This is a genomic window from Kitasatospora sp. NPDC040550 (assembly GCF_055594965.1).
In genome coordinates, this window is the sequence record NZ_JBVIWC010000044.1 from 1 (window position 1) to 48,165 (window position 48,165).

Genomic DNA, 48,165 nt, shown 5'->3' on the forward strand with positions numbered 1-48,165 from the left:
CGACCTCTGCCTGCACCCGATCCGCCACGACCACGGAGCTGCCACCGCCAACCGCGTCGCCCGGACGTGCGCCATGCCGCCCTGGCGGTACCCCCCCCCCCCCCCCCCCATCCCCCCACCCCCCCCCCCCCCCCCCCCCCCCCCCCCCCCCCTCCTCCCTCCCCCCCCCCCCCCCCCCCCCCCCCCCCCCCCCCCCCGCCGCAATCCCTTTCCCCGGGCCCCCGCCCCCGCCCCCTCCCACCCTCCTCCCTCCGCCTCCCCCACCCCTACCCCCTGCCCACCCCACCTCGTGGAGGGAAGAAGGAGAGCGGGGTCACGGGGGCGGGGCGCGGGGCCCACGGGTGGAGTGCCCCGGGGCGGCGTGCCCGGCGCGGGTGCCGTGGGCGGGCCGGGGGTGGACGGCGACGGCGAGGGTGGCCGGGGAATCGCCGATCACGGCGATGTCCCCCGCCCGGTCGGTGCGCAGCACAGTGGCACCCGACGCACGCAGGCGATCGACGGTACGGGGCGACGGATGCCCGTACGGATTGCCCTCTCCGCAGGAGATCAGGGCGAGCCGGGGCCGCAGGGCACCGGTCAGGTCCCAGTCCTGGTGGGCCGAACCGTGGTGCGCGACCTTCAGGACATCCACTCTCCCGAGGCGCCCCAACAGGGCCGACTGGGCGGGCGGTTCGAGGTCACCCAACAGTGCCATCCGCAGACCGCCGACCGAGGACACCAGCAGTGCCACGCTCGCGTTGTTCGCGCCTGGCGCGTCGACGAGCCCTCCGGGAGCGGGCGACACCACGTCCCAGGACAACTCCGTTCCGGCCGAACGGTGTTCACCACGCCCGGCACGCAACAGCGGTACGCCTGCACCCGCCGCCCAGGCCGTCACCCGGGCCGCCTCTCCCGGCGGATCGTCCAGCACCGTGCCCTCCACCGCGCCCACCTGGCGCCCCCGCAACACCCCCGGCACGCCTTCGACATGGTCCGCGTGGAAGTGCGTCAGGAGCAGCAGCGGCACGGTCGTGATGCCCAGCTCACGCAGGCACCGGTCGGCGGCGTCCGGATCCGGCCCGGTGTCGATCACCACCGCACTCTCCGGCGTACCGGTCGACAGGGCCAACATGTCTCCCTGCCCGACGTCACACATCACCAGCCGCCACCCCGGCGGCGGCCAGCCCGTGGCGATCCGGGCCAGCTGTGGCGGGCGCAGCAGCACGCCCAGCAGCACCACCAGCAGGACGCCGGTCACCAAGGCCCGGACCCAGCGCCGACGGGCACCCGGCGGGCGGCCGGGCTCCGCCCGGCGGGGCAGCAGCAGCGGCGCCGCCCAGCAGGCCGCCAAGGTCGCCAGGGCGACCGTCACCACCCCGAACCAGCCGCCGGGCCACGACAGTTGCCCACCGGGCAGCTCGGCTCCGCGCCGACCGACGAAGGCCAGCCAGCTGGCCGGCACCCCGGCCGGCTCGGCCAGCAGCCGGGCCAGGGACGGGAAGAACGGCTGCACCGCGAGCACCCCGAAACCGAGCAGCGTCGCCGGCGCCACCGCCAGCTCGGCCAGGAGGTTGCACGGCACCGCGACCAGGCTGATGTGCCCGGACAGCACCACCGTCACCGGTGCGCACAGCGCCTGCGCCGCCGCGGTGGCCGCCAGCGCACCCGCCAGGTGGTGCGGCCAGTGCCGGGCCCGCAGGGACTCGGCCCAGTGCGGCCCGAGGACGAGCAGCCCGGCGGTGGCGAGCACCGAGAGCAGGAAGCCGAAGGAACGCGCCAGGTACGGGTCCAGCAGCACCAGGACCAGGACGGACCCGGCGAGCGCCGGTACGGCCTGGCGGGGGCGGCCGGTGGCCAGGGCGAGCATGCCGATCAGTCCCGTGCCCGCTGCCCGCAGCACGCTGGGTTCGGGGCGGCAGACCGTCACGAAGGCCAGGGTCAGCGCCGTACCGGCCAGGGCACTGGTGCGCAGCGACAGTCCCGACAGCGCGGCCAGTCCGCGCCGCTCCGCTGTGCCGGCCTGCGCCGGTGCGCCCAGCAGCACACCGAGGACGATCGCCAGGTTGGCCCCGCTGACGGCGACCAGGTGCACCAGGTCGGTGGCGCGGAAGGCGTCCACCAGGTCGTCGGGCAGTCGCGAGGTGTCGCCGACCACCAGCCCGGGGAGCAGTCCGCGCGCATCCGGCGGGAGCCCGTCGCTGGCCGTGCGCAGGCCTTCGCGCAGTCGCCCGGCGATCCGCTGCGGCAGGCTCGGCGGTGCGAGCTGCCGGGGCGGGCCGTGGACGAGCAGCGGCGCCGCCGACTCGGTGTCGTAGCCCTCTCCCGCCGGCCGCACCTCGGCCTCGACGGCCAGCCGCTCGGACGGCAGCAGCCGCAGCCAGGAGTCGCTCTCCGCCCCGCGGACCATGACCGTCACCGGGGTGTGGGTCCGGGTGGCCCGGCCGTCCGGGAGGACGGTCGCGCGGTCGGCCACGGCCTCGACGGTGAGCAGGGTCTGCCCGCCGGTGGTGCCGCCCCGGGCGGTGTGGACCTTCGGGTCCCCCGCGACGGTCAGCTCCACCTCGACCGCCGTGCCGGGCGTGCCCGGGGCACGCGGCGGCGCGTGTTCGGCCGCGCGGGCGAGCTCCGGCAGCGGGCCCCGGTGCAGGTCGGCGGTGTGCAGCGGGGTCGCGATCGCGGCCGCCGCGCCGGTGAGCAGGACGGCCGCCAGCGCCACCGCCGCCCCGCGCCGGGGCAGCAGGCCCGGCCGGACGAGCAGCAGGACGGCCGTGAGCACGGCGGCGCCCGCCGACAGCAGGATCAGCGGCTCGGATCCCGGTTCCACGGGCAGGAGCACCGCTGTGACCAGCCAGGCCGAGACGGCGGGCAGCAACAGTCGGAAGTCGGCACCCGAGGAGCGGGTGTGCGGGAGCGGCGCGGTGGTGGCGGACACGGCGGTACCTCCTTTCGGCAGCGGCGACAGGGCCGGCAACGGAGCCGGGCAAGGCAAGGGAAGCGGTCGGAAGGACGTCAGAGGGTGAGGAGCGGACGGAGTTCGGCGAAGGTGCGGGCACCGATGCCGCTGACCTGCCGGAGCTGGTCGACCGAGCGGAACGAACCGTGCGAGGCGCGGTAGGCGAGGATGCGCTGGGCGAGCGTCGGGCCGACCCCCGGGAGGGCGTCGAGCTGTTCGAGGGTGGCGCGGTTGAGACTGACGGGTGGTCGGGGCGTGACGGCGCCGGGCAGTCCGCCGGCGCCCCCGGGAGCGGGGACGGGGACGGGAACGGGCGCCTGCTCACCGACCGTGATCTGCTCACCGTCCATCAGGACGCGGGCCAGGTTGAGGCCCCGGGTGTCCGTCTCCGGCAACGGACCGCCCGCCGCCCGCAGCGCGTCGGCCACCCGCGATCCCCCGGGCAGGGTGTGCAGACCGGGCAGGTGGACCCGGCCGCCGACGTCGATGACGACGGCGGGCTCGGCGCCCGGGCCCGCGCGGCCCGTGGGCGGCCCGGCCCCGCTGCCGGGCGGGCCGTCGGTCGCGGGCGGGCCCGACTCCGGCGGCGCCGACGCGGCCGCCAGTGCCGGAACCGCCACCGCCTCCGGCCGGGCCAGCCAGAAGTGCTGCACGGCATAGCCCACCGCGAAGAGGAGCAGGACAGCCAGCCCGGCCACCGCCCGCCGATCGAGCGCCAGGGCCGAGGCGAACCGCAGCCGCGCCCCGGCGCCCGGCGGATCGGGCAGGTGCACCGGCTCGGGCGGACCCGCCCCCGGCGGCACCGCGGCGGCCGGTACGGCCGCCACCGGAGCGCCCTCCGTCGGCTGACCGGCAGTCGGCTGACCGGCTGTCGGCTCACGGCCCACCGACTCGCGAACCACCGGCTTGCGAACCGCCGACTCGTCATCCGTCGGCAGCAGCGCCGCCATCCGCAGCCGTACCGTCTCGTCGATCGCTTGGCGCTTCGCCGCGCCCAGGCCCAAGGTCGTCATGGCGAGGACGCTAGGAGCACTTCGCGGAGCCTGCGGACATTTCCGAATGCCTGTGGAAAACCCGGGGGTTGTGGATAGAAAGTGTCACTCACACGGGTGGCCACGCCATCACGCGATTGACCCGACCCGGCCCCGACCCGACCCGCCCCGGCCCCGACCCACCCCGAGCCACCCCGCCCTACCTCACCCCCACCCCACCCCTGCCCCGCCTCAGCGCGGCGCGACCACCACCGCCAGCAGCCCCGGCCCGACGTGCGCGCCGATCACCGCCCCGACCTCGCCCACGTACAGCTCCCGCAACCCCGGCACCCGCGCCCGCAGCCGCTCCGCGAGCTGCTCGGCCCGCTCCTCGGCGGCCAGGTGGTGGACGGTGATGTCCACCTCGCCCTCCCCCGAGCGCTCGACCGCGATCTCCTCCAGCCGCGCGATCGCCCGCGACGCCGTCCGCACCTTCTCCAGCGGCTCGATCCGCCCCCCGTCCAGGTGCAGCAACGGCTTGACCGCCAGCGCCGAACCGAGCAGCGCCCGCGCCGCCCCGATCCGCCCGCCCCGGCGCAGGTGCTCCAGGGTGTCCACGTAGAAGAAGCCGCTGGTCCCGGCCGCCCGCTCGGCCGCCGCTCCGGCCGCCTCGGCGAGGCCCAGGCCGGCCTCGATCGCCTCGGCCGCCGCCAGCACGCCGTACCCGAGGGCCATCCCGACCAGCCGGCTGTCCACCACCCGCACGGGCACCGGCGCCTCGGCGGCGGCCAGCCGGGCGGCCTCGACCGTGCCGGACAGTTCGCCGGAGATGTGCACCGACACGATCCCCCGTGCCCCGGCCTCGGCGGCCGCCCGGTAGGTGGCGGCGAAGGTCTCCGGGTTGGGCCGGGAGGTGGTCACCCGCTGCTTGCCGCGCAGCGCCTCGGCGACGTCCTTCGGGGAGATCTCGACGCCCTCGCAGCGGACCTCGTCACCGACCGCGACGCTCAGCGGTACCACCGTGATCCCGTGCCGGTCGAGCGCCGCCTGCGGCAGGTAGGCCGTGGAATCGGTGACAAGTGCGAGGTCGGAGGGCATGAGGCGGAGGTTACTCCCCGTTCGTCCGGGATGACAGCAGCTGTCCGCGCGCTCCTGGGCAGGCCCGGCCGCGCGCGGGAATCAGCTCGCGGACGGCCCCGTGGAGGGCCCCGCCGACGGCTTCCGCAGCCGCTGTGCCAGCTTCGCCAGCGGGTCGGCCAGCCCCAGCAGGTCCTCGGCGCTGGGCCGCCCCCTGCCGTCCGTCAGCCCGGCCCGGGCCGCACCGGCACCGGCCCCCGCACCCCCGCCTGCCCCGGCACCCGCGCCCGCACCCGCAGCGGCACCGGCAGCGCCCGCACCACCCGCACCGGAAGCACCGGAAGCACCCGAAGCACCGCCCCCCGCCGTGTCCCAGTGCCGCAGCGCCCCCGCCTCGCTCTCGCACTCCTGGCTCAGCCGGCTCAGCTCGTCGTCCGCGAACCGGTGCATCCGGTCCTGGGCCGCCCACCGCATGGTCTCCGCGGCGTGGGTGATCCGCTCCGCGCGCTCCCGCAGTTCCGGCAGCTTGGCCGCGATCCGCGCGGTGTCCGGCTCGCGCTCCAGCACCCGCAGTTCGCCGTCCAGCTCGGCCGCGTGCGCGTCGAGCCGGGTGAGCAGCGCGAGGGACTCGCCGAGCTGGCCGTCCTGTCCCAGCCCGCCCTCCAGCACCTGCCGGGTGCCGTCCAGCGAGGTCCGCAGCTTGAGGCGGACGGTGGCGATCTGCGCGGGCGGGCCGACCTTGGTGTACGTCTTCGCCTTGAGGGTGGCGGTCTCGACGGCGCGCCGGGCGTTGGCCTCGTGCTTCTCGACCTTCGCGGCGACGGCCTTGGCCGCCTTGACCGTGCCGACCACGGCCAGGACGAGCGTCGCGATCCCGAAGAGCAGGACCAAGCCGATCATCACGCCGAACACGTCCATCGCGCGTCACCTTCCGCCGCCGTTTCGGCCCCCACCGGGCCCAACGCGGGCCGCACTGCCGTGGGTTCCACCGTAGCGGCCGCACCCGGGCCCGGAAGGCCCGGAACGGGCCCGGCGGACGGAGATCAGGGACAGATCCGGGATCTCCCCGAGGGCCCGACCCGCGCCCCACCGCGACCCGCCCCACCCCGCCCGCGCCCCACCCCGCCCGCGCTCCACCACGCCCAGCCCCACCGCGCCCAGCCCCACCCCGCCCGCGCCCCGCCCGTACTCCCGCGCCCCGAGCCCTCGCGCGAGCTCCGGACAGCACACCGGGCGGGCGCCCCGAAGGACACCCGCCCGATCGACTCTCGGCCCGGAGCCGTTCCGAACCGACCTCAGCCGGTCACGATGTTCACCAGCTTCGGCGCCCGCGCGATCACCTTCCGCACCGCCGCGTCACCAATCGCCGCGACCACCGCCGGGTCCGCCAGAGCCAGCGCCTCCAGCTCCGCGTCCGTGATGCTCGGCGCGACCTCCAGGCGGGCCTTGACCTTGCCCTTGATCTGCACCACGCAGGTCACCGACTCGTCGACCACGTACGCCGGGTCCGCGACCGGGTAGTCGGTGTGCGCCAGCGACTCGCCGTGGCCCAGGCGGCGCCACAGCTCCTCGGCGATGTGCGGGGCCAGCGGCGCGACCATCAGCACCAGCTGCTCGGCCACGGCCCGCGGCGTGGAGCCGCGCTTGACCAGGTGGTTGTTCAGCTCGATCGCCTTGGCGACGGCCGTGTTGAAGCGCAGCCCGGCCATGTCGCCGCGGATGCCGTCGATGGCCTTGTGCAGGGCGCGCAGCGTCGCGTCGTCCGGCTCCTCCTCCGTGACGACCAGCTCGCCGGTGTCCTCGGAGACGACGTTGCGCCACAGCCGCTGCAGGAAGCGGTAGGAGCCGACGACGGCCCGGGTGTCCCACGGGCGGGAGACGTCCAGCGGGCCCATCGACATCTCGTACAGGCGCAGGGTGTCCGCGCCGTACTCGTCGGCGATCTCGTCCGGGGCGACGGCGTTCTTCAGGGACTTGCCCATCTTGCCGGCCTCGCGCTTGACCGGCTCGCCCTGCCAGAAGTACTTGCCGTCGCGCTCCTCGATCTCGGCGGCGGGCACCGGGAAGCCGCGCTCGTCGCGGTAGACGTCCGCGGTGATCATGCCCTGGTTGAACAGCTTGTGGAACGGCTCGACGGAGGAGACGTGCCCCAGGTCGTGCAGCACCTTGTGCCAGAAGCGGGCGTACAGCAGGTGCAGCACGGCGTGCTCGGCACCGCCGACGTACAGGTCGGCGCCGCCGGCCGGCTTGGCCTCGGTGGGGCCCAGCCAGTAGCGCTCGTTGGCCGGGTCGACCACCGCGTCGGCGTTGGTCGGGTCGACGTAGCGCAGGTCGTACCAGCAGGAGCCCGCCCAGTTGGGCATGGTGTTGGTCTCGCGGCGGTACCTGCGGACGCCGTCGCCCAGGTCCAGCTCGACGTTGACCCAGTCCTCGTTGCGGGACAGCGGGGTCTCCGGCGAGGAGGCGGAGTCGTACGCGTCGTAGGTGCGCGGCGAGTAGTCGTCGACCTCGGGGACCTCGACCGGCAGCATCGACTCGGGCAGCGCGTGCATCACGCCGTCCTCGTCGTAGACGATCGGGAACGGCTCGCCCCAGTACCGCTGGCGGCTGAACAGCCAGTCGCGCAGGCGGTAGTTGACGGTGCCCTCGCCGATGCCGCGCTCGGCCAGCCAGGCGGTGGCGGCGGCCTTGGCGTCGACCACGCTCAGCCCGTCCAGGGACAGGGCCGAGGGCGAGGCCTGCGCCGAATCACCCTCGGAGCGCACCGAGTTGACGATGACCGAGTCGTAGGTGTCGAAGGCGTCGTCCCACTCGGCCGGGTCCGAGCCGCGCCCGTCGGTGGGCTCGACGACGCAGCGCATCGGCAGCGCGAAGGCGCGGGCGAAGGCGAAGTCGCGGTGGTCGTGGGCGGGGACGGCCATGATGGCGCCGGTGCCGTAGCCCATCAGCACGTAGTCGGCGATGAACACCGGGACGGACGCGCCGCTGACCGGGTTGACGGCGTAGGCGCCGGTGAAGACGCCGGTCTTGACCTTGGCCTCGACCTGGCGCTCGACGTCCGACTTGGCGGCGGCGGTGGCCCGGTAGGCGGCGACGGCCTCGGCGGGGGTGGCGGCGCCGCCGGTCCACTCGGCGGGCACGCCCTCCGGCCAGGCGGCGGGGACGATCGAGTCGACCAGGTCGTGCTCGGGCGCCAGCACCATGTAGGTGGCGCCGAACAGGGTGTCGGGCCGGGTGGTGAAGACGGTGATCTTCCCGCCGTCGACCGCGAAGTCGACCCGGGCGCCCTCGGAGCGGCCGATCCAGTTGCGCTGCTGCAGCTTGATGGCCTCGGGCCAGTCCAGCAGGTCCAGGTCGGCGATCAGGCGGTCGGAGTACGCGGTGATGCGCATCATCCACTGGCGCAGGTTGGACTTGAACACCGGGAAGTTGCCGCGCTCGGAGCGGCCGTCCGCGGTGACCTCCTCGTTGGCCAGCACGGTGCCCAGGCCCGGGCACCAGTTGACCGGCACCTCCTTGGCGTACGCCAGGCGGTACTCGCCCAGCACCTCGTCGCGCTCACCGGCGGACAGTTCGGCCCAGGCGCGGCCGCCCGGCACCGCACGCGCGCCGGACTCGAACTGGCCGACCAGCTCGGTGATCGGGCGGGCCTTGCCGGCCGCCTCGTCGTACCAGGAGTTGAAGATCTGCAGGAAGATCCACTGCGTCCAGCGGTAGTAGTCCGGGTCGATCGTGGAGATCGAGCGGCGCGGGTCGTGGCCCAGGCCCAGCCGGCGCAGCTGGTGGCGCATGTTGGCGATGTTGGCCTCGGTGGAGACCCGCGGGTGGGTGCCGGTCTGCACCGCGTACTGCTCGGCGGGCAGGCCGAAGGCGTCGTAGCCCAGCGTGTGCAGCACGTTGTGGCCGGTCATCCGCTGGTAGCGGGCGAAGACGTCGGTGGCGATGTAGCCCAGCGGGTGGCCGACGTGCAGGCCCGCGCCCGAGGGGTACGGGAACATGTCCATGATGAAGCTGTGCGGCTTCGCGGCGACGTCGCCGGCGGCCGGGTCGGCCAGCTCACCGGTGGGGTTGGGGGCGTGGAAGGTGCCCTCCTTCTCCCAGATGTCCTGCCAGCGGGACTCGATCTCCGCCGCCAGCGCGGCGCTGTACCGGAACGGCTCGGTCGCGGTCTCGGCCGCGCCGGACGCAGGGGTCGTCTCGCTCATGGTCCTTCAAGCTCCATCGGTGTCAGTTGGCGAACCGCGACGCGGCCGACCGTGGACCCGTCCCACGACGCGGGCGGGGGCGGAAAACAAAAAATCCCCTCGCAGGAGGGGACGCCACGCCGACTCCGGCACCGCCCGAGGGCGCGGCCGGTCCTGGTCAGCGCGGCCGGCTAAGGAGCAGGCGCACGGTTCGCATGGGCTCAGGGTACCGCAAGCAGGTCAGGGGTCTCCGGGCCGTCCCACCGACGGCACGGCCCACCCGCGCCACCACTCACACCCGCCCACAGCCCACCCGCACCACCACGCACACCCGCCCACAGCCCACCCGCACCACCACGCACACCCGCCCACAGCCCACCCGCACCACCACGCACACCCGCCCACAGCCTACGGCGCGGCCGTCCGCGCCACCCCGCCGTCCCGCAGCCCCGCCGCCTCGAAGTCCCGCAGCGCCCTGGCCAGTCGCTCCGACTGCATCCCCGCCGCGAGCGAGCGCGCCAGCCCCGCCGTCCGGGCCGCCTCCCGCTGGTCGCCGAGCCGCCGGTGGGTCTCGGCCAGCCGGACCATCAGCAGCGCCTTGGAGCGGGCCCGCCCCGGCCCGAGCCCGGCGACGGCCTCGGCGAGCAGGGCCTTCGCCATCCGGTGCTGACCGAGCGCCAGCCGCCCCTCCCCCACCATCCCGGCGAGGTCGGCCCGGGCCTCCTCGGTGCCGGGGACGCCGTCGATCTCGGCGAAGGCCCGGGCGGCGGCCTCCTCGGCCCGGTCGGCCTCGCCGCGGCGGCCGTGGGCGCGGGCGATCCGGCCGTACTGGCGGGCCCGCCCGGTGGGGCTGAGCGCGGGCCCGTGGGTGTCCAGGGCGGTGCGCAGCGCGGTGACGGCGTCCAGACCGCGCCCGCCGCTGCCCTGGGTGGCGAGGGCCACCAGCGCGCCGAGCCCGGCGACCCCGAGCCGGACGTCGCCGCTGACGTGGGCGGCGCGCAGCGCGGCGACGAAGGCCCGCTGGGCGGCCGCGTCGTGGCCGAGGTCGAACGCGGCCCAGCCGGCCAGCCGGGCCAGCCGGCTGGCGGTGCCGTACAGTTCGCGGCCGAGTCGTTCGTCGTACGCGCCGAGTTCCAACAGCTTTGCCAGCATGGCGAGTTCGGCGCGGGTGGGGCCGAGGACGAGGCCGCCGCCGCAGGAGCGTTCGAGGCGCTGCTTGCTGCGGTAGGAGAGACCGAGTTCACCGGCCAGGGTGGGGTCGACGCGCAGCGCGCCCTCACCGCCGCCGACCGGCGGTGGCGGCGAGGAGAGCCGCTCGGCGGCGTGGTCGAGGTCGGCGCTGCGGAACAGGTCGGTGAGCCGGACCGGTCCGGCGTCGGTGGCGGCCTCGCGCAGCGCGGTCTGGGCGGTGTCGGCGGTCCACGGGTCGGTGAGCAGTCGGGGCGAGAGGATCTTGGCGCCGCGGTGGCCGCCCATCCGGCCCCAGAGCTGCTCGTAGGTGACGGCTATGCCGAGGGTACGGCTGAGCACCTCGCAGACCGTCTGGTCGTGCGGGCTGCGCGGCACCATGCCGCGGTCGCGCCACTTGTACGGGGCGGTGGAGCTGATCGCCAGGCCCGGCGGGAGGGCGAGGCTCACCTCACGGGCGAGCCGTTCCGGACTCCAGCCGAGCTGGTGCAGTATCCGGGCCAGCTCCTCGTTCCGCCTTCGCTGCAGATCGGCCATGGCACGACGGTAGCGGTCTTTCCCTCCGGTCCGCCGGTGGCATGCACACAACGGCGAAGAGCCGCCTCCCGTAACGGGAGGCGGCTCTCGACCACTGTGGAGCTATGGGGAATTGAACCCCAGACCTCTTGCATGCCATGCAAGCGCTCTACCAACTGAGCTATAGCCCCTTGACCTGCGATGTCACCGGGTTTCCCGTCGTTTCCGTCCGGTTTCCCTCGGCGACATCGACTACTTTACACGGTCCTGGGCGTGCTCCTGAAATCCGTTTCCCGAGGCCACCACAGCCGGCCCGGGCGGCCCGGGCGGTCCGCCAGGCCACGGGCGGCGCGGGCGACAGCGCGCCACGCACCCCACGCACCACCACCCGCGCCACCCACATCACCCGCAACCGCCCGCACCACCCACCCCGTCAGCGCACCGCCCGCCGGCTCCACGCCGCGAACCCCGCCCCGACCAGCACCACCGCACCGTTGACCGCCAGCGTCACCAGCAGCGCGTGCCCCGACACCCCGGCCGGCGCCGGCAGGTCCACCTGCCCGAGGAACACCGAGCCGATCACCGCGACCCCGGTCATCTGTCCGAGCTGCAGGACGGTCACCGTCACCCCGCTGGCGTCGGCCGCGTCCTCCGGTGCCACCCCCGCCAGCGCCCGGGCGAACAGCGGGGCGTACGCGCAGCCGGCGACCAGGCCGAGCACGGCCGTCTCCACCAGCACCACCGCCCCGATCCCGTCGCCGCCGCCGAGCAGCACCCCCAGCAGCAGGTAGCCGCCGCCGAGCAGTACCCCGGCGAGCACCGGCAGCGGGCCGTGCAACCGGCCCGGCAGCCGGTGCCAGCGCAGGCTGGCCAGGCCGAAGCCGACCGCGACGGGCGCCGAGCAGAGCCCGGCCCGCAGGGCGCTGTGCCCGAGGGCCGCCTGCTGGTGGAGGGCGAAGGTGAACATGAAGCCCGCGTAGGCGGCCATGATCGTGAACAGCCCGACGGCGGCGGGGCGCAGCCCGGGGGCGCGCAGTACCCGGCCGGGGATCAGCGGCTGCCCGCCGCGCCGGGCGACCCGGCGCTCGACCGCCACGAGCAGGCCGAACAGCAGCGCGCTGCCCGCGATCATCGCCCAGCCCCAGACCGGCCAGCCGAGCTCGTTGCCGAGCACCAGCGGCACCACCAGCAGGCCGAGCGCCGAGCCCAGCACCACCAGGCCCGGGACGTCGAAGCCGCGCGAGGCGTCACCGGGCGGTTTCGGCCGCAGCCGGGCGCCGGCCGCCAGCAGCACCAGCCCGATCGGCACGTTGACCAGGAACACCGGCCGCCACCCGGTGCCGAACAGGTCGGCGCTGACCAGCACCCCGCCGAGCACCTGCCCGAGCGCGACGCCGACGGCCAGCACCGCCGAGTAGAGGCCGATCGCCCGGGTGCGGGCGGCCCCGGTGAAGGTGCGCTGGAGCAGGCTCATCACCTGCGGCACCATCAGGGCCGCGCCCGCGCCCTGGACCAGCCGGAAGGCGATCAGCGAGCCGGTGGTCGGGGCGAGGCCGCAGGCCAGCGAGGCGAGGGTGAAGACGGCCAGGCCCAGTTGGAACAGCCGGCCGAAGCCGTACCGGGCGCCGAGGCGGGCGCCGGTGATGAGCAGGACGGCGTAGGCGACGGTGTAGCCGGCGATCACGAATTGGAGGGCGGCGCCGGAGGCGCCCAGGTCGGTCCGGATGGTCGGCACCGCGACGTTGACGATGGAGCCGTCGAGCACGGCCATGCACTGCCCGCTCAGCACGATCGCGAGGAGCGGCCCGGGCCGTGCGGCCGGTGCCCCGGTGGTGCCCGTGGTCGCGCCGGGCCGGGTCTGGAGGTCGGTCATGGCCACCAGCCTGGGGCGGCGCCGGTACTGGTGGTTAGAGCCTGCCGATCCTGGTACCGGTAGCACCTGTATCGCCCGCGCCCGCTGCGGCACGATGGACGGCATGACCGTGCTGGAGGAACTCCCCGCCGCGACCGGCGGCCGTGAACGGCGGCGCACCGAGCTGGCCCGCTTCCTGAAGGCCTGCCGGGCGCGGGTCACCCCGGAGGACGTCGGCCTGCCGCCGGGGCTGCGCCGCCGTACCCCGGGGCTGCGCCGCGAGGAGGTCGCGCAGCTCGCCGGGGTCGGGGTGACCTGGTACACGTGGCTGGAGCAGGGGCGGCCGATCAACGCGAGCGAGCAGGTGCTGCTGGCGGTGGCCCGGGCGCTGCGGCTGGACGGCACCGAGCGTCAGCACCTGTTCCGGCTGGCCGGGGCGGCCCCCTCGGCGCTGGCCCGGCCGGCCCCGCCGGAGCTGAGCCCGGCGATCCAGCTGATCCTGGATTCGCTGGCGCCGCTGCCGGCGGCGGTCTCCAACACCCGGTTCGACGTGCTGAGCTTCAACCGGCCGTACCGCTCGCTGTTCGGCACCGAGCGGATGCGCCCGTCCCACGGGGTGTTCTTCAACAGCCTCTGGTGCATGCTGACCGCGCCGGAGTGCTGCAACCCGTGCGAGAACCCGGAGGAGACCCTGCCGCGGATGGTGGCGGTGCTGCGCTCGGCGTACGGCCGGCACGTCGGCGAGCCGGCCTGGGAGGAGCACGTGCAGCAGCTGTCGGCCCGCAGCGAGCTGTTCCGGGAGCTGTGGGACCGCCAGGAGGTGGCGCCGCCGAAGACCCTGTTGCGGATCTTCCGCCACCCGGAGCTCGGCGTGATGCGGCTGAACGCCACCTATCTGACGATGCCGGGCGTGCCGGAGTGCTACATCGTCGTGTACGTCCCGGAGAACCCGGACGACCGCGAGCTGGTGGAGCGGCTCAACTCCCTGCAGCCGGGCGGCTGGCGGCACACCTGCAAGCCCTAGGCGCCGTACGGGGCGCGCGGCACCGGGGGCTCCGCGCGCCCGATCCCCCTCCGGGAATGACGAGAGGCCGCCACCCTCGGGTGACGGCCTCTCGAACTGCTGTGGAGCTATGGGGAATTGAACCCCAGACCTCTTGCATGCCATGCAAGCGCTCTACCAACTGAGCTATAGCCCCGCGACACTGGCGACCTGGCTCCGGAACTCCGATTTCCACGACCGCCTATGCGGAGTGGAGCTATGGGGAATTGAACCCCAGACCTCTTGCATGCCATGCAAGCGCTCTACCAACTGAGCTATAGCCCCGCACTCACCGGATCTCCCGCTTCCCTTCCGGGCCGCGTTCCTTCCCTGCGAACGAGGAAGACTCTAGCTGGTCAGGCCCGGAACTGCGAAATCCGCTCCTCCCGGGCCCCCTCGAAGCCTCCGTCACCGGCACCCGCGAAGCCCCGTCACCGGGTACCGGCCACCGGGCCCCCGTCGCCGAGTGCCGTCAGGTGTCGTCGCCGATGACCGGCTGCGGGAGCGTGCCCGCGTTGTGCTCCAGCAGCCGCCAACCGCGCGCCCCCCTGCCGAGCACCGACCAGCAGCAGTTGGACAGCCCGCCGAAGCACTCCCACAGGGGAGGCTCCAGGCCCAGCAGCCGCCCGAGCATGGTCCGGATGGTGCCGCCGTGGCTGACCACGACCAGGGTGCCGTTCTCCGGCAGCTTGGCGACCGCCTCCAGCACCACCGGCACCGAGCGGTCGGCGACCTCGGTGGACAGCTCGCCGCCACCGCGGCGCACCGGCTCCCCGGCCGCCCAGGCCGCGTACTCCTCCGGGTGGCGCTCACGGATCTCGGCGTTGGTCAGGCCCTGCCAGGAGCCCGCGTACGTCTCCCGCAGCCCCTCGTGGTGCTGCACGTCCAGTCCGGTGACCTCGGCCAGCTCGTCGGCGGTGCGCCGGGCGCGCTTGAGGTCCGAGGAGATCAGCAGGTCGGGGCGCAGCCCGGAGAGCAGCCGGGCCGCCCGCTGGGCCTGCAGCACGCCCTGGCCGGTCAGGTCGATGTCCGTGGTGCCCTGGAAACGCGATTCGAGGTTCCACGAGGTCTGGCCGTGCCGCCAGAAGACGATGCGCGGGCCGCGCGCGTCCCTGCTCAGTGCAGGTCCTCGGGCTTGCCGAAGTCGTCGGCCGGGGCGACGGCGTTGCCGGCGTCGTCGGTGATCGCGTCGGGGCGGTTGCGCGACTCCAGGGCGTCCTCGGGCAGCGGCAGCTCGGGGCAGTCCTTCCAGAGGCGGTCCAGCGAGTAGAAGGAGCGCTCCTCGGAGTGCTGGATGTGCACGACGATGTCGAGGTAGTCGAGCAGGATCCAGCGGCCCTCGCGCTCGCCCTCGCGGCGCACCGGCTTGATGTCCAGCTGCTCGCGCAGCTGGTCCTCGATCTCCTCGGCGATCGAGCGGACCTGGCGGTCGTTGTTCGCGGAGGCGATCAGGAAGGCGTCGGTGATCGACAGCACCTCGCTGACGTCGAAGGCGATGATGTTGTGCGCGAGCTTGTCGGCCGCCGCCTGGGCGGCGACGTTGATGAGCTGCTGGCTGTGGTCGGTGACGGTCACGGTGTTCTTCCGGCTCGGCGGCTTTGGGGCGGCCCCGGCACGGCGGCAGGGGTCGCCTTCCAGGATCTCACGCCGTCCCCGCGGCCTCGGAACGCATTTCCGGGGCCGCGGGGGCGGGCGAGGGGCGGAGCCGGTCCGCTACGGGGTCTTCGGCGGCTGGTAGTCCTTGCCGAGCACGACCACCAGGTCCGCGTTCTGGGCGTCGCCGACCTTCTTCACCGCCGTGTCCGGCAGCCCCAGGCTGGTCGCCAGGGACTTCGCCGCGCCCTGCCGGGCGTCGTCGGTGTAGCGGATCTCACTGGTGGCCTGCGGCGCGGTCTTGGCGCCGCCCGGGATGAACGTCAGGCCCGAGTTGACGATCTGGACCTGCGCCGCGGCGCCCGCCGCGTCGTTGCCGGAGGCGTCCTGGAGCGAGACCCGGGCGGGGGCGTCGCCGGCCGCCGCGGACTTCACGGTGCCGCCGAGCACGTCCTTGACCTGCTTGCCGGCGGTCGCCTCGTCCAGGGTGCCGTCCGGCTTGACGGTCAGCGCGGTGGTGCCGAAGTGGCCGTCCTTGGCCTGCTGGGCGAGCTGGGCGAGCACGCCGGCCAGGGCGTCCTCGGGCAGCGAGGGGTCGAGCACCGCGTTCATCCGGTGCACGTCGTCCTTGGCGTCCTTGAACTGGGTCGGCATGGTGCGCACCACGGCGTCCATCACCTGGCCGAACCGGGCCAGCTGGGCGTCCCGGTTCTCGCCGGGCCCCTGGAGGGTGGCGTAGGCGACCGCGGCCTTTCCGCTGAGCAGGGTGTTCTTGCCGGCGGCGGAGAGCAGCTTGCCGTCCGGCTTGCCGCCCTCGTGGGTCTCGGCGTTGGTGTCCACCCGGACGCCGCCGAGCTGGGAGACCAGCAGTTCCAGGTACGGGGTGTCCAGCCGCCAGGTGCCGGCGACCGGGGCGCCGAGCACGGTGGACAGGCCGTCGCGGGTCGCCGAGGCGCCGATCGCGTCCATGGCCTGGCCGACCGTGGTCACCGGCGGGTCGCCCGGGCCGGGCAGCCGCAGCACGTCGGGCAGCAGCAGCACCGTGCCCTTGTGCCCGGAGGCGTCGTCGACCAGCAGCGCGCTGGACACCTTGCCCTGGAGGTCGCGCAGGTGGACGACGTTGACCTGCCGCCCGCCCGCCGCGGCGGCCGCGGTCGGCTTGTCCCCGGTGAACCACAGGTAGCCGCCGACGCCGCCGGCCGCGAGCGCCAGCACCACGCCGAGGCCGATCAGCCGGTTCTTGAGCTTGCGGCGGCGCTCGGCGCGCACCTCGCTGCGGGACTCGGCGAACTTGAGCCAGTCGATGACGTCCTCGGACTCCTCCGCCTCCTCGTCGACGAAGGTGAACTCGCCCGTCTGGTAGGAGTCCTTGGGCGCCCGGCCGCCGGCCTTGCCGGGCCGGGCCCCGGCCACCTGCTCGGAGGGCGCGTCCGCCGCGGCCGGGGTGGCCTCCGCGGCCGGCCGGGGGCTCCGGCGGCGCGGCGGCGGCACGGCGGCGGGCCCCACCGGGGCGGACGGCTCCGGCGCGGACGGCTGCGGCACGGTCGGCTGCGGCTCGGCGACCACCGGCCCGGCCGGCGCGACCGGGGCCACCGGCGCGGCCTGGTACGGCTGCTGGTACCCCTGGTACCCCTGCTGCTGGTAGCCCCCGTACGAATCCTGCCCGTACACCGGCTGCCCGTACTGGTCGTACGTCTGCGGCTCGTACGGCTGCGGTTCGTACTGCTGCTCGTACCCCTGCTGCTGCCCGTACCCCTGCTGCTGCGGGAACTGCCCGGTCTGCCGGTAGCCGTGGGCCTGGTCCTGCCGGCCCCCCTGCTGGTAGCCCTGGGCCTGGGCCTGCTGCCCGCCGTACGAGCCCTGCCCGTACACCGGCTGCCCGTACTGGTCGTACGTCTGCGGCTCGTACTGCTGCTCGTACTGCTGCCCGTACGCCGGGGGCTGCTGCTGCCCCTGGGGGTATCCCTGGCCCTGGCCCTGCCCCTGGTGCGGCTGCTGCTGGTACTGGCCGGTGGACCACTCCTCCGGCTGCCCGCCGTTGCCGCTGCCGTTACCGCTGCGATCGGTCACGCCCGCTCCTGGCTCAGGTCCCGTGCGGCGCGTACAGCGCCCGCTTGTCGATGTAGCGGACCACCCCGTCCGGGACGAGGTACCAGACCGGCTCGCCCTTGGCGACCCGGTTGCGGCAGTCCGTGGAGGAGATGGCCAACGCCGGGACCTCCACCAGGGAGACCCCGCCCACCGGAAGCCCGGCGTCCGACAGAGTGTGCCCCGGGCGGGTGCAGCCGATGAAGTGGGCCAGCGAGAAGAGTTCGTCCGAGTCGTGCCAGGACAGGATCTGGGCCAGTGCGTCGGCGCCGGTGATGAAGAAGAGGTCGGCGGCCGGGTGCAGGGAGTGCAGGTCGCGCAGGGTGTCGACGGTGTAGGTCGGGCCCTCGCGGTCGATGTCGATCCGGCTCACCGAGAACTGCGGGTTCTCGGCGGTGGCGATGACCGTCATCAGGTAGCGGTCCTCGGCCGGGGTGACCTGGCGGTCGCTCTTCTGCCAGGGCTCACCGGTCGGGACGAAGATCACCTCGTCCAGGTGGAACGCGCTCGCCACCTCGCTCGCGGCGACCAGGTGGCCGTGGTGGATCGGGTCGAAGGTGCCGCCCATGACGCCGAGGCGCTTCTTCACCGGTTCCGGTCCGCCGGGATTCCCGGCCTGCTCTCCCATGCCGCCACACCTTACGCGACGCCCGTTGCGGTGCGGGAACGCCCGTGCGGGGGTTGTCCGCAGATGCGTGAGGGAGCGGCCGGCGCACTGGCCGGACGCTCCCCGAGCGGCCCCAGGACCGGGCTCAGCGGTCCCGGTTGAAGCGGGTGGTGATGAAGAGCAGGAGCAGCAGGATGAACAGCGCGGCGCCGCCCGTCAGCAGCGGGTTCAGGCTGTCGTGGTTGCCCCCCTCGGCGAGCTGGTTCAGGACGGGGAGTGCGGCAGCAGTGTTCATGGTCGGCGGGACCTTCTCGGCTCGGTGAACGGACCTGGGGGTGTTCCGGGCCGGTGAGGGCCCACCCGTCATCGTACGGGGGGTTACACGGCAACCGCTCGGCGGCCCACCGCCGCTGACCGGGCGTGAGCGAACCGATCGGGAGGCGGCGCCTACTGGCCCCGGAAGGCGCGGGCCATGATCCAGACCAGCAGGCCGATCCCGACGAAGGAGGCGATCACGATGATCCGCAGGAACAGGCCCGGGCCGGCCTCGTCGGAGATGGGTGCGGCCAGGCTGACCAGCGCTTCGGTGGACATCTGAGGGACTCCTCGAACTGCTCGGTACCGCGGCCGGGTCCGGTCTCGGTTCTCCAGGGCATTCAGGGTAAACCCGCCTCACACCGGCACCGCCCACCGGCCCCCGCGCCGCGCCAGACCCGCCGCCGACCCGCCGCCGACCCGCCGCCGGACGCCCCCACGGCCGTCCCCGCCCCCTCCCCCGGGGACGAGTACGCAACCGCGGACGTTGCACAGGCAGTCGTTGCAGACGAGTCACTGCCGGCGAAGACCAGCGGGGGGCCGGGCGCTGCGCCGAGGCCGCCGTCGACCAGGAGGTACGCAGACCATGACCGACACGACCGCGAACGCACCGAGCCGCCGTCGCCAACGCTTCCCCGAGATCTCCACCCGGGCCTGGGAGCACCCCGCCGACCGCTCGGCGCTGGTCGCCCTGCGCCGGCTCTCCGGCTTCGACGACGTCCTCAGGAAGCTCGCCGGGCTGGTCTCCGAGCGCTCGATCCGGCTGATGTTCCTGGCCACCGCCGTGAAGACGTCCGAGCGCCAGTTCCCCGAGCTGTACGGCATGGTCCGCGACGCCGCCTACGTGCTCGACCTGGAGCAGGTCCCGGACCTGTACGTCAGCCAGGACCCGACGGTCAACGCGTTCACCATCGGCATCGACACCCCGATCATCGTGGTCACCAGCGGCCTGGTCGAGCTGCTCGACGAGGAGGAGCTGCGCTCCGTCATCGGCCACGAGGTCGGCCACGCGATGTCCGGCCACGCGGTCTACCGGACGATGCTGATGATCCTCACCAACATCGCCACCCGGATCGCCTGGGTGCCGCTCGGCAACCTGGCGATCATGGCCCTCGTCACCGCGCTCAAGGAGTGGTTCCGCAAGGCCGAGCTGTCCAGCGACCGGGCCGGCCTGCTCGCCGGGCAGGACCTCCAGGCGTCCATGCGGGCCCTGATGAAGCTGGCCGGCGGGCACAACCTGGCCGAGATGAACGTCGACGCGTTCCTGGAGCAGGCCGAGGAGTACGAGAAGGCCGGGGACCTGCGCGACGGCGTGCTCAAGCTGCTCCAGCTGCTGCCGCAGACCCACCCGTTCGCGGTGGTCCGGGTCGCCCAGCTCAAGAAGTGGGCGGAGAGCGACGAGTACCGCTCGATCCTGGCCGGCGCCTACCCGCGCCGCACCGACGACCGGGACACCTCGGTCGGCGAGCAGTGGAAGGCCGCCGCCGAGCACTACACGACCTCGGTGAAGGAGAGCAAGGACCCGCTGATGGGCCTGCTGCGGGACGTGGCCGGCGGCGCCGCGACCGTCGGCGGCAAGCTGCGGGACACCTTCACCGGCAGCGGCCGCAACGGCTCGGGCAACGGCTCCGGGGAGCACGGCGGCTCCGGGAACCGCACCGACGGCTGACCTCGGCGGGGGGCCTTCGCCGCCACCGCTCCGGCATCCACGGCCGGTGACCCGCCCGGGTCACCGGCCGCGCCGCATCCGGTGAGCCTTCAACCACCCCTCCGCCCCCGCTCGCCCCGCCCCTGTCCACCCCCGCTCGCCGCGCCCCGCTCAGCTCCCGGCCAGCACCCCGCACACCTGCCAGGCCGGCCGCGCGTGGTTGCCCGGGTCGACCGGCGCCGGCGCGGCCACCGCGGTGCCCTGCGCGGTGGCCAGCACCGGCTGCAGGAAGCCCGCCATCGAGGTGGTGCACGGCTCCGGGCCGGCCTGCAGCACCGCGTCCACCAGCCGCAGCTGCGCCTGCCCCAGGTCGACCCGGTCGAGCTGGAAGGTCAGCTCGCGCCGCACGGTCTCCAGGGTGACCGGGGCGCCGGCCGGGGCGCCGGCGGGCTTCAACGCGTAGACGAAGGTGTGGTCGGTGGTGATCTGCAGGGTGCCGCCGTCCGACTCGTCGACCCGCATCGCGCCGACCACCTTCACGGTGTCGGAGGCCAGCGCGACCTGCGCCGGGTCGAAGCGGACGATCCAGCCGGTCACCGCGTGGTGCCGGTCGTCCACCGGCTGGGCGACGCTCGCGTCGAACTGGGCCTGCTCACCGGGCGTGACGAAGGCCCGCACGTCCGTGGTGACGCCCTGGACCAGCGCCGCCGGCGTCAGCGAGGAGGCGACCAGGTAGCGCTGCACGGTGTCGAGGGCCTTGGTCACCTCGACCTTGCTGAAGTGCTCGGTGCCAGCGCCGCTCGGGGTGTTCAGTCCGGCCGTCCCGTCGCCGTACCCGGGCGGCAGCGCCGCGAACGGGTGCGCCGGGTCGGCGACCGGGCGCACGGCCGATGCCGGGCTCAACGCGACCAGGCTGACGGTCAGTTGACTGCCCTCCGGCCGGGCCGGGATGCCCTTGGGCGAGTTCACCCCGAAGTACACCGCGGCCCCGAAGGCCAGCAGGATCAGCAGCAGCAGGGCCAGCGCCTGACGCGGCACGCTGCCCAGCGGCCCGAGCCGCACCCGGGCCCGGGTGGCCTTGCCGAAGGAGCCCGCGAGCCGCTCCCGGGCGGACAGCTCCTGGATCCGGGCAGCCCGGACGAACGACTCGTCGAAGACGACGGACCGGAACTCGTCCTCATTGCCGGAACCGCCCTCGGGCGTACCCTCAGGAGGCTCGCGCGGGTCACCCATAGCACCAGGGTAGGCGCACTCCGGGCCCGCCACGAGGGCCCCGGCGCAGATTGCCGGGAACGCTCCGTGACCACCGCCCCGGGGCGTGCGCCCCTGGACACTCCCCGGAGCCCCGCTACGGAGTCGACGCCACCAGTGCCGGCTCGGCCGGCGCCGACCGCGGGTCCGCGCCCGGGCTGCTGCTGCCGGACTCCGGGCGCCGGGGCGCCCCCGAGGAGCCGCCCACGCCCTGGTAGACCGCCGCGACCGCCACCGCCACCAGGCTCACGCCCATGATCACGGCGAGCACCCAGGCCACCGGCCGGTGCCAGCGCTGCTGGGCCACGTACCGCCCACGGGCCCGCACCGGGTCGTAGCGCCGTCCCCAGCGCCGGCCCTGGCGGCCGGTCGCCCGGCCCGGGCCCGACCAGGGGTCGGGGTAGAGGTGGTCCTCGTCGAGTCCGCTCGGGTACGGGCGCAGCTCCAGCGGCAGCCCGTCACCGGCCGGCACGTCATAGCTCCAACCCGGTCCCGCGGAGTCCGGCTCGAACCGTGCCTCGGCGGCGGCGAGCTGCCGCTCCTTGGCGGTCGGCTCGTGCACGGCGGCGGACCGGACGAAGGCCTCATCGAAGACCACGGTGGCGAACTCGTCGTCCGCACCACCGTGGTCGGCGCCGTCGGGGTACGGCAAGCCCCCCACATCCTCAGCCACGGATTCAGCGTATTACCGGCCGGGCGATTTGTCTGTGGCTCCCGGCAGTTGGTCCGTCACACGTGTGACGGCCACCCCGCTCGGCCCCCTCACTCGGCGTCCGCGCCCCCGCCGACGGTCTGCGTCGCCTCGCCTCGCACATGCCCGTCACCGGTGACGATGTACTTGGTGCTGGTCAGCTCCGGCAGGCCCATCGGGCCGCGGGCGTGCAGCTTCTGGGTGGAGATGCCGATCTCCGCGCCGAAGCCGAACTCACCGCCGTCGGTGAACCGGGTGGAGGCGTTGACGGCCACCGTGGTCGAGTCCACCAGTTGGGTGAACCGGCGGGCGGCGGCCTGCGAGGTGGTGACGATCGCCTCGGTGTGGCCCGAGGACCAGCGGCGGATGTGCTCCACGGCCGCGTCCAGCGAGGGCACCACGGCCGCGGCCAGGTCGTACGAGAGGTACTCGGCGCCCCAGTCCTCGTCGGTGGCTGGCACCGCGGTGACGCCGGTGCCCTCGGCGGCCTTGAGCACCGCCTCGTCGCCGTGCACCGTCACCCCGGCCTCGGCCAGGGCGGCCAGCGCGAGCGGCAGGAAGGCGTCCGCGATGTCCTGGTGCACCAGCAGCGTCTCGGCCGAGTTGCAGACGCTGACCCGCTGCGCCTTGGAGTTCAGCAGGATGCCAACGGCCATCGCCAGGTCGGTCCGCGCGTCCACGTACACGTGGCAGTTGCCGGTGCCGGTCTCGATCACCGGGACGGTCGAACCCTCGACCACGGTGCGGATCAGCGAGGCGCCGCCGCGCGGGATCAGCACGTCGACCAGGCCGCGGGCGCGCATCAGCTCCTGCACCGAGTCCCGGCTCTCCCCCGGGACGAGCTGGATCACGTCGGCCGGCAGCCCGGCCGCGACGACGGCGTCCCGCAGGACGGCGACCAGCGCGGTGTTGGAGCGGTAGGCGGAGGCGGAGCCGCGCAACAGCACCGCGTTGCCGGACTTGAGGCAGAGCGCGGCGGCGTCCACGGTGACGTTCGGCCGGGCCTCGTAGATGATGCCGACCACGCCCAGCGGCACCCGCACCTGACGCACGTCCAGGCCGTTGGGCAGGGTGTAGCCGCGGACCGCCTCGCCGACCGGGTCGGCCAGGCCGGCCACGTCCCGTACGTCCGAGGCGATCGCGGCGATCCGCTCGCCGGTCAGGCTCAGCCGGTCGACCACCGACTCGGGCGTCCCCGCCGCGCGGGCCCGGGCCACGTCCTCGGCGTTGGCCGCGACGATCTCGCCGCTGCGGGCGACCAGCGCGTCCGCGATCGCCAGCAGCGCGGCGTCCTTGGCCCGGCGCGGCAGCGGGGCGAGCGCGGCGGCCGCCTCCCGGGCACGGCGCGCTACGGCGAGGACGGGGCTGTCGGCGGTGGCGAGGTCGCTGGTCATGCCGCCAAGGGTAGCGACTGCACCCGCTCCGCCGAGCGGTCATTTCGCCCGGTGAGACGGCGCACGGACGGCTCCGCGCGCCCTCGGTACGGGTGCACCTCCCCCTCAGTACGCCTGCGCCCCGCCCTCGGTACGGCTGCGCCCCGCCCTCAGTACGGGTGCACCCCGCCCAGGTGCGGCGGCGGATCGCCGAAGCCCTCGGCGACCCGCTTGTGGTACGTCGCCCGGTCGACCACCTCCAGCCCGACGATCTCCCACGGCGGCAGGCTCGCGGTCACCTTGTGCTCGCCCCACAGCCGCAGCGCTATCGCCGCCGCGTCGTGCAGGTCCCGGGCCTGCTCCCAGTAGCGGATCTCGGCGTGGTCGGCCGCGTAGCGGGCGGTCAGGAAGAACGAGTGGTCGTGCGCCAGCCGCTCCAGCGAGGCCCGCAGCGTGGACAGCGGGGTGGTCTGTCCGGCCACGCTCAGCACCACGTGCCACAGCCGGGCCTGCTCCGGCACGCTGGGCGGATCCGCCGCCTGCGCGCGCTGCGGCCGCATCCGGCGCACCCCGCCGGGCCCCTGCGACGGCGGACCGGCCGGCTCGGCGGGGCCGTCCCCGCGTCCGCCGTCGATGCTGGTCAGCCGCCGGCCCGCCGTCCCTCCGGTCAGCGCTGCCTCGCGCCTGCGTTCCACCGGCGGCCTCCTGTTCGGCGATCTCGTGTCGTCCCGCACCGCCCCGCCGGCCCCCGGCCGACCGGTACGGCTGCGCCCCTCCCCGCCCGCGGCCGGGCCGCTCCCGGTACGGAGCGGCCCGCCGACCGCACCGCGCCGTCCGGCCGCACCGCGCCGCACGGCCGCCGTACGGCCGGTCAGCCGTGCAGAACGACCAGGTCGTCGCGGTGGACGACCTCGCGCTCGTACCCGGCGCCGAACTCCTGGGCCAGGTCGCGGGTGGACCGGCCGAGCAGGCGGGGCAACTCCCTCGCATCAAAGTTGACCAGTCCGCGAGCCACGATGTGGCCGTTTTCGGCAAGAAGGTCCACCGGATCACCCGCGGCGAACTCCCCGTCGACCTTGGTCACCCCGGCGGGCAGCAGCGAGGCGCCGCCGGAGACCACCGCCTCGACCGCGCCCGCGTCCAGGTGCAGGGCGCCGCGCGGGCTGCTGGCGTGGGCCAGCCAGAGCATCCGGTCGGAGGTGCGGCTGCCGGTGCGCCGGAAGAGCGTGCCGGTGGGCCGCCCGGCCAGCGCGTCGGCGGCGTGGCTGGCGGCGGTGAGCACCACCGGGATGCCCGCGCCGGTGGCGATCCGGGCCGCCTCCACCTTGGTGACCATGCCGCCGGTGCCGACGCCCGCCTTGCCGGCGCTGCCGATCCGGATGCCGTCGAGGTCGTGCGGGCCGCTCACCTCGGCGATCCGGCTGGTGCCGGGCCGGGACGGGTCGCCGTCGTAGAGGCCGTCCACGTCGGAGAGCAGCACCAGCAGGTCGGCCCGGACCAGGTGGGCGACCAGCGCGGCCAGCCGGTCGTTGTCCCCGAACTTGATTTCGGCGGTGGCGACGGTGTCGTTCTCGTTGACGACCGGCATCGCGCCCATCGCCAGCAGCTGGTCCAGCGTCCGGTAGGCGTTGCGGTAGTGGGCGCGGCGGCTGGCGTCCTCGGCGGTGAGCAGCACCTGGCCGACCCGGATGCCGTACCGGGCGAAGGAGGCGGTGTACCGCGCGACCAGCAGCCCCTGGCCGACGCTGGCCGCGGCCTGCTGGCGGGCCAGGTCCTTGGGCCGCTTGTCCAGGCCGAGCGGGGCGAGCCCGGCGGCGATGGCGCCGGAGGAGACGAGCACCACCTCGGGCGCCTCCGGGCGGCTGCGCACCTTGGCGAGCGCGTCCACCAGGGCGTCCACCCGGTCGGCGTCCAGGCCGCCGGCCGCCGTGGTGAGTGAGGAGGAGCCGACCTTGACCACGATCCGCCGTGCGGTCAGCACCTCCTCCCGCAGTGAGTCCTCGCTCATCTCGCTGTACGCCCTTCCGGTGTGGTGCGGGTGCGGCGGGGCCCGGCCCGGCCGTCATGGCCGAAATCTACGCGATCCGCGCAGGTCACCCCCAGGGGGTTTCACCGGCTGGACCCGCCCTGGTCACGGGCCCGCCACAGCCCGGCCGCCAAGCCGGTCGGCTGGTATGGTCCCTGACCGAAAGCCAGATCGGGGGACGGCTTCCTGCCCGCTGTGCCCATTTCGTCTTCGACCTTCCTGTGACACGGGGGCGGCGCCGCACCGGGCAGGCCGGCAACGGTTCGCGGCCGCGCGCCAGGAGAACAGCACCATGCGTTCGCACACCACCAAGCTGACCGTCGCCGCCCTGGCGGCGGCCACCGCCTTCTCGCTCGCGGCCTGCGGCCCGGACAACTCGGACTCCCCGTCCGGTACGGGCGGCGCCACCGGGGCGGCCCCGGCGCAGACCGGCGCGGCCACCGGCGGCGCGGCCGGCGGTTCGACCGCCGCCCCGTCCGGCGCCGCGAGCGGCGGGGCGGGCGCCACGGGCGGCGCGGCCACCGGCGGTGCGGCCACCGGCGGCGCCGGTACGGCCGGAGCGGCGGGCGGCGGGGCCGGGAAGGTTCCGCAGGCCGCCACCGCGGTGAAGGTCGGCCAGCCGGCCACCGTCGACTTCGCCGACAAGACCGCCAAGGTCGCCACCAAGCTCCAGATCACCGTGACCGGCATCGAGGTCGGTTCGCTGCAGGACCTCACCGCCGCCAAGGTCTCGACCACCGGGCTGGAGGGGAAGACCCCGGTCTACGTCAGCTACACCGTCAAGAACCTCGGCGACGCCAGCCTGTCCTTCACCGCCCCGGACTCGAAGTTCGTCGTGTTCGACACCAACGGCGACAAGGGCCTCAACGTCATGAACGCCACCACCCCGCTGCCCAAGTGCACGGGTGCGAAGTTCCAGGGCGTCACCAAGGGCGCCGAGACCAAGGGCTGCACGATCATCGCCACCACCGGCACCACCCCGGCCGCGGTCGGCTACACCGACCTGGCAGACCTGCTCAAGCTCCAGGCCTCCTGGACGAAGTGACGGCGCGTCACCACGGAACGCAGCGGACGGCCCCGCCACCTGTCGAGGTGGCGGGGCCGTCCGCTGCGCGGCGGGGTCGACTCAGTTGTCCTCGTCGTCCTCGATCGCGGCCTGCCGGCCGCTGGAGAGGGCCTCGAAGGCGAGGAACTCGGCCTCGGCCGCGTCCCGGCCCTTCTGCTTCTCGCGCCGGCGGTCGACCGCCGGACGCTGGGTCTCCATCCGGTGGTCCTCACCGCGGCGGCCGAGCATCTCGGCGCCGGCGGCCATGGTCGGCTCCCAGTCGAAGACGACGGCGTTCTCCTCGGGGCCGATGATGACGGTGTCGCCCTCGTGCGCCCCGATCTTCCACAGCCGCTCCTCGATGCCGAGGCGGGCCAGCCGGTCGGCCAGGTAGCCGACGGCCTCGTCGTTGCTGAAGTCGGTCTGGCGGACCCAGCGCTCCGGCTTGACGCCGCGGATGCGGTAGGCGCCGTCCTCCTCCTCGATGGTGAAGCCCTCGTCGTCGACGGCCGTGGGCCGCAGCACGATCCGGGTGGACTCCTCGACCGGCTTGGCGGCGCGCGCCTCGGCGACGATCTTCGCGAGCGCGAAGCTCAGCTCGCGCAGGCCCTTGCGGGAGGCGGCGGAGACCTCGAACACCTGGAAGCCGCGCTCCTCCAGCGAGGCGCGGGTCAGGTCGGCGATGTCCTGGCCGTCCGGGACGTCCACCTTGTTGAGCGCGACCAGGCGCGGACGGTCCTCCAGACCGCCGTACTCGGCGAGCTCGGCCTCGATGGTCTCCAGGTCGGTCAGCGGGTCGCGGCCGGGCTCCAGGGTGGCGCAGTCCAGCACGTGCACCAGCACCGAGCAGCGCTCGACGTGCCGCAGGAACTCCAGGCCCAGGCCCCGGCCCTGGCTGGCGCCCGGGATCAGGCCGGGCACGTCGGCGATGGTGTAGACGGTGTCGCCCGCGGTGACCACACCGAGGTTGGGGATCAGGGTGGTGAACGGGTAGTCCGCGATCTTCGGCTTGGCGGCGGAGAGCACCGAGATCAGCGAGGACTTGCCGGCGCTCGGGTAGCCGACCAGGGCCACGTCGGCGACGGACTTGAGCTCCATCACGATGTCGCGGGCGTCGCCGGGCTCGCCGAGCAGCGCGAAGCCCGGCGCCTTGCGGCGGGACGAGGCGAGCGCGGCGTTGCCGAGGCCGCCGCGGCCGCCCTGGGCGGCGACGAAGCTGGTGCCGTGGCCGACCAGGTCGGCGAGCACGTTGCCCTTGCGGTCCAGCACCACGGTGCCGTCCGGCACCACCAGGACGAGGTCCCCGCCGTCGGCGCCGGTGCGGTTGCCGCCCGCGCCCGGCTTGCCGTTGGTGGCCTTGCGCTTGGGCGAGTGGTGGTACTCGAGCAGGGTGGTGACCTGCGAGTCCACGGTCAGGATGACACTGCCGCCCTCCCCGCCGTTGCCGCCGTCCGGGCCGCCGAGCGGCTTGAACTTCTCACGGTGAACGGAGGCGCAGCCGTGGCCTCCGTTACCCGCGGCGACGTGAAGTTCGACGCGGTCCACGAAGGTGGTCATGGGTGTGCCTCCAGTACGGGAAAGGGTTCTGTCTGCGTGAAGCGCGAAGGGTGGACCGGATAATTCCGGCCCACCCTTCAGTGTGAGTCCTGTCAGACTCGGGAGTCCGCTGGGACTCAGGCCTCGACGGCCACGATGTTGACGACCTTGCGGCCGCGACGGTTGCCGAACTGAACCGCACCGGCGGTCAGCGCGAACAGGGTGTCGTCGCCACCGCGGCCGACACCGGCACCCGGGTGGAAGTGGGTGCCACGCTGGCGGACGAGGATCTCGCCGGCCGAGACGACCTGGCCACCGAAGCGCTTCACGCCGAGGCGCTGGGCGTTCGAGTCACGGCCGTTACGAGTAGAGCTTGCGCCCTTCTTGTGTGCCATTTTTCGCTATCCCCTTACTTGCTGACCGAGTCGATGCTGGTGATGCGCACCGCGGTGTGCTTCTGACGGTGACCCTGACGACGGCGGTAGCCGGTCTTGTTCTTGTAGCGCAGGATGACGATCTTGTCGCCCTTGGTCTGGTCGACCACCTCGGCGTGAGCCTTCACGCCGGCCAGGACCCACGGGTCGGAGGTGACGGCTTCACCATCGACGACCAGGATGGTCGAGAGCTCCACCGAGTCACCCGGCTTGGCCTCGATACGGTCGATCTCCAGCACGTCGCCGACGGCGACCTTGTGCTGGCGGCCGCCTGCGCGAACGATCGCGTACATGCGGTACCTACTTTCCCAACTCGGTCGGAACTCCCGACGCCAGCCACCTGGGTACGGACACAGGAGCCTCTCCCCGATCACTCCGCGCTGGGCGCGGGACTCTCGGGAAGGTGATGTGCTCGGGAGCGCGGCGTAGACACGCCGAAGGTCAAGAATACGGACCGGCGGCCCAGGGGGCAAACCGGCCCGTACGGCCGGGGGCGGGAAGGACTCCCGCCCCCGGCGTGGGCACTACTCGGCCGCCGTATCACCCTCGGCGGCCGCGGCCTTCTTGGCCGCCGCGCTCGTCCGCTTGGTCGCGGTCTTGCGGGCGGTGGTCTTCTTGGCCGCCGTCGTCGTCTTCTTGGCGGCGGTCTTCTTGGCGGCGGTCTTGCGGGCGGCCCGCTTCTTCGGCGCCGGGGCCTCCTCCGCGGCGGGGGCCTCGTCGGCCTCCGCGGCCGGGGCCTCGACGACCTCGGCCTCCGCGACGACGGTCCCGGCGGCGGCCTCCGGGGCCACCTCCGCGACGGGCTCGGGCACGACCTCGGCCACCGGCTCGGCGGCCGGGGCGGCGGCGGCCAGGGCCGCCTCCAGGGCCGCGTCGGCCTTCGCCTGCAGCACCACGATCTCGGCGGCCTGCGGGGCACCGGCCGGAGCCGTCGCCTTGCGCACCGCGCGGCGGCGCGGACGGCCGGCCGGAGCGGCGGTGGGGGCGGGGGCCTCGGCCACCGGGGCCTCCACGGCCTTCGGGGTCTCGACCACCAGGGTCCCGACGGCCGGGGCCTCGACGCCCGGGACCTCCAGGGCCAGCTGGCCCTCGATCTCCTCGCGCACCGGCTCGGCGAGCTCCTCGACCGCCTCGGCGACGGCCTCGGCCACCGACCCGGCCTCGACGGCCTGCGGCTCCTCGTGGCCCGCGCCGCCCTTGCCCCGGCGACGGCGCTTGCCGCTGCCCGAGCCGGCCTCGACGGCGGCGGCCGCCGGGGCGTGGACGTGGGCGCTCGGCTGCTCCATGTGCACGATCACGCCGCGGCCGTTGCAGTGCACGCAGGCCTCGGAGAAGGACTCCAGCAGGCCCTGGCCGACCCGCTTGCGGGTCATCTGGACCAGGCCCAGCGAGGTGACCTCGGCCACCTGGTGCTTGGTCCGGTCCCGGCCCAGGCACTCCAGCAGTCGGCGCAGCACCAGGTCGCGGTTGGACTCCAGGACCATGTCGATGAAGTCGATCACGATGATGCCGCCGAGGTCGCGCAGCCGCAGCTGGCGCACGATCTCCTCGGCCGCCTCGATGTTGTTCCGGGTGACCGTCTCCTCCAGGTTGCCGCCCTGGCCGACGAACTTCCCGGTGTTGACGTCGATGACGACCATCGCCTCGGTGCGGTCGATCACCAGCGAACCGCCGCTGGGCAGCCAGACCTTGCGGTCCAGCGCCTTCATCAGCTGCTCGTCGATCCGGTAGGTGGCGAACACGTCCACCTCGGAGGTCCACCGCTGGAGCCGCTCGCCGAGATCCGGGGCCACGTTGGAGACGTACTCGTGGATGGTCTTCCACGCCTCGTCGCCGGAGACGATGACCTTGGTGAAGTCCTCGTTGAAGATGTCGCGGACGACCCGGACGGTCATGTCCGGCTCGCCGTACAGCAGCGCCGGGGCGTTGCCGGTCGCGGCCTTCTTCTGGATGTCCTCCCACTGCTGCTGGAGGCGCTGGACGTCGCGGGTCAGCTCCTCCTCGGAGGCGCCCTCGGCGGCGGTGCGCACGATCACGCCCGCGTCGTCCGGGACGATCTTCTTGAGGATCTGCTTGAGGCGGGCGCGCTCGTTCTCGGGCAGCTTGCGCGAGATGCCGGTCATCGAGCCCTCGGGCACGTACACCAGGTAGCGGCCGGGCAGCGAGATCTGGCTGGTCAGGCGGGCGCCCTTGTGGCCGATCGGGTCCTTGGAGACCTGCACCAGCACGGACTGGCCGGACTTGAGCACCGACTCGATCCGGCGCGGGCCGCCGTGGCCCAGCGCACCGAAGTTGACCTCACCGGCGTACAGCACCGCGTTGCGGCCCTTGCCGATGTCGACGAACGCGGCCTCCATGGACGGCAGCACGTTCTGGACCTTGCCCAGGTAGACGTTGCCGACGTACGAGGTGGCCTGCTCCTTGTTGACGTAGTGCTCGACCAGCACCCCGTCCTCCAGCACGCCGATCTGGGTGCGCTGGCCGTTCTGGCGCACCACCATGACGCGCTCGACCGACTCCCGGCGGGCCAGGAACTCGGCCTCGGTGATGATCGGCACCCGGCGGCGGCCCAGCTCGCGGCCCTCGCGGCGGCGCTGCTTCTTCGCCTCCAGACGGGTCGAGCCCTTGATGGACTGCACCTCGTCCGGGTCGAAGGACGGCTCGGTGGAGCGGCGGCGCGGCTCGCGCACCTTCACCACCGTGCGGACGCCGTCCTCGGTGGTCTCGGCGACCTCGACGGCGCCGGCCTCACCGCTGCGGCGGCGACGGCGGCGACGGCGACGCGAGGAGGACAGGCCGGCGGCCAGGTCGTCGTCGTCCTCGTCGTCCTCGTCGGCGACGGCCCGGGCCGACTCCTCGGCGGCGGGCTGCTCGGTCTCGACGGCCTCGGCGGCCTCGAAGTCCTCGGCCTCGCCACGGCGGCGGCGACGGCCGCCCCGACGGCGACGGCGGGACGGACGGCCGTCCTCCCACTCGTCCTCGGCCTCCGGACCGGCGACGGGGGCCTCCACGACGGGCTCCTCGACGGCCGCGACCTCGACCGGAGCGGCCTTCACGGGAGCGGCCTTCACCGCGGCGGCCTTGGCCGGCGCCGCCTTGGCCTGGGCGGCCTTGGCCGGCGCCTCGGCGGCCGACCTGCGACGGCTCGGCTCGACCCGGGTACGGACCCGGCGACGACGGCCGACGCCGCTGTACTCGTACTCGTCCTCGTCCTGGCGCTCGGCCTCGACGGCCGGGGCCTCGACCGGCGCCGGGGCGGCGGCGGGCTGCTGCGGCGCGGCGGGCGCGACGAAGGGGGCGGGCTCCTGGAACACCGGGGCCTGGAAGACCGCGGTGGCCGGGCGGACGGCGCGGCGGCGCACCCGGTGGTGCGGCTCGGCCTCGGCGGCCGGGGCGGGCGCGGCGACCGGCTCGGCGGCGACCGGGGCCTCGGCGACGGCCTCGACGGCCTCCTCCTCGGCGGGCTCCTCCTCGACGGCGGGCTCCTCGGCCACCGGCTCCTCCACCGGGGCCTCGACCACCGGCGCGGCCTCGACCACGCGACGGCGGCGCGGGCGGCGGGCCGGAGCGGCCGAGGCCTCCTCGGCCACCGGCTCGACGACCGGCTCGGCGACCGGAGCGGGGGCGGGGGCCTCGGCCACCGGCTCCTCGACCGGGGCCGCCTCGGCCTTCTTACGGGTCCGGCGGGCCCGAACCGGCTTCTCCGCCTTCTCCTCGGCCACCGGCTCGGCGGCCTTCTCCTGGGCCTTCGTCCCCTCGGCCTCCGGTGCGGTGACCACGATCGCGGTCTCCTCCGGAGCGCCGGCCGGGGCCTCGGCACGCTTGCGGGTCCGGCGGGCCCGAACCGGCTTCTCGGCCGCCGGGGCCGCCTCGGCGGGCGCCTCGACCGCGGCGGCGGCCGGGACGGCCGTCGACTCGACCGGGACGACCGTCTCGGCCGTCTCGGCGGCCGCACCCTGCGGGGTGCCCGCCGGGCGGGACACCGCCCGGCGACGACGGCGCGGCGGCGCGGCGGACGCGCCGTCACCACCGGTCGCGGCGGATTCGTTCTGTTCCGTGGCCGCAGTCTGCTGCGGATCGGTGCTATCGAGCATGCGGGTGGATCTCCCGTCAGGCCCCCGGGCTCCACATCCGGGCACGGCACGGCACCAGTGGGCGGCCGGCATCGCGAGGATGCTCGGGCCGGACCCTTTGACGGTGCCGCCGTGCGGACGCGAGGCCGCACAGGGGCTCGTAGTCTCGCTCGGCGCCCCGCGTTGCGCGGGGTGTCGAAAGTCTTCTGGTCTGACCAGTCTTCTGAGTTTTTCCCAAGCTGAGCCGTCCCCCAACCCCGGGTGGCTCCCGGACGGGGTCCCGAGCCCACCGACCGTCCTGGTCGGCGGGCCCCGAGTGGCCGGCCTGTGCTGCGACGACGCTCGCTCCCCTGGGGAGCCGCGGCAACCCTGGAGGACCGTCGGGTCCAGTGAGGCACTGGACCCGGCCTCCGCCCCCTAGGCGGACGCGGTAGCGCGCGGCCCGCCGGCCGTTTCTCAGCCGGCCGGGGCCGCGGCGCGGTCGAGCGCCAGCGGGTCGGTCACCGTGCCGGACTCCTCGTCGAGCGGCCCCTGCGCCAGCCTGGTCACCTCTGCGGGGACCGGCGGCGCCAGGTCGGCCGTCGCACGGAGACCGGACAATACGTCGTCGGGTCGTACGGCGGGTGTGGCGTGTCGTACTACCAGGCGCAGTATCGCACAGGGACGGCCCGTCCGAACATCGCGGCCGGTTCCGACCGCCGTGTCCGCACCGCCGTCGACCTGCGACTCGACGGTTTCGAGCGCCGCCACCGCACCGCGCGCGTCGAAGACCCGCACGCCGTTCTTGGTCCGGCGCTCGACCTCGACCTTCTCCTCGGCGAGGAACACGCGGACCGCCTCGGCGGCCTCGACCGGCTCGACGCCGTCCAGGCGCACCAGCCACTCGGAGGCCTCCAGGCGCTCCACGAAGTTGGGCGTGCGCACCTCGACCGCGTCGATCACGTCCAGGCCGTCCGGCAGCGACTCGTCCAGCTGCGCCCGCAACTGCTCCGGGTCGCGCGCGGCCGCCAGGCCGATCTCCAGGTACTCCGCCTCGCTCGCCACCCCGGTCGGGGCGGCGTTGGCGTAGGACACCTTCGGGTGCGGGGTGAAGCCCGCCGAGTAGGCCATCGGAACGGCGGACCGGCGCAGGGCGCGCTCGAAGGCGCGCTGGAAGTCACGGTGGCTGGTGAAGCGGAGCCGGCCGCGCTTGGTGTAGCGGAGACGAATCCGCTGCACCGTCGGCGCGGGCGGCGGACCGTCGGGCGTACGGCGTGCCAGGGTCGCTCAGTCCTTAGTCAGTTCTCCCCGTCCGGCGCGGCGCAAACCCGCCACTGTCCGGACTCTGTCACCCCAAAGGGTACGCGCCCCGCCGGCCCGCTCGCTCCGCCCCTGGTCAGCCGCCCACGACCGACCCCCGCCCGGAACACTCCGGACGGGGGTCGAGGGCCCTGCACCGACTACTTGTTGACGACCGTCAGCGGCAGCATCTTCTTGCCGGTGGGGCCGATCTGGATCTGGGTGTCCATCTGGGGATAAATGGAGGCAGTCCCAAAACTGTCGAGGGGGTCACCGACATGGCGAAGCGCACCCGTACGGCACGTGCCGCGCAGCAGAAGACGTATACGGTCGAGGCCGAATGGACCGCCGCGGATCTGGCCCTCCTCGAACAGTTGAAGAGAGCCGAGGCAGCGCTTCCGACGGACGCGCCCCGGGCGCTGCTCTCGGTCCGGCTGTCCGTGCTGACGGAGGACACCACCTCCCCCGTCCGCCAGGAGCTCGACCTCCGCCGCGAAGCCCTGAACCGGGGGTGCCGCGTGGTCGGCGTCGCCAGCGACCTGAACGTGTCCGCCACGAAGGTGCCCCCGTGGAAGCGGAAGCAGCTGGGCGACTGGCTGAACAACCGGGCTCCGGAGTTCGACGTGCTGCTGTTCTGGAAGCTCGACCGGTTCATCCGCCGGCTGTCCGACCTGCACACGATGATCGACTGGGCGTTGAAGTACGGGAAGAACCTGGTCTCCAAGCACGACTCCATCGATCTGACCACGGTCGTTGGCAAGATCCTGGTCACGCTGATCGGCGGCATCGCGGAGATCGAGGCCACCAACACGAGCACGCGCGTCGCGAGCCTCTGGGACTACGCCAAGACCCAGTCCGCCTGGCTGGTCGGCAAGCCGGCCTTCGGCTACACCACCGCCGAGGACGAGAACGGGAACGTCGTCCTCGTCATCGACCCCAACGCGCACAAGGCCCTGCACTGGTGCCGACGCATGGCCCGTCGGGGCGTCTCCGCCACCCGCATGGTCAAGCTGTTGAAGCGCGCGGGCCTCGCCAGCGACGGCCTCACGGCTACGACCCTCCTGCGCCAGCTCCGCAACCCCGCCTTGATGGGCTACCGGGTAGAAGAGGAGAAGAAGGGTGGCGCCCGCCGGTCCAAGCTCGTCCTGGACAAGGCCGGGAAGCCCATCAAGGTCGCGGAGGCCGTCTTCACCGACGAGGAGTTCAACGAGCTCCAAGCGGATCTCGACAAGCGCAGCAAGAACCAGCCGCAGCGTAGGCCCGGTGGTGCCACGACGTTCCTCGGGGTCTTCTTCTGTGTCGACTGCGGGACCAACATGCTGGAGCAGCGGAACCGCGTCAAGGATCGGATGTACGAGTACCTGCGGTGCCAGGGCTGCAAGGGCGGAGGCTTGGGCGCTCCCAACCCCGACGCGATCAACGCCAAGCTGGTCCTCGACGTGTTGTCGGTCCTCGGCGATGAGCCCGTCCAGGTGCGCGAGTACGCGAGGGGCGCCGAGGCACGCGCCCAGGTGGCGCAGCTTGAGGAGTCCGTCGCCTATTACATGAAGGAGCTGGAGCCCGGCGGCCGGTACGCCAAGACCCGGTTCACGCGCGAGCAGGCGGAGGAGACGCTGGACAAGCTGATCACCGAACTCGGGGAGATCGACCCCGAGACCACCGAAGATCGGTGGGTGAACGTGGCCAACGGGAAGACGTTCCGCCAGCAGTGGGAGGACGGCGGTTCCGAAGCCATGGCGGCGGACCTCCTGAGGGTGGGCGTCCGCTGTGAAGTCACCCGGACCAAGGTCAAGGGTCAGCGGGCTCCCGCGATCAAGCTCCGACTCATGATCCCCAAGGACTACCGCGACCGGCTGATCGTCAAGGAAGACGACTTCGCGAGCAAGCTCTGATGCCGACAGCCCCCGTCATCGCGGCGGGGGCTGTCGTGGTCAGTGCTTGGTGGAGTCGTACGGCTCCTCGTGGCCCTCGTCGTCCACGATGACGATCTCGCTCTCGATGACCAAGGACCGGAGCGGTTGCCGTGGTGGCGCCTCGCGCGAAGCCGTCGCGGCTCCGGCCCCCGCTTGCTCGGCCGTCACGGCCCCTCCTCCATCCGTTCCGCACGGGCGACCTCCCGATTGGTGGCGAGGTCCTCGGCGACGCCGGCGGCGATGAGCGCTTCGGCGGGTGAGTGCCCGGTTCCGACGAACCGCCAGGCGCGCTCCGCCACGGCCCCGTCGTCCCAATCGGTGTAGAGGCCGCCGGCGTGTTCGGCCCGCGCGGTTCTGAGCTGCCCGTATGTAGTGGAGTAGGCCCGAGTCTTGGTTAGGCAGTGCCCCCGGTATCCGAGCATGTGGGCCCAGGCACGAAGGCGCAGGTGGCGCAGCTCCGGCAGACCGCCGAGTCGCCAGGCAGTGGCGATGAGGGCACGCACATGCGGGCTGACCTGTAGGGCCTGTATCTCTGCCAGTGACTCGATGCGGCGGTCGACGGCGCCGGCGGCCTCCACGCTCTTACTCGTGTACTTGGCGACGTAGGCCGCCACCGCATCGTCAGAGATCCGCTCGCCACCCCCATAGACAAGGGGATGCACGTCCAGCTGGCCACCGAAGCCGAGCGGTCCGCCGCTGTAGGCCGCCGACTCGGGGCACGGGAGCGCCACGGCGGCGGCCGCGGAGCGCACGGCTTCCGAGAGGCGGTCCCCGGTTGCCCAGGTCGGAGGCGGAGTCGTCGGACCGTCCGGGCCGTCGAGCCTGACGACCGCGTGGAAGTGGACGGCACCACGCTTCTGGTACTCGGCGACCTTCGCCGCGGAGACCCGAACCAGCGTGCGCACCCCCGACCGCCCGACACCCGCCCGGGCCGCGAGGTGGTGGTACAGGTTGTCGCGGAAGGCCTTCCACAGGGCCGGGGCCATGGCGTTCCAGAGGATGTGGCGGGGGTAGTCGTAGCAGTCCGCGCAGAGCGGCTGCCCTACGAGCGGGTCGGCGGCCAGATGGGTACGACCGCAGCCTTGCCGGCTGCCGTGCTCGCACCGTCGGCGCCGGGCCGGGTGGCAGTCGCCCGCCCGGTGGACCGGGCCGAAGGAGGGTGCGGTCAGGGTGACGAACAGCCGGGGGTGCGTCCGTACCGTCTCCGGGACGCCCTTGCCGCCGACCGGGCCGGAGCGGACCAGGTGAAAGGTGTCGCCGCTGTGCTCCCGGGAGCAGGGCGCGCAGCGGGAGGCCCGGCGGTTGCGGCAGCGGACGGCGAGCCGGCCTCCGGGTTCGGTGGCGGTCGAGTAGTGGCGCAGGACTTCGCCGGTGTCGGCGTCGAGGGTGGTGGTGTGTCCGGCGAGGTAGACCGGTTCGGCACAGCCGCCGGTGGCGCGGATCTGCTCCAGCCAGCGGTTCAGGTCCGGCATCTCGCCGAGGCGGACGAAATCACGCTCTACCGGCGGTAGTTGGCGCAGCCGCGCCTCCCGGTCGAGGAAGGCACGGCGTGCGGTGGGATCGGTGTACGGGTTGGTGCTGGCGGTCATGGCGGGTGTCTCCAGGGCCAGGGTTCGCCGGGCCCCGGCCGGGCCAGACATGCGGTGGCGCGGCCGCGGCTGGCGGTAGGACGGGCGGGCTGGGTGGTTGGTCGGGTTGGCACGGTGATCACGCTCTTCAGGTGGTGTGGGTGAGGCCTTGGACGAGCCAGGTCACGGCGTAGACGACGGGGTCTGCCCAGCCGATGCGGTCGAGGTAGATCCCGAGGACGCCGACGAGGAGGACGTGCCAGACCTTGAGCTCGCCGGAGCGGACCAGGAGGTAGGTGACGAGGGCCAGAACGGCGGCCAGGACGAGAACGCCGCCCATCAGACGTAGACCCCTTCGTTCGGCTCGTCCGTCGCATGGAGGCCGGGCCAGGACGGAGCCAGCCGGGCGTACTTCCTCGCCGCCCGGCGTGCCTGCTCGGGGGTGACGTGGACGGACCGGGCACGGATCCACCGGCCGTCGGAACCGACCGTGATGGCGACGCCCTGCTCAGCTGCGGTGATCTGCTGAGCGGCGGCCAGGGCGTCCTTGTCGAGATCGCCGAGCGCCATCTCCGCCGTCCCGGCATCGTTCACCCGGTGGCAGACCCGGCCGGCCAACTGCGCCCGCAAGGCGGTCACCCCGGGACCGAGGTCCGAGCCGACTCGTTGTCCCGCGACCACCAGGTGGACGCCCAGCGCGGCGCCGAGCTGGGCGAGCCGGAGCAGGTTGGTGGAGATCTCCCCCACCTCCGCCTTGTCCTCCCTGGTCGCCACCAGGTACAGCTCCGCGACCTCGTCCACGATGACGACGACGGGCATCTTGCGGAGCTTCGCCGGCAGGTCCCAGACGGAACGAGCCCCGACCGAACGGCACAGCTGCATCCGGGCCTCGGTCTCCGCGACCAACTCCGCAAGCAGGTGGGCGGCTTCCGCCCGGGTGGCCGCCAGAGCCGACAGCCGGTCCTCGAACAGGGACAGCTCCATGCCGCCCTTGAGGTCGATGCCGAACAAGGCGACGCGTTGCGGGGCGAGTTCCTTCACCAGCGCGGCGATGAGGGTGGACTTCCCGGAACGGGTCGCACCGACGATCAGCCAGTGCGGCGCCCGCCGCAGATCGATCGTCCAGGCCCGGCCGTCCTCCAGCAGCCCGACCACCGCCCGCAACAGCCGCTCCTTCAAGCGGTACGGCACCACGGGCATGATCAGCGGGTCCCAGGCGAGCGCCGAGAGGGTGACGAACCCCCGCTCATCCGCTACCAGCCGCACCGCGTGCACCCTCCAGGCATGGGTGAGCGCGCCGAGGGCTTCCGCAAAGTGCTCGGGCACCTGCCCGGGGTGAAGCCGCACCCGCACGTCCAGGCCGCCACGTCGGTACTTCGCCACGCCCAGCCGAGGCGGCGTCGGCCGCAGCGGATCCCCGCGGACCATCAGGTCCCCGACTCGGGCCCGCCCCGGGCGCTTGGCCACGGCGAGGCCGAGGTTCGTGGTCAGGCGCTGCCACGTCGCCCGGACGCGGATCACGGCAGCCGGGTAGCCGAACAGGTACCACCAGAGATAGGGGTAGGTGCGCCGCAACACCGGGGCCGCGCTGAGCGCGATGAGCACCGTCGCCAGCATCACCACCCACAGCAACTGAAGGACGATCACGGCCGTCCCCCGTTCTCCATCGCCGCGTTGTGGGCCACGGTCTCCAGGTCGCGAGCCTGCCCGGCGGCTTTGCTGGCGACGATGGCGATGTGGTCGAAGAGCTGAGCCCCCTCGTCGTCCGGCCCGAACGGGTCGACCTCCTCGGCCAGGTCCCCGAGCTCCCGGAGCAGCCCCCGCAACTTCACGCGGATCGCGCCGCTCATCAGGCGTCGCCGCCCTTGCGCGAGGCCGCCGGGGCCGACGCGGAGACGGGGGTGATGGCGTCGGCCCGGAAGGACAGGCCGTGCCGGTCCCCCATCGCCCACGAGAAGGCCGTCAGGCCGGTGACGTGCACCCGCACGCCCTCCACGACGCCGACCGGTTCGCCGGACACGCTGATCTCGATGATCGAGGCTCGCCGGCCGTCCTGCCGGACCGCGACGCCGACCGTGTAGACGGTCTGGCCCTCCCGGTCCTTCCTGATCTCGCCGGTCTCGCGGTTCGCGATCCGCGCTTCGGGGGCAACGATGCAGGTCATCGTGCCGAGCCGGGTTCCGTCCACGGGAATGGACTGCATGAGCGCACACTCCTCTGACACCAAGGCCGCATGACATCAGTCGTCAAACGTACTTACCTTTGGCGCCTCGATGATGCTCCTCCTTGACGCCCCGACGCAAGCGATTCATGCTTACGTTTAACGGCTAGCAACTGATGACAGACCTAGAGATGCCGCCCGACCAGGGCAAACGACCACACACGAACCCTCGAAAACGACACGGCACACGCGAAGCGGGCCCGTCCCCGGCGTCCGCACCAAGGGGTCAACACCATGGCGATCATTCGGAACGAGGCACTGCACAAGCAGGTGGCGGCGGCGATGCGGCAGGCGATCGCCACCGGCGAATGGCCGCCCGGCACGCAGCTGCCCACGGAGACCGACCTCGCCGAGACCTACGGCGTCTCCCGACCAACCGTCAGGCTTGCCGTCGCCGCTCTCCGCAGCGAGGGCCAGTTGGATGTGAAGCAAGGCCGTGGCACCTTCGTCCGCGCCGCCGTCCATGGCCCGAGCGCCAGCCTGGACCGGACCATCGCCGCCCAGGGCGACACCTTCTCAACGCCCTTCGACGCCTGGTTCGACCGCGCCGAGGAGCCCACGGTCTACCGCACCCGCACCGATGCCGTCACGGCGCCGCTGCTGGAGATGGATCAGGACGAACTGATGCTCGGCTGCGACCGCCTTCTCGCCGACCCCACCGGCGACGGCCGCGCCCTCCACCGCCTCCTGCTCCCCATGGAACGCATCGAGGACACCCCCCTCGCCCAGCACCCCGCCGCCACCCCGGCCGAGGCCTACGCGACACTGGCCGCCGCCGGCCACGACCTCACCTGGCGCGAGCGGGTCAGTGCCCGAGTCCCCCAGCCCGACGAGCGCGAAGCCCTCCGACTCTCCGAGGCCGCCGTCCTCCTGATCGCCCACCGCATCACCTGCGACCAGGCCACCGGCCTCCCCCTCATCCTCGAAGAGACCCGCCTCGGCGCCGAAACCACCGCCCTCACCTACGCCATCGACACTCACAAGCCCAAGCGCGCACCCCGCGCCGCCAAGGTCTCCCGCTAACCACCTCGAACACGCCCCAGCCCCCACGTCCACACCGGGCGCGGGGGCTGTCGCAACTCTTCTTCACTTACTCAAGGGCGCGCACAGCGCGCCAGCGCGCGGCCCTGCCGCTCGCCGCCGCTCCTGTCTTCGCCCCGCGCCGGCGGCGGCCGGCCGCGCCCACCGCAACGTGCGACCCAGAGAGCGCCGAGGTCAGTACCCGTCGTGGCTGAGGCCGGGCGGCTCCCCGGTTTTACCCACCTCCCCGGACCGGGACCCGCGTCGAGCAAGACCGGGGGGCCACTCGGCCAAACTGCGGTCAGGCCCAAAAGCCCTGACCGAGTCGCAGCAGCTTACGGCCCCCCGATCATGCTCGACCCCACCCCAGGCAGGACACCGGCCAAAACCGCTCCACCGCCCTCATCGCCTTGCCAACGACGGACTGTGCCGAAAATTTCAGCCTGTATCCCTACCTGAGCCACCCTTCAGGATTCCGAGAGATTCCAGCTTTTCTATCGCCTTCCCCCTGAAAACAATAACAGTAGACACTGTAATTGACGCAGTGATGGCGATCGGCTCCAACACGCCAGGAAGACCGATGAGGCCGATCACAGCAATCGACACCCCCGAAAGAACAAGCGTAAGCACCGCGCCCATGGCAAATCTAAGGGACTCTCGCTCAGGAATGGAGACATTTCGCAGCCTCCTGGGATCCATAAGCGTCCGATGCCGACGGTCCGCAACCCTCTCGGCAATCTGCAGGAGCTTTCCTGCCACTTCCCGAACCTGCTGATCCGAAGCATCGCCGAGCTGCATCTCTACCTCGGCAAGAACGACGGAAACCTTTTTGATGTGTTGTGCCGTACGCCTCCGACGCTGACGCCTGCCCTTCCAGGGCCCTTCCTCGAAACGTGGAAGGACTCGGATCAGCATACGGACTCTCTGCACACCGTCCGCCGCCTTCTGCAGTCGCCCTGTACGTCGCCCACCCGTCGTGCCAATCACTTTGGCGCAAGACAAGATGGCAGAGCCGCAAGCGCTCACGATAAGGGAATGGCGATACGCAAGGACCGTCTTCCGGCCAGGGATATTTAGGCCGGGATATCCATTGCCAACGCGGACTCCAATTACAAGCGGCCCCACCGCCATGAATAGATAAAATGCCAGCAGGGCGACAAATCCCCACCCTAGCCGCATCGCGCCCGTAGTCACAGCAACAGAGTCTCCACCCTGGAACAGAGACGCTGCCGCGGCACGAAAATGCCCCAAAACACTTCGGAATGAGCCCTCTTTGGTGTCAAGAGCAAGGACGATGGGCATTGGAAGCCAAATGCCAGCAATCATTCCATAAATCAGCGTGATAACGAAGTGCGCACGATTGGTGCAGTCATGGATGCGCAGAGTCCTTCGAACTCTCAGCGGTACGACAGTTCCAGGAGAAAGGATCTCTACGCTCTTTTTGAGTTCCACGATCTCGCCACTGGCAGCATCCCGATGCCGCTTTACGCGCCGAGACCGGTTCCGGGCCAACATGCTGCGATGATGCCACCCCAAATCATGAGCTGCCCATGGTTTGGCAAGATTGGTGGTGGGCGCGCCCAATCATGATCAATCAGCACAGGGTTCGCCATGCCAATACACCTGCTCGCTGGAGCTGCGGGCTGAACCCCGAGCGAGCATGGCCCTCACTGCCGTACATCGGCTTGGACACCCCGCACAAGCGCCCTGTCAACCAGATTCCAAGTGTGCCTTTGCGGCGAGACAGAGCAACCCTTCGAGGCTCAGCCATCCTTCGGCGGCACCCTCCAACCGAACCATCGGCTTGCCCTGAGCGTCGGTGTCAGCGATCGCCCGAAGGACGGAGCAGTCGACGCCGCAGAGAGCCAGCAACTCGTTCAGCTCGTCCGCTGTGCGCCGCGCGACTCTCCAGCCAGCCGCGTAATCCACACCTGGAAGCCACACCCATGTGTCCGGGTCGAGGCTCGCCGCCAACTCCGCACCGAAGTCGTCGTCCCCGTCCAACTGTTCCCCAACTCCCCTGGTCAAGAAGCGAACCGGCCATCCGTGCACAGACATGCCGAGGAGCCCGATACCATCGGCACCGGGTTCCAACCCACCGGACCACCCCTCTCCCGCCAAGGTCTTGGGGTGGTCCGGCACGTCTTCACTTGTCCCTGATCAGGTCAGGTGCGCTCCCAGGCCGCCCCCTCGACTCCGAACTTCTCGCAGCGGATCCGGCGCATCAGCTGCGTTCGCTGCCCTGCGGCGTAACCCGGCTCGTCGCACCACGCCATCACGTCACGGTGTGCGGCTCGGTGCCCCGGCGAGACGGCCCGCACCGGCCAGGAGAACTGGCCGTCCAGCAACCACCAGGTCGAGAAGCGGTCCCGCCACGCCCTCAGCCGCCGGATCACTGCGGGGCCCCAGGACCGGCGGGGTAGAGGCGGACCACGGTCGGGGTCAGGTCGAGGAAGGCCAGGGCCCGCACCTCCCCGTGCGTGGCGAGTCGGCGTCCGACCGACTGCACCGCCGACGGGCCGAACAGCTCGGCGAAGTAGCCCTGCTGGTCCGGGCTGAGCGGCAGCGCGTTCAACGTCGTCAGCAGTGCGGCCATCGCTTCCGGCAGCCTGCTGAATCGTGCGGGCGCCGTCACGCCTCGGACTTCCACGACCACCGGGAACGGGTACGGCGTACCCAGCGAGGTCGTGTGCACGGTGTCGGTCATGCCTTCCCCCTCCTCCGTGCGTTGTTCTTGGCCACCGACCCGCTCGGCTCCCCTTCCACGACTTCCAGTTCCACGCGCACCCTTACCGAGGGCCAGCCGCCGACCCGCTTCACCTCACCTACGTACTCCGCCGAGCCCGCGTACGGCCTGTGCGCGTCCAATGTCCACTTCAAGTACTCGCGGATCGGCGCGATCACCTCGTCGAGGGTCTTCGGCCAGTCAATGGGGATCGCGAGCTCCACCGCCTCCAGCAGCGAGACCAGCGACTCCGCGTGCTTCAACGCACTCTCGGCCGTGGACAGCAGCTCGGCGTGGTCCATCTCCGCCAGAGGCACCCCGGCGCGCACCTGCTCCACGGCCCAGTAGGCCTCATCGACCCGCCATTGCCCCAAGCTGATGGCGATGTGCGGAAATCGGTCGGCGGGGCGCGGAGGCGCACCCGTACCCCCAGCAACGGGAAGCTCCATCACCCGGACACCTCCCCCGCACGGCGCGGGTGCCACGCGTGGACACGAACCGTCCGACCGTTCACCACGATGGCCCGGGTCACCGCCCTCAGCAGCCCCGCACCGCAGTAGAAACACCGGGTCTCCGTCGACCCGGGCGCACGCTTGCTCACGACTCACCGCCTCCCGGGCCCACCAAGGCCCAAACGATCTTTCCGATGCCCTCCGGCCGAGGCACGACGCCCCACTCGACCGACAGGGCCTCCACCAGGCGCAGCCCCCCGGCCCGACTCGGAGTCGACGCCCACGGACCGCCGGATCACCGGCTTCTCGCTGCTCGCGTCGTGAACCTCCAGCCGGAGGTGATCGAGCACCATCTCGAAGCGGACACAGATCCGCCGACCCTTGGGCACCCGAGCGTGCTTCACCGCGTTGCTCACCAACTCGTCAAGCACCACCGCGGCGTCGTGCGCGAGGGCGTTCCCGCCCGGCACGCCGGCCAGGAAGATGCGGAGGTGCAGCCGGGCCATGCCGGCGGACCGCCGGTGGCGGGTGAGCCTCACCTCGAACGCGGGTATCCCGCCGCCCGTTTCAGGCGATTCAGCAGTGCCTTGGGTTTCTCCCAAGCTGATCAAAGCGCACCACCCTCCCGGTGCCCACAGGGACGATCGGGCCTGGATGTTCCGGCCCTGGTCACCAGGCTGCCGAGACGGAGTGCGAACTTCGTACCCAAGGTGATTACCCAATGTGGGTAAACTCACAGGTAATCAACTTCCTTGCAGCGTCTATTGATCGACAGCGGGGGCTGTGGTGACCGATGCGCGCGTTCCGGACCGGCTCCCGGCCGGACTGCTCTCCAACCCGGAGATGATCGCGGCGTGCCGAGGACGGGACTTCGCCTCCGTGTTCCGGCTGCTCAAGCTGGCCGGGATCTACCCCTCGCTCATCGCCCGCGCCTGTGACATGACCCCGAGCCGGGTCGGCGAGATCGCGTCTGGGAAGCGCAAGATCGAGAAGATCGACCTCATCGAACGGATCGCGGAGGGGCTGCACATCCCCGGACACATGCTCGGCCTGGCCGCCAGGGAGTGGGAGCAGGAGACGCCCCTCCCAACGCCCAGGTGCCACGCGCCGGAGCCATCCGCCGCCGGGCAGAGTCTCAACTCGCCAATCGACCCCGAGTTCTTCGTTGGTCATCTGCGCGGCCTGATGCCCGGCCACTACCGGGCCACGAACCTGCTCGGCTCCCGCCACGCACTCGATGCGGTGACACGGCACGTCCAGTTACTCGACCGGATCGCAGAACACCGGCGGCCGCGCCCGGGACGAACTCCTCATCATCGGCGCCCGTACCGCGGAGTTCCTGGGCTGGCTGAACCAGGATCTCGGTGACTTCGACCAGGCCCTCTTCTGGTCGGACCGCGCCATGGAGTGGGCGCAGGAGGCGGGCGACGACGTCATGGCCGCCTACGTGCTCTTCCGGAAGAGCAACCAGGCCACCGCCCGACGCGATGCGCAGAAGGCCATCAGCCTCGCCCGCGCCGCACAACGCGCGGCGGGCGCCACTCTCCGCATCCGCGCTCTGGCCGCTCAACAGGAGGCCCAGGGACACACCTTCACGGGTAACCAGCGCTTCGCCCAGGCCAAGTTCGACGAGGCCCACGAACTCGCCGCCGAACCGGACGACTCCCACGCGGACGACGCGCTTGATCTGGCGTACTCCACCCCGACCTACATCGAGATGCAGCGCGCGAACTGCCTGCTCGAACTGGGCGACCCGCGAACGGCCGTGGACATGTTCGAGGCCGAGCTCCAGATCCTGCCGTCGATCTACCGCAACGACCAGGGCGTCTACCTCTCCCGGCTGGCCCGCGCCTACGCGGTGTCCGGCGAGCCGGAGCAGGCGGCCGCAGCTGCCGACCGGGCGCTGTCTATCGCCATCGACACCGAGTCCGCGCGGGCCATGTCGGAACTGTCCGCAGCGGGCAAAGCCCTCCAGTGCTGGAGAGCCGTACCCGAAGTAGAAACATTTACAAGCCGTTTGGCCATGATTCACCACTGAGTCATACCGAGCTCCCGAAGGCTCTACGGCCTTCCGTCACACAACGGCCAATCCCACAGTGCACCACCGAGCCTTTCACAGTTAAGCCCTGCAGTGCGCTCCGGCCTCGTATAGAAATTGATTCAATCTTCACGCGCCTTATCCCGCTCCGGACGGATAAGAGGCGGAAACCACTGGCGGCCGGTATGGGAAATTCTCCCGAACACGCGAGATGGACAGAGCGAGAGCGACGCTCCCCCCAGGATCCGGGCGTCGAAATTGGAGCAGCAACTGATGAACGTATCAAAAGATCAAGCCGTTCAACTCGTTGAGGCCATCCTCGCCAAACGACAGAAAGAGTGGGAGCATAAACTAGAACTGGTCGTCATTGGAGTCACAGAGACTCCCGTGGGATGGCTAGTCGCCTGGCAGTCTGCGGAGTATAAACTCAACCCAATTGCCGATAATATGGTAGTCGGGGGCGGCCCATACCTCGCTGCCGGTGACGACGGCAGTGTCTTTCAAATTCCGGGAGAAACACTCCGCACTGCAGACTGGCAGGCCATATACCTCCAGCAGTTCAAGGGAGCCCAGCCGCCCGACCCCTTCCTTGATTCCGTTCGGACCATTCTCCAGTCCGAAGGAAAATCGGCGGCAATTCGACATATTCGGAGAAATGCACCAGCCTTCAATATTTCTGAAGCAAAATCATACGTTTCGGCTGTCCAAGATTCCGCCAGTCCACCCGAGGATCTGGTGCAACGAACTCGGACACCTGACCCCTGCCCCCCTCTCCCGATTCGCAGAATTACAGGGCCGATTGTTTGAGCGCACCCATGGGCCGCCCAGGGCGTGGAACGCGCTTCCTCAATATCGGCGCAACCGATGGCGCGGCAGAGGGCAGGGGAAGGCTTTCGATAGGGTCAACGCACAGTAATTCCCACCGCTAGAGACCTAGATCGCGCATTGGAAGAATATTGCAGGAAAGGAGACAACCTGGGCGCAGCCCCCCTTTCTTCCGGCCCCTATGAAGAGAAGGGGGCTGCGCATGCCAGCCCACTTTCGGCCTGCCTCAGCGCCCCAGGAGTGGTCTCGACCGCCGGCGGTCTAATGGGAGAGGCTTAGCCCATGGACGCACTGATCACGGCCGCCACTTCCGCAGACGAACGCCGGCGCGGCGCCAAGGTCGCCGTGCTGCCGGTCGGCAGCTTCGAGCAGCACGGCGATCACCTGCCCCTGACCACCGACACCGTCGTCGCCAGCATGATCGCTCAGCGGATCGCCACCGACTACGACCTGTTCCTCCTGCCGCCCGTCACGCTGTCCTGCTCCCACGAGCACGCCCACATGCCGGGCACCGTCAGCATCAGCGCGGCCACCCTCTACACCGTGATCAACGACACATGGAGGTCCCTCCGGGCGTCCGGCGTCCCGGGGCTGCTGATCGTGAACGGGCATGGCGGGAACTACGTCCTCTCGAACGTGGTCCAGGAGGCCAACACCGAGGGCCCGCGCGTCGCCCTCTTCCCGGTCCGTGAGGACTGGCACCAGGCCCGCGAAGCCGCCGCTCTGGAGAGCAGCGGCGCCGAGGACATGCACGGCGGGGAGCTGGAGGTGTCGCTCCTCCTCCACGGTGCGCCCCACCTCGTCCGCGACGGCATCGAGAGCGACGACCACGACGCCCCGGAGCGCCCCCACCTCCTCACCGTAGGCATGGCCGGCTACACCCAGAACGGCATCATCGGCCGCCCGTCCCTCGGCACTGCCGAGAAGGGCAAGACCATCCTGGAGAGCCTGTCCAAATCGGCCGCCGCCCACCTGTCACTCATAGGAGGTAACTGACAGCTGTCGGTCGCCACTCGAAGGTGGGCGATCCGCCAAGGCGCTGCATGGCCCTGTCAGCGGTGGCCGTTAGCCTGCGGCCCAGCCGAAGGACAGTGATCAAGGAAAGGTGTTGCGTGGGCGGCAACGAATGGGCAGCGACCGGGCCCTACCAGGAGGATCTTGAAGCGGCATTCCGTCAGGCTCAAGCCCAGGAGTTGGCCACGGACGATCACGGCTTTCCGGGGCGGAACATCACGGAGCTGTGGAGGGACGAAGCCTGGCAGGAGTACATCCTGACCGGAGGGACCTGCACGGTGCTCGACTTCTACGCGCTGATCGACGCCGAAGCCGACGACGACATCGCCATGATGCGGCCATTGACCGAGAACGAGATCCGCAGCTGGGCTCCCGACGGCCGACCCACACACGAGCAATGGGAGGCCTCGATGCGCCAGCTGCTGGACCCGGTTGGCCGCGGAGTCGGCCGGTGCACGGTGCTGTACCGACACGACGAACCGGTCGAGATCGCGTACTGGGGCTGTTCCGCGGACTAGCCCTATCGGCCCGCCGTGGCGGAGCAACCGCACACACAGAAGCCCTCCCCGGAAGAGGCGGTTTCTAGGGGTCGTTGCAACACGTGGTCGGTTGTCTAGGCCGCGATGAGTTTATGCAGGCGCTCGGCTGGGGTTTCCCAGCCGAGCGTTT

44 protein-coding genes and 3 tRNA genes are annotated in these 48,165 nt (G+C 72.3%); 10 read left to right on the forward strand and 37 right to left on the reverse strand.

Translation table 11 applies throughout. The features are described from left to right. Positions 1–313: 313 nt before the first annotated feature. From ACZ58X_RS38160 to ACZ58X_RS38195, 8 genes are all read right to left on the reverse strand, one after another. Positions 314–2,911: a ComEC/Rec2 family competence protein gene (locus ACZ58X_RS38160; protein WP_470338166.1), complete on the reverse strand. Its 2,598-nt coding sequence runs from the start codon at positions 2,909–2,911 to the stop codon at positions 314–316. A gap of 77 nt (positions 2,912–2,988) precedes the next feature. Beyond that, a complete protein-coding gene (locus tag ACZ58X_RS38165) occupies positions 2,989–3,945 on the reverse strand; it encodes a ComEA family DNA-binding protein (protein WP_470338167.1) in 957 nt (318 codons plus the stop codon). 210 nt (positions 3,946–4,155) lie between these two features. Then, positions 4,156–5,001 carry a DegV family protein gene (locus tag ACZ58X_RS38170; RefSeq protein ID WP_470338168.1) on the reverse strand — a complete coding sequence of 282 codons (846 nt, stop codon included), beginning with the start codon at positions 4,999–5,001 and terminating at the stop codon, positions 4,156–4,158. Positions 5,002–5,082: 81 nt separating this feature from the next. Beyond that, on the reverse strand, positions 5,083–5,898 hold the full coding sequence (locus ACZ58X_RS38175) for a hypothetical protein (RefSeq protein WP_470338169.1): 816 nt from the start codon (positions 5,896–5,898) through the stop codon (positions 5,083–5,085). A gap of 377 nt (positions 5,899–6,275) precedes the next feature. Continuing rightward, positions 6,276–9,185, reverse strand: a complete 2,910-nt coding sequence (gene leuS, locus ACZ58X_RS38180) for a leucine--tRNA ligase (protein WP_470338170.1) — start codon at positions 9,183–9,185, stop codon at positions 6,276–6,278. A 387-nt stretch (positions 9,186–9,572) separates the two neighbouring features. Then, the gene (locus ACZ58X_RS38185; RefSeq protein WP_470338171.1) at positions 9,573–10,889 is read right to left on the reverse strand and encodes a hypothetical protein; all 1,317 of its coding nucleotides are present in this window, start codon (positions 10,887–10,889) and stop codon (positions 9,573–9,575) included. A 97-nt stretch (positions 10,890–10,986) separates the two neighbouring features. Continuing rightward, positions 10,987–11,059 (reverse strand) — tRNA-Ala (locus ACZ58X_RS38190). 242 nt (positions 11,060–11,301) lie between these two features. Further along, entirely contained in the window at positions 11,302–12,741 is a 1,440-nt protein-coding gene (locus ACZ58X_RS38195) for an MFS transporter (protein WP_470338172.1), read from the reverse strand. Positions 12,742–12,844: 103 nt separating this feature from the next. On the opposite strand from ACZ58X_RS38195, the gene ACZ58X_RS38200 reads away from it, so the two are divergent. Beyond that, positions 12,845–13,744 carry a helix-turn-helix transcriptional regulator gene (locus tag ACZ58X_RS38200; protein WP_470338173.1) on the forward strand — a complete coding sequence of 300 codons (900 nt, stop codon included), beginning with the start codon at positions 12,845–12,847 and terminating at the stop codon, positions 13,742–13,744. Between the two features lie 102 nt (positions 13,745–13,846). Here the strand turns inward: ACZ58X_RS38200 and ACZ58X_RS38205 are convergent. The 8 genes from ACZ58X_RS38205 to ACZ58X_RS38240 form a co-directional block, all read right to left on the reverse strand. Next, positions 13,847–13,919, reverse strand: a tRNA-Ala gene (locus tag ACZ58X_RS38205). 55 nt (positions 13,920–13,974) lie between these two features. After that, positions 13,975–14,047, reverse strand: a tRNA-Ala gene (locus ACZ58X_RS38210). 187 nt (positions 14,048–14,234) lie between these two features. Next, positions 14,235–14,882 (reverse strand): histidine phosphatase family protein, encoded by a 648-nt coding sequence (locus ACZ58X_RS38215; protein ID WP_470338205.1) that lies wholly within the window; start codon positions 14,880–14,882, stop codon positions 14,235–14,237. Beyond that, positions 14,879–15,337 carry a ribosome silencing factor gene (rsfS, locus tag ACZ58X_RS38220; RefSeq protein WP_470338174.1) on the reverse strand — a complete coding sequence of 153 codons (459 nt, stop codon included), beginning with the start codon at positions 15,335–15,337 and terminating at the stop codon, positions 14,879–14,881. The genes ACZ58X_RS38215 and rsfS overlap by 4 nt, the downstream gene beginning before the upstream one ends. 138 nt (positions 15,338–15,475) lie before the next feature. Continuing rightward, positions 15,476–17,425, reverse strand: a complete 1,950-nt coding sequence (locus tag ACZ58X_RS38225; RefSeq protein WP_470338175.1) for an LCP family protein — start codon at positions 17,423–17,425, stop codon at positions 15,476–15,478. Positions 17,426–17,438: 13 nt separating this feature from the next. Next, on the reverse strand, positions 17,439–18,071 hold the full coding sequence (nadD, locus tag ACZ58X_RS38230) for a nicotinate-nucleotide adenylyltransferase (protein ID WP_375893133.1): 633 nt from the start codon (positions 18,069–18,071) through the stop codon (positions 17,439–17,441). Between the two features lie 124 nt (positions 18,072–18,195). Beyond that, the gene (locus tag ACZ58X_RS38235; RefSeq protein WP_470338176.1) at positions 18,196–18,345 is read right to left on the reverse strand and encodes a hypothetical protein; all 150 of its coding nucleotides are present in this window, start codon (positions 18,343–18,345) and stop codon (positions 18,196–18,198) included. Between the two features lie 152 nt (positions 18,346–18,497). Continuing rightward, positions 18,498–18,644, reverse strand: coding sequence for a hypothetical protein (locus ACZ58X_RS38240; protein WP_188306314.1), 147 nt, complete (start codon positions 18,642–18,644; stop codon positions 18,498–18,500). Positions 18,645–18,951: 307 nt separating this feature from the next. Here ACZ58X_RS38240 and ACZ58X_RS38245 point away from each other — a divergent pair, with 307 nt between their 5' ends. Continuing rightward, positions 18,952–20,034, forward strand: a complete 1,083-nt coding sequence (locus ACZ58X_RS38245; RefSeq protein ID WP_470338177.1) for a M48 family metallopeptidase — start codon at positions 18,952–18,954, stop codon at positions 20,032–20,034. Positions 20,035–20,184: 150 nt separating this feature from the next. Here ACZ58X_RS38245 and ACZ58X_RS38250 read toward each other — a convergent pair whose 3' ends face one another. From ACZ58X_RS38250 to proB, 5 genes are all read right to left on the reverse strand, one after another. Next, positions 20,185–21,246, reverse strand: a complete 1,062-nt coding sequence (locus tag ACZ58X_RS38250; protein ID WP_470338178.1) for an SCO2583 family membrane protein — start codon at positions 21,244–21,246, stop codon at positions 20,185–20,187. Between the two features lie 115 nt (positions 21,247–21,361). Continuing rightward, positions 21,362–21,937 (reverse strand): SCO2584 family spore wall biosynthesis protein, encoded by a 576-nt coding sequence (locus tag ACZ58X_RS38255; protein ID WP_470338179.1) that lies wholly within the window; start codon positions 21,935–21,937, stop codon positions 21,362–21,364. A gap of 89 nt (positions 21,938–22,026) precedes the next feature. Further along, entirely contained in the window at positions 22,027–23,349 is a 1,323-nt protein-coding gene (locus ACZ58X_RS38260; protein WP_470338180.1) for a glutamate-5-semialdehyde dehydrogenase, read from the reverse strand. Positions 23,350–23,498: 149 nt separating this feature from the next. Next, positions 23,499–24,023 (reverse strand): hypothetical protein, encoded by a 525-nt coding sequence (locus ACZ58X_RS38265; RefSeq protein WP_470338181.1) that lies wholly within the window; start codon positions 24,021–24,023, stop codon positions 23,499–23,501. 176 nt (positions 24,024–24,199) lie between these two features. Continuing rightward, entirely contained in the window at positions 24,200–25,336 is a 1,137-nt protein-coding gene (gene proB, locus ACZ58X_RS38270; protein WP_470338182.1) for a glutamate 5-kinase, read from the reverse strand. Between the two features lie 310 nt (positions 25,337–25,646). Here proB and ACZ58X_RS38275 point away from each other — a divergent pair, with 310 nt between their 5' ends. After that, positions 25,647–26,399, forward strand: coding sequence for a hypothetical protein (locus ACZ58X_RS38275; protein ID WP_470338183.1), 753 nt, complete (start codon positions 25,647–25,649; stop codon positions 26,397–26,399). A gap of 81 nt (positions 26,400–26,480) precedes the next feature. On the opposite strand, the gene obgE is transcribed toward ACZ58X_RS38275, so the two are convergent. The 5 genes from obgE to ACZ58X_RS38300 form a co-directional block, all read right to left on the reverse strand. Continuing rightward, positions 26,481–27,956, reverse strand: coding sequence for a GTPase ObgE (gene obgE / locus ACZ58X_RS38280; protein ID WP_470338184.1), 1,476 nt, complete (start codon positions 27,954–27,956; stop codon positions 26,481–26,483). 116 nt (positions 27,957–28,072) lie between these two features. After that, positions 28,073–28,330, reverse strand: coding sequence for a 50S ribosomal protein L27 (gene rpmA / locus ACZ58X_RS38285; RefSeq protein WP_030058248.1), 258 nt, complete (start codon positions 28,328–28,330; stop codon positions 28,073–28,075). Between the two features lie 14 nt (positions 28,331–28,344). Beyond that, positions 28,345–28,662, reverse strand: coding sequence for a 50S ribosomal protein L21 (gene rplU / locus ACZ58X_RS38290; protein WP_188307842.1), 318 nt, complete (start codon positions 28,660–28,662; stop codon positions 28,345–28,347). A 231-nt stretch (positions 28,663–28,893) separates the two neighbouring features. Then, positions 28,894–32,463, reverse strand: coding sequence for an Rne/Rng family ribonuclease (locus tag ACZ58X_RS38295; RefSeq protein WP_470338185.1), 3,570 nt, complete (start codon positions 32,461–32,463; stop codon positions 28,894–28,896). A gap of 435 nt (positions 32,464–32,898) precedes the next feature. Beyond that, a complete protein-coding gene (locus ACZ58X_RS38300; protein WP_470338186.1) occupies positions 32,899–33,660 on the reverse strand; it encodes a TIGR03936 family radical SAM-associated protein in 762 nt (253 codons plus the stop codon). 338 nt (positions 33,661–33,998) lie between these two features. Here ACZ58X_RS38300 and ACZ58X_RS38305 point away from each other — a divergent pair, with 338 nt between their 5' ends. Beyond that, a complete protein-coding gene (locus tag ACZ58X_RS38305) occupies positions 33,999–35,612 on the forward strand; it encodes a recombinase family protein (protein ID WP_470338187.1) in 1,614 nt (537 codons plus the stop codon). Between the two features lie 39 nt (positions 35,613–35,651). On the opposite strand, the gene ACZ58X_RS38310 is transcribed toward ACZ58X_RS38305, so the two are convergent. The 6 genes from ACZ58X_RS38310 to ACZ58X_RS38335 all read right to left on the reverse strand — a co-directional run bounded on the left by ACZ58X_RS38310 (position 35,652) and on the right by ACZ58X_RS38335 (position 39,404). Continuing rightward, complete coding sequence (locus ACZ58X_RS38310) at positions 35,652–35,801, reverse strand: hypothetical protein (RefSeq protein WP_470338188.1); 150 nt, start codon at positions 35,799–35,801, stop codon at positions 35,652–35,654. Then, positions 35,798–37,222, reverse strand: coding sequence for a replication initiator (locus ACZ58X_RS38315; RefSeq protein ID WP_470338189.1), 1,425 nt, complete (start codon positions 37,220–37,222; stop codon positions 35,798–35,800). Before ACZ58X_RS38315 ends, ACZ58X_RS38310 begins: the two co-directional genes overlap by 4 nt. A 127-nt stretch (positions 37,223–37,349) precedes the next feature. After that, positions 37,350–37,541 carry a hypothetical protein gene (locus ACZ58X_RS38320; RefSeq protein ID WP_470338190.1) on the reverse strand — a complete coding sequence of 64 codons (192 nt, stop codon included), beginning with the start codon at positions 37,539–37,541 and terminating at the stop codon, positions 37,350–37,352. Next, on the reverse strand, positions 37,541–38,848 hold the full coding sequence (locus ACZ58X_RS38325; RefSeq protein WP_470338191.1) for an FtsK/SpoIIIE domain-containing protein: 1,308 nt from the start codon (positions 38,846–38,848) through the stop codon (positions 37,541–37,543). Before ACZ58X_RS38325 ends, ACZ58X_RS38320 begins: the two co-directional genes overlap by 1 nt. Then, on the reverse strand, positions 38,845–39,051 hold the full coding sequence (locus ACZ58X_RS38330; protein WP_470338192.1) for a hypothetical protein: 207 nt from the start codon (positions 39,049–39,051) through the stop codon (positions 38,845–38,847). Before ACZ58X_RS38330 ends, ACZ58X_RS38325 begins: the two co-directional genes overlap by 4 nt. Further along, positions 39,051–39,404 carry an SCO3933 family regulatory protein gene (locus ACZ58X_RS38335; protein ID WP_470338193.1) on the reverse strand — a complete coding sequence of 118 codons (354 nt, stop codon included), beginning with the start codon at positions 39,402–39,404 and terminating at the stop codon, positions 39,051–39,053. Before ACZ58X_RS38335 ends, ACZ58X_RS38330 begins: the two co-directional genes overlap by 1 nt. A 252-nt stretch (positions 39,405–39,656) precedes the next feature. Between ACZ58X_RS38335 and ACZ58X_RS38340 the strand changes: the two genes are divergently transcribed. Next, positions 39,657–40,445 (forward strand): GntR family transcriptional regulator, encoded by a 789-nt coding sequence (locus ACZ58X_RS38340; protein WP_470338194.1) that lies wholly within the window; start codon positions 39,657–39,659, stop codon positions 40,443–40,445. Positions 40,446–40,880: 435 nt separating this feature from the next. Here ACZ58X_RS38340 and ACZ58X_RS38345 read toward each other — a convergent pair whose 3' ends face one another. The 5 genes from ACZ58X_RS38345 to ACZ58X_RS38365 all read right to left on the reverse strand — a co-directional run bounded on the left by ACZ58X_RS38345 (position 40,881) and on the right by ACZ58X_RS38365 (position 43,616). Beyond that, complete coding sequence (locus ACZ58X_RS38345) at positions 40,881–41,357, reverse strand: hypothetical protein (protein WP_470338195.1); 477 nt, start codon at positions 41,355–41,357, stop codon at positions 40,881–40,883. A 795-nt stretch (positions 41,358–42,152) separates the two neighbouring features. After that, positions 42,153–42,446, reverse strand: coding sequence for a hypothetical protein (locus tag ACZ58X_RS38350; protein WP_470338196.1), 294 nt, complete (start codon positions 42,444–42,446; stop codon positions 42,153–42,155). 161 nt (positions 42,447–42,607) lie between these two features. Continuing rightward, entirely contained in the window at positions 42,608–42,838 is a 231-nt protein-coding gene (locus tag ACZ58X_RS38355; RefSeq protein ID WP_470338197.1) for a hypothetical protein, read from the reverse strand. Then, positions 42,835–43,149, reverse strand: coding sequence for a hypothetical protein (locus ACZ58X_RS38360; protein WP_470338198.1), 315 nt, complete (start codon positions 43,147–43,149; stop codon positions 42,835–42,837). The genes ACZ58X_RS38355 and ACZ58X_RS38360 overlap by 4 nt, the downstream gene beginning before the upstream one ends. Next, the gene (locus ACZ58X_RS38365) at positions 43,146–43,616 is read right to left on the reverse strand and encodes a hypothetical protein (RefSeq protein WP_470338199.1); all 471 of its coding nucleotides are present in this window, start codon (positions 43,614–43,616) and stop codon (positions 43,146–43,148) included. Before ACZ58X_RS38365 ends, ACZ58X_RS38360 begins: the two co-directional genes overlap by 4 nt. Positions 43,617–44,405: 789 nt before the next feature. On the opposite strand from ACZ58X_RS38365, the gene ACZ58X_RS38370 reads away from it, so the two are divergent. The 5 genes from ACZ58X_RS38370 to ACZ58X_RS38390 all read left to right on the forward strand — a co-directional run bounded on the left by ACZ58X_RS38370 (position 44,406) and on the right by ACZ58X_RS38390 (position 48,014). Continuing rightward, complete coding sequence (locus ACZ58X_RS38370) at positions 44,406–44,987, forward strand: helix-turn-helix domain-containing protein (RefSeq protein WP_470338200.1); 582 nt, start codon at positions 44,406–44,408, stop codon at positions 44,985–44,987. A gap of 34 nt (positions 44,988–45,021) precedes the next feature. Next, positions 45,022–45,657 carry a hypothetical protein gene (locus ACZ58X_RS38375; protein ID WP_470338201.1) on the forward strand — a complete coding sequence of 212 codons (636 nt, stop codon included), beginning with the start codon at positions 45,022–45,024 and terminating at the stop codon, positions 45,655–45,657. A 258-nt stretch (positions 45,658–45,915) separates the two neighbouring features. After that, a complete protein-coding gene (locus ACZ58X_RS38380; protein WP_470338202.1) occupies positions 45,916–46,464 on the forward strand; it encodes a YrhB domain-containing protein in 549 nt (182 codons plus the stop codon). A 300-nt stretch (positions 46,465–46,764) separates the two neighbouring features. Then, a complete protein-coding gene (locus tag ACZ58X_RS38385; protein ID WP_470338203.1) occupies positions 46,765–47,478 on the forward strand; it encodes a creatininase family protein in 714 nt (237 codons plus the stop codon). 116 nt (positions 47,479–47,594) lie between these two features. Continuing rightward, on the forward strand, positions 47,595–48,014 hold the full coding sequence (locus ACZ58X_RS38390; protein WP_470338204.1) for a hypothetical protein: 420 nt from the start codon (positions 47,595–47,597) through the stop codon (positions 48,012–48,014). The last annotated feature ends 151 nt before the right edge of the window (positions 48,015–48,165 follow it).

What these genes read in the sequence shown, in the direction of transcription:
- ACZ58X_RS38165 (WP_470338167.1), bottom strand. Translation starts at nt 3,945, where the DNA reads ATGACGACCTTGGGCCTGGGCGCGGCGAAGCGCCAAGCGATCGACGAG.
- ACZ58X_RS38170 (WP_470338168.1), bottom strand. Translation starts at nt 5,001, where the DNA reads ATGCCCTCCGACCTCGCACTTGTCACCGATTCCACGGCCTACCTGCCG.
- ACZ58X_RS38175 (WP_470338169.1), bottom strand. Translation starts at nt 5,898, where the DNA reads ATGGACGTGTTCGGCGTGATGATCGGCTTGGTCCTGCTCTTCGGGATC.
- leuS (WP_470338170.1), bottom strand. Translation starts at nt 9,185, where the DNA reads ATGAGCGAGACGACCCCTGCGTCCGGCGCGGCCGAGACCGCGACCGAG.
- ACZ58X_RS38185 (WP_470338171.1), bottom strand. Translation starts at nt 10,889, where the DNA reads ATGGCCGATCTGCAGCGAAGGCGGAACGAGGAGCTGGCCCGGATACTG.
- ACZ58X_RS38195 (WP_470338172.1), bottom strand. Translation starts at nt 12,741, where the DNA reads ATGACCGACCTCCAGACCCGGCCCGGCGCGACCACGGGCACCACCGGG.
- ACZ58X_RS38200 (WP_470338173.1), top strand. Translation starts at nt 12,845, where the DNA reads ATGACCGTGCTGGAGGAACTCCCCGCCGCGACCGGCGGCCGTGAACGG.
- nadD (WP_375893133.1), bottom strand. Translation starts at nt 18,071, where the DNA reads ATGGGAGAGCAGGCCGGGAATCCCGGCGGACCGGAACCGGTGAAGAAG.
- ACZ58X_RS38235 (WP_470338176.1), bottom strand. Translation starts at nt 18,345, where the DNA reads ATGAACACTGCTGCCGCACTCCCCGTCCTGAACCAGCTCGCCGAGGGG.
- ACZ58X_RS38240 (WP_188306314.1), bottom strand. Translation starts at nt 18,644, where the DNA reads ATGTCCACCGAAGCGCTGGTCAGCCTGGCCGCACCCATCTCCGACGAG.
- ACZ58X_RS38245 (WP_470338177.1), top strand. Translation starts at nt 18,952, where the DNA reads ATGACCGACACGACCGCGAACGCACCGAGCCGCCGTCGCCAACGCTTC.
- ACZ58X_RS38250 (WP_470338178.1), bottom strand. Translation starts at nt 21,246, where the DNA reads ATGGGTGACCCGCGCGAGCCTCCTGAGGGTACGCCCGAGGGCGGTTCC.
- ACZ58X_RS38260 (WP_470338180.1), bottom strand. Translation starts at nt 23,349, where the DNA reads ATGACCAGCGACCTCGCCACCGCCGACAGCCCCGTCCTCGCCGTAGCG.
- proB (WP_470338182.1), bottom strand. Translation starts at nt 25,336, where the DNA reads ATGAGCGAGGACTCACTGCGGGAGGAGGTGCTGACCGCACGGCGGATC.
- ACZ58X_RS38275 (WP_470338183.1), top strand. Translation starts at nt 25,647, where the DNA reads ATGCGTTCGCACACCACCAAGCTGACCGTCGCCGCCCTGGCGGCGGCC.
- obgE (WP_470338184.1), bottom strand. Translation starts at nt 27,956, where the DNA reads ATGACCACCTTCGTGGACCGCGTCGAACTTCACGTCGCCGCGGGTAAC.
- rpmA (WP_030058248.1), bottom strand. Translation starts at nt 28,330, where the DNA reads ATGGCACACAAGAAGGGCGCAAGCTCTACTCGTAACGGCCGTGACTCG.
- rplU (WP_188307842.1), bottom strand. Translation starts at nt 28,662, where the DNA reads ATGTACGCGATCGTTCGCGCAGGCGGCCGCCAGCACAAGGTCGCCGTC.
- ACZ58X_RS38295 (WP_470338185.1), bottom strand. Translation starts at nt 32,463, where the DNA reads ATGCTCGATAGCACCGATCCGCAGCAGACTGCGGCCACGGAACAGAAC.
- ACZ58X_RS38305 (WP_470338187.1), top strand. Translation starts at nt 33,999, where the DNA reads ATGGCGAAGCGCACCCGTACGGCACGTGCCGCGCAGCAGAAGACGTAT.
- ACZ58X_RS38315 (WP_470338189.1), bottom strand. Translation starts at nt 37,222, where the DNA reads ATGACCGCCAGCACCAACCCGTACACCGATCCCACCGCACGCCGTGCC.
- ACZ58X_RS38320 (WP_470338190.1), bottom strand. Translation starts at nt 37,541, where the DNA reads ATGGGCGGCGTTCTCGTCCTGGCCGCCGTTCTGGCCCTCGTCACCTAC.
- ACZ58X_RS38330 (WP_470338192.1), bottom strand. Translation starts at nt 39,051, where the DNA reads ATGAGCGGCGCGATCCGCGTGAAGTTGCGGGGGCTGCTCCGGGAGCTC.
- ACZ58X_RS38335 (WP_470338193.1), bottom strand. Translation starts at nt 39,404, where the DNA reads ATGCAGTCCATTCCCGTGGACGGAACCCGGCTCGGCACGATGACCTGC.
- ACZ58X_RS38340 (WP_470338194.1), top strand. Translation starts at nt 39,657, where the DNA reads ATGGCGATCATTCGGAACGAGGCACTGCACAAGCAGGTGGCGGCGGCG.
- ACZ58X_RS38345 (WP_470338195.1), bottom strand. Translation starts at nt 41,357, where the DNA reads ATGCTGATCCGAGTCCTTCCACGTTTCGAGGAAGGGCCCTGGAAGGGC.
- ACZ58X_RS38360 (WP_470338198.1), bottom strand. Translation starts at nt 43,149, where the DNA reads ATGACCGACACCGTGCACACGACCTCGCTGGGTACGCCGTACCCGTTC.
- ACZ58X_RS38365 (WP_470338199.1), bottom strand. Translation starts at nt 43,616, where the DNA reads ATGGAGCTTCCCGTTGCTGGGGGTACGGGTGCGCCTCCGCGCCCCGCC.
- ACZ58X_RS38375 (WP_470338201.1), top strand. Translation starts at nt 45,022, where the DNA reads ATGGAGTGGGCGCAGGAGGCGGGCGACGACGTCATGGCCGCCTACGTG.
- ACZ58X_RS38385 (WP_470338203.1), top strand. Translation starts at nt 46,765, where the DNA reads ATGGACGCACTGATCACGGCCGCCACTTCCGCAGACGAACGCCGGCGC.